56 protein-coding genes (1 of these 56 only partly in view) are annotated in these 55,276 nt (G+C 71.6%); 13 read left to right on the top strand and 43 right to left on the bottom strand.

From position 1 onward, the window contains the following. The 3 genes from MMSR116_RS29955 to MMSR116_RS29945 all read left to right on the top strand — a co-directional run. A protein-coding gene (locus MMSR116_RS29955; RefSeq protein ID WP_039893626.1) for a glycosyltransferase crosses the window boundary here: on the top strand, window positions 1–418 show its 3' end. It extends 806 nt beyond the left edge of the window; the window shows 418 of its 1,224 coding nt (coding positions 807–1,224); its start codon lies beyond the left edge, outside the window; it ends in the stop codon at window positions 416–418. Beyond that, the gene (locus MMSR116_RS29950; protein ID WP_010684583.1) at window positions 415–1,935 is read left to right on the top strand and encodes a lipopolysaccharide biosynthesis protein; all 1,521 of its coding nucleotides are present in this window, start codon (window positions 415–417) and stop codon (window positions 1,933–1,935) included. The genes MMSR116_RS29955 and MMSR116_RS29950 overlap by 4 nt, the downstream gene beginning before the upstream one ends. 113 nt (window positions 1,936–2,048) lie before the next feature. Continuing rightward, complete coding sequence (locus MMSR116_RS29945; RefSeq protein WP_010684582.1) at window positions 2,049–3,293, top strand: O-antigen ligase family protein; 1,245 nt, start codon at window positions 2,049–2,051, stop codon at window positions 3,291–3,293. Window positions 3,294–3,480: 187 nt separating this feature from the next. On the opposite strand, the gene MMSR116_RS29940 is transcribed toward MMSR116_RS29945, so the two are convergent. The 19 genes from MMSR116_RS29940 to MMSR116_RS29850 form a co-directional block, all read right to left on the bottom strand. After that, window positions 3,481–3,876, bottom strand: a complete 396-nt coding sequence (locus MMSR116_RS29940; RefSeq protein WP_244625717.1) for a response regulator — start codon at window positions 3,874–3,876, stop codon at window positions 3,481–3,483. Between the two features lie 509 nt (window positions 3,877–4,385). After that, window positions 4,386–5,303 (bottom strand): LysR family transcriptional regulator, encoded by a 918-nt coding sequence (locus tag MMSR116_RS29935; protein ID WP_010684579.1) that lies wholly within the window; start codon window positions 5,301–5,303, stop codon window positions 4,386–4,388. 76 nt (window positions 5,304–5,379) lie between these two features. After that, complete coding sequence (locus MMSR116_RS29930; protein WP_010684578.1) at window positions 5,380–7,041, bottom strand: OFA family MFS transporter; 1,662 nt, start codon at window positions 7,039–7,041, stop codon at window positions 5,380–5,382. Between the two features lie 199 nt (window positions 7,042–7,240). Continuing rightward, complete coding sequence (locus tag MMSR116_RS29925) at window positions 7,241–7,534, bottom strand: formate dehydrogenase subunit delta (protein WP_010684577.1); 294 nt, start codon at window positions 7,532–7,534, stop codon at window positions 7,241–7,243. Between the two features lie 9 nt (window positions 7,535–7,543). Beyond that, window positions 7,544–10,405 carry a formate dehydrogenase subunit alpha gene (gene fdhF / locus MMSR116_RS29920; protein ID WP_010684576.1) on the bottom strand — a complete coding sequence of 954 codons (2,862 nt, stop codon included), beginning with the start codon at window positions 10,403–10,405 and terminating at the stop codon, window positions 7,544–7,546. A 10-nt stretch (window positions 10,406–10,415) separates the two neighbouring features. Beyond that, entirely contained in the window at window positions 10,416–11,975 is a 1,560-nt protein-coding gene (locus MMSR116_RS29915; RefSeq protein ID WP_010684575.1) for a formate dehydrogenase beta subunit, read from the bottom strand. Beyond that, entirely contained in the window at window positions 11,972–12,445 is a 474-nt protein-coding gene (locus MMSR116_RS29910) for a formate dehydrogenase subunit gamma (protein WP_010684574.1), read from the bottom strand. The genes MMSR116_RS29915 and MMSR116_RS29910 overlap by 4 nt, the downstream gene beginning before the upstream one ends. A 379-nt stretch (window positions 12,446–12,824) precedes the next feature. Beyond that, window positions 12,825–13,481 carry a glutathione S-transferase family protein gene (locus MMSR116_RS29905; RefSeq protein WP_039893442.1) on the bottom strand — a complete coding sequence of 219 codons (657 nt, stop codon included), beginning with the start codon at window positions 13,479–13,481 and terminating at the stop codon, window positions 12,825–12,827. A gap of 96 nt (window positions 13,482–13,577) precedes the next feature. Continuing rightward, on the bottom strand, window positions 13,578–14,042 hold the full coding sequence (locus tag MMSR116_RS29900) for a cytochrome c-type biogenesis protein (RefSeq protein ID WP_039893440.1): 465 nt from the start codon (window positions 14,040–14,042) through the stop codon (window positions 13,578–13,580). Continuing rightward, complete coding sequence (locus MMSR116_RS29895) at window positions 14,042–16,042, bottom strand: heme lyase CcmF/NrfE family subunit (protein ID WP_010684571.1); 2,001 nt, start codon at window positions 16,040–16,042, stop codon at window positions 14,042–14,044. Before MMSR116_RS29895 ends, MMSR116_RS29900 begins: the two co-directional genes overlap by 1 nt. 10 nt (window positions 16,043–16,052) lie before the next feature. Next, window positions 16,053–16,565: a cytochrome c maturation protein CcmE gene (gene ccmE / locus MMSR116_RS29890; protein WP_010684570.1), complete on the bottom strand. Its 513-nt coding sequence runs from the start codon at window positions 16,563–16,565 to the stop codon at window positions 16,053–16,055. A 176-nt stretch (window positions 16,566–16,741) separates the two neighbouring features. Next, window positions 16,742–18,220, bottom strand: coding sequence for a c-type cytochrome biogenesis protein CcmI (gene ccmI, locus MMSR116_RS29885; RefSeq protein ID WP_010684569.1), 1,479 nt, complete (start codon window positions 18,218–18,220; stop codon window positions 16,742–16,744). Window positions 18,221–18,406: 186 nt separating this feature from the next. Further along, entirely contained in the window at window positions 18,407–19,825 is a 1,419-nt protein-coding gene (locus MMSR116_RS29880) for an ATP-binding protein (protein WP_010684568.1), read from the bottom strand. Between the two features lie 263 nt (window positions 19,826–20,088). Next, window positions 20,089–21,090 (bottom strand): hypothetical protein, encoded by a 1,002-nt coding sequence (locus MMSR116_RS29875; RefSeq protein ID WP_039893437.1) that lies wholly within the window; start codon window positions 21,088–21,090, stop codon window positions 20,089–20,091. Between the two features lie 185 nt (window positions 21,091–21,275). Further along, complete coding sequence (locus tag MMSR116_RS29870) at window positions 21,276–22,295, bottom strand: ABC transporter ATP-binding protein (RefSeq protein WP_010684566.1); 1,020 nt, start codon at window positions 22,293–22,295, stop codon at window positions 21,276–21,278. Window positions 22,296–22,338: 43 nt separating this feature from the next. Next, the gene (locus tag MMSR116_RS29865; RefSeq protein WP_010684565.1) at window positions 22,339–23,184 is read right to left on the bottom strand and encodes a carbohydrate ABC transporter permease; all 846 of its coding nucleotides are present in this window, start codon (window positions 23,182–23,184) and stop codon (window positions 22,339–22,341) included. A gap of 2 nt (window positions 23,185–23,186) precedes the next feature. Next, window positions 23,187–24,137 (bottom strand): carbohydrate ABC transporter permease, encoded by a 951-nt coding sequence (locus MMSR116_RS29860; protein WP_244625716.1) that lies wholly within the window; start codon window positions 24,135–24,137, stop codon window positions 23,187–23,189. A 69-nt stretch (window positions 24,138–24,206) separates the two neighbouring features. Continuing rightward, complete coding sequence (locus tag MMSR116_RS29855; protein ID WP_010684563.1) at window positions 24,207–25,463, bottom strand: ABC transporter substrate-binding protein; 1,257 nt, start codon at window positions 25,461–25,463, stop codon at window positions 24,207–24,209. A 90-nt stretch (window positions 25,464–25,553) separates the two neighbouring features. Further along, window positions 25,554–27,047 (bottom strand): alpha-glucosidase/alpha-galactosidase, encoded by a 1,494-nt coding sequence (locus MMSR116_RS29850; protein ID WP_010684562.1) that lies wholly within the window; start codon window positions 27,045–27,047, stop codon window positions 25,554–25,556. 133 nt (window positions 27,048–27,180) lie between these two features. Here MMSR116_RS29850 and MMSR116_RS29845 point away from each other — a divergent pair, with 133 nt between their 5' ends. Continuing rightward, the gene (locus tag MMSR116_RS29845) at window positions 27,181–28,077 is read left to right on the top strand and encodes a helix-turn-helix transcriptional regulator (RefSeq protein WP_051072202.1); all 897 of its coding nucleotides are present in this window, start codon (window positions 27,181–27,183) and stop codon (window positions 28,075–28,077) included. Window positions 28,078–28,119: 42 nt separating this feature from the next. On the opposite strand, the gene MMSR116_RS29840 is transcribed toward MMSR116_RS29845, so the two are convergent. From MMSR116_RS29840 to MMSR116_RS29810, 7 genes are all read right to left on the bottom strand, one after another. Continuing rightward, a complete protein-coding gene (locus MMSR116_RS29840; protein ID WP_010684560.1) occupies window positions 28,120–29,271 on the bottom strand; it encodes a 2-methylaconitate cis-trans isomerase PrpF family protein in 1,152 nt (383 codons plus the stop codon). A 5-nt stretch (window positions 29,272–29,276) separates the two neighbouring features. Beyond that, window positions 29,277–29,954: a response regulator transcription factor gene (locus MMSR116_RS29835; protein ID WP_010684559.1), complete on the bottom strand. Its 678-nt coding sequence runs from the start codon at window positions 29,952–29,954 to the stop codon at window positions 29,277–29,279. Between the two features lie 35 nt (window positions 29,955–29,989). Further along, entirely contained in the window at window positions 29,990–30,361 is a 372-nt protein-coding gene (locus MMSR116_RS29830) for a PepSY domain-containing protein (protein ID WP_010684558.1), read from the bottom strand. A gap of 187 nt (window positions 30,362–30,548) precedes the next feature. Then, a complete protein-coding gene (locus MMSR116_RS29825; protein WP_010684557.1) occupies window positions 30,549–30,770 on the bottom strand; it encodes a hypothetical protein in 222 nt (73 codons plus the stop codon). Window position 30,771: 1 nt separating this feature from the next. Continuing rightward, window positions 30,772–31,107, bottom strand: coding sequence for a hypothetical protein (locus MMSR116_RS29820; RefSeq protein WP_010684556.1), 336 nt, complete (start codon window positions 31,105–31,107; stop codon window positions 30,772–30,774). A 75-nt stretch (window positions 31,108–31,182) separates the two neighbouring features. Then, complete coding sequence (locus MMSR116_RS29815) at window positions 31,183–31,725, bottom strand: hypothetical protein (protein ID WP_010684555.1); 543 nt, start codon at window positions 31,723–31,725, stop codon at window positions 31,183–31,185. A 67-nt stretch (window positions 31,726–31,792) separates the two neighbouring features. Beyond that, window positions 31,793–32,305 (bottom strand): phage tail tip lysozyme, encoded by a 513-nt coding sequence (locus MMSR116_RS29810; protein ID WP_010684554.1) that lies wholly within the window; start codon window positions 32,303–32,305, stop codon window positions 31,793–31,795. A gap of 111 nt (window positions 32,306–32,416) precedes the next feature. On the opposite strand from MMSR116_RS29810, the gene MMSR116_RS29805 reads away from it, so the two are divergent. Further along, the gene (locus MMSR116_RS29805) at window positions 32,417–32,944 is read left to right on the top strand and encodes a GDSL-type esterase/lipase family protein (protein WP_039893435.1); all 528 of its coding nucleotides are present in this window, start codon (window positions 32,417–32,419) and stop codon (window positions 32,942–32,944) included. An 89-nt stretch (window positions 32,945–33,033) separates the two neighbouring features. Here MMSR116_RS29805 and MMSR116_RS29800 read toward each other — a convergent pair whose 3' ends face one another. Together MMSR116_RS29800 and MMSR116_RS29795 are read right to left on the bottom strand one after the other, a co-directional pair. Beyond that, window positions 33,034–34,020: a DUF2793 domain-containing protein gene (locus tag MMSR116_RS29800; protein WP_432419882.1), complete on the bottom strand. Its 987-nt coding sequence runs from the start codon at window positions 34,018–34,020 to the stop codon at window positions 33,034–33,036. A gap of 10 nt (window positions 34,021–34,030) precedes the next feature. Then, complete coding sequence (locus MMSR116_RS29795) at window positions 34,031–37,924, bottom strand: baseplate multidomain protein megatron (protein WP_010684551.1); 3,894 nt, start codon at window positions 37,922–37,924, stop codon at window positions 34,031–34,033. Window positions 37,925–38,003: 79 nt separating this feature from the next. Between MMSR116_RS29795 and MMSR116_RS29790 the strand changes: the two genes are divergently transcribed. Both MMSR116_RS29790 and MMSR116_RS29785 read left to right on the top strand, forming a co-directional pair. Beyond that, window positions 38,004–38,306 carry a type II toxin-antitoxin system RelE/ParE family toxin gene (locus MMSR116_RS29790; protein WP_010684550.1) on the top strand — a complete coding sequence of 101 codons (303 nt, stop codon included), beginning with the start codon at window positions 38,004–38,006 and terminating at the stop codon, window positions 38,304–38,306. Beyond that, window positions 38,306–38,587 carry an addiction module antidote protein gene (locus tag MMSR116_RS29785; protein WP_010684549.1) on the top strand — a complete coding sequence of 94 codons (282 nt, stop codon included), beginning with the start codon at window positions 38,306–38,308 and terminating at the stop codon, window positions 38,585–38,587. Before MMSR116_RS29790 ends, MMSR116_RS29785 begins: the two co-directional genes overlap by 1 nt. On the opposite strand, the gene MMSR116_RS29780 is transcribed toward MMSR116_RS29785, so the two are convergent. The 3 genes from MMSR116_RS29780 to MMSR116_RS29770 are packed head-to-tail and all read right to left on the bottom strand — an operon-like array spanning window position 38,521 to window position 40,575. Then, window positions 38,521–39,051, bottom strand: coding sequence for an NlpC/P60 family protein (locus tag MMSR116_RS29780; RefSeq protein WP_010684548.1), 531 nt, complete (start codon window positions 39,049–39,051; stop codon window positions 38,521–38,523). The two genes, MMSR116_RS29785 and MMSR116_RS29780, sit on opposite strands and share 67 nt — an antisense overlap. Beyond that, window positions 39,048–39,923 carry a DUF2163 domain-containing protein gene (locus tag MMSR116_RS29775; RefSeq protein ID WP_010684547.1) on the bottom strand — a complete coding sequence of 292 codons (876 nt, stop codon included), beginning with the start codon at window positions 39,921–39,923 and terminating at the stop codon, window positions 39,048–39,050. Before MMSR116_RS29775 ends, MMSR116_RS29780 begins: the two co-directional genes overlap by 4 nt. A gap of 10 nt (window positions 39,924–39,933) precedes the next feature. Then, the gene (locus tag MMSR116_RS29770; RefSeq protein WP_010684546.1) at window positions 39,934–40,575 is read right to left on the bottom strand and encodes a DUF2460 domain-containing protein; all 642 of its coding nucleotides are present in this window, start codon (window positions 40,573–40,575) and stop codon (window positions 39,934–39,936) included. A 251-nt stretch (window positions 40,576–40,826) separates the two neighbouring features. Here MMSR116_RS29770 and MMSR116_RS29765 point away from each other — a divergent pair, with 251 nt between their 5' ends. After that, complete coding sequence (locus tag MMSR116_RS29765) at window positions 40,827–41,738, top strand: TauD/TfdA dioxygenase family protein (RefSeq protein ID WP_010684545.1); 912 nt, start codon at window positions 40,827–40,829, stop codon at window positions 41,736–41,738. Window positions 41,739–41,763: 25 nt separating this feature from the next. On the opposite strand, the gene MMSR116_RS29760 is transcribed toward MMSR116_RS29765, so the two are convergent. The 7 genes from MMSR116_RS29760 to MMSR116_RS29730 all read right to left on the bottom strand — a co-directional run bounded on the left by MMSR116_RS29760 (window position 41,764) and on the right by MMSR116_RS29730 (window position 44,694). Next, window positions 41,764–42,336, bottom strand: coding sequence for a phage tail tape measure protein (locus MMSR116_RS29760; protein ID WP_010684544.1), 573 nt, complete (start codon window positions 42,334–42,336; stop codon window positions 41,764–41,766). Window positions 42,337–42,344: 8 nt separating this feature from the next. After that, entirely contained in the window at window positions 42,345–42,482 is a 138-nt protein-coding gene (locus tag MMSR116_RS32120) for a phage tail assembly chaperone (protein WP_348529370.1), read from the bottom strand. A gap of 83 nt (window positions 42,483–42,565) precedes the next feature. Next, window positions 42,566–42,898, bottom strand: a complete 333-nt coding sequence (locus MMSR116_RS29750; RefSeq protein WP_010684543.1) for a gene transfer agent family protein — start codon at window positions 42,896–42,898, stop codon at window positions 42,566–42,568. 17 nt (window positions 42,899–42,915) lie between these two features. Next, window positions 42,916–43,326: a phage major tail protein, TP901-1 family gene (locus tag MMSR116_RS29745; protein ID WP_010684542.1), complete on the bottom strand. Its 411-nt coding sequence runs from the start codon at window positions 43,324–43,326 to the stop codon at window positions 42,916–42,918. 11 nt (window positions 43,327–43,337) lie between these two features. Further along, window positions 43,338–43,754 carry a DUF3168 domain-containing protein gene (locus MMSR116_RS29740; protein WP_010684541.1) on the bottom strand — a complete coding sequence of 139 codons (417 nt, stop codon included), beginning with the start codon at window positions 43,752–43,754 and terminating at the stop codon, window positions 43,338–43,340. Next, a complete protein-coding gene (locus MMSR116_RS29735; RefSeq protein WP_010684540.1) occupies window positions 43,751–44,104 on the bottom strand; it encodes a head-tail adaptor protein in 354 nt (117 codons plus the stop codon). Before MMSR116_RS29735 ends, MMSR116_RS29740 begins: the two co-directional genes overlap by 4 nt. A gap of 23 nt (window positions 44,105–44,127) precedes the next feature. Next, on the bottom strand, window positions 44,128–44,694 hold the full coding sequence (locus MMSR116_RS29730) for a head-tail connector protein (RefSeq protein ID WP_010684539.1): 567 nt from the start codon (window positions 44,692–44,694) through the stop codon (window positions 44,128–44,130). A 27-nt stretch (window positions 44,695–44,721) separates the two neighbouring features. Between MMSR116_RS29730 and MMSR116_RS29725 the strand changes: the two genes are divergently transcribed. From MMSR116_RS29725 to dps, 3 genes are all read left to right on the top strand, one after another. Next, complete coding sequence (locus MMSR116_RS29725) at window positions 44,722–45,483, top strand: S1 family peptidase (protein WP_010684538.1); 762 nt, start codon at window positions 44,722–44,724, stop codon at window positions 45,481–45,483. 114 nt (window positions 45,484–45,597) lie between these two features. Continuing rightward, window positions 45,598–46,503 (top strand): S1 family peptidase, encoded by a 906-nt coding sequence (locus tag MMSR116_RS29720; protein ID WP_010684537.1) that lies wholly within the window; start codon window positions 45,598–45,600, stop codon window positions 46,501–46,503. 136 nt (window positions 46,504–46,639) lie between these two features. Beyond that, window positions 46,640–47,185 carry a DNA starvation/stationary phase protection protein Dps gene (gene dps / locus MMSR116_RS29715; RefSeq protein WP_010684536.1) on the top strand — a complete coding sequence of 182 codons (546 nt, stop codon included), beginning with the start codon at window positions 46,640–46,642 and terminating at the stop codon, window positions 47,183–47,185. A 308-nt stretch (window positions 47,186–47,493) separates the two neighbouring features. Here dps and MMSR116_RS29710 read toward each other — a convergent pair whose 3' ends face one another. From MMSR116_RS29710 to MMSR116_RS29690, 5 genes are all read right to left on the bottom strand, one after another. Next, window positions 47,494–48,780 (bottom strand): phage major capsid protein, encoded by a 1,287-nt coding sequence (locus MMSR116_RS29710; RefSeq protein ID WP_039893608.1) that lies wholly within the window; start codon window positions 48,778–48,780, stop codon window positions 47,494–47,496. 47 nt (window positions 48,781–48,827) lie between these two features. Further along, window positions 48,828–49,322, bottom strand: coding sequence for an HK97 family phage prohead protease (locus tag MMSR116_RS29705; protein WP_010684534.1), 495 nt, complete (start codon window positions 49,320–49,322; stop codon window positions 48,828–48,830). Between the two features lie 408 nt (window positions 49,323–49,730). Continuing rightward, complete coding sequence (locus MMSR116_RS29700) at window positions 49,731–50,930, bottom strand: phage portal protein (RefSeq protein WP_010684533.1); 1,200 nt, start codon at window positions 50,928–50,930, stop codon at window positions 49,731–49,733. A 233-nt stretch (window positions 50,931–51,163) separates the two neighbouring features. Beyond that, window positions 51,164–52,471 carry a DNA-packaging protein gene (locus MMSR116_RS29695; protein WP_191991852.1) on the bottom strand — a complete coding sequence of 436 codons (1,308 nt, stop codon included), beginning with the start codon at window positions 52,469–52,471 and terminating at the stop codon, window positions 51,164–51,166. Continuing rightward, the gene (locus MMSR116_RS29690; protein ID WP_010684531.1) at window positions 52,437–53,093 is read right to left on the bottom strand and encodes a hypothetical protein; all 657 of its coding nucleotides are present in this window, start codon (window positions 53,091–53,093) and stop codon (window positions 52,437–52,439) included. Before MMSR116_RS29690 ends, MMSR116_RS29695 begins: the two co-directional genes overlap by 35 nt. Before the next feature lie 345 nt (window positions 53,094–53,438). On the opposite strand from MMSR116_RS29690, the gene MMSR116_RS29685 reads away from it, so the two are divergent. Together MMSR116_RS29685 and MMSR116_RS29680 are read left to right on the top strand one after the other, a co-directional pair. Next, window positions 53,439–54,536, top strand: coding sequence for a sensor histidine kinase (locus MMSR116_RS29685; RefSeq protein WP_010684530.1), 1,098 nt, complete (start codon window positions 53,439–53,441; stop codon window positions 54,534–54,536). 79 nt (window positions 54,537–54,615) lie between these two features. After that, entirely contained in the window at window positions 54,616–55,044 is a 429-nt protein-coding gene (locus MMSR116_RS29680) for a SufE family protein (protein ID WP_010684529.1), read from the top strand. The last annotated feature ends 232 nt before the right edge of the window (window positions 55,045–55,276 follow it).

Here is a 55,276-nt window from a genome sequence, read left to right as displayed (position 1 = left end):
CTCGATCGAACGCTTCAAGGCGCGGGCCGACGGCCTGCCGGTGGAGTTCGTCGGCTGGGCCAAGCCCGCCGACTTCCTCAGCGCCATCGACGTGCTCGTCGTGCCGTCGTTCTGGGCCGAGCCCTCGCCGCGCACGATCTACGAAGCCTACACGATGGGCGTCCCGGTGATCGGCGCCGCCTCGGGCGGGATTCCCGAACTCATCGGCGAGGACAACGCCGACTGGCTGTTCACGCCGGGCGACGATGCCGACCTCGCCGCGCGGCTGCAGGCCGTGATCGCGCGGGGGCGCGGCGATCTGCCGGATGAGCGCAGCTTCCAGCACGTCATCCGCGAATCGACCTCGGAGCGCGTCGCCGAGAAGTACCTCGACCTCTACGCCGAACTCGTCGCCGAGCGTCGGGCGGCCCGGCCGTGAGCGCCGGCACGCCGGTTCTGACCGAGGCCGCGGCGGCCGCGGACGCCTCCGAGATCGTGCCGGGCCTCTCCGGCAGGGAGGTGACCGGCCGATCCTTCGACGCGGCGCGGTGGGTCGCGCTCGCCTCCGTGGGCAACGTCGTCCTGAGCTTCGGGGTCTTCCTCGTGCTCGCGCGACTGATCGGCCCGGCGGAGTTCGGGATGGTGGCGATCGCCGCCGTCTTCATCGACATCCTGCAGATCGTGGCCCGCTGCGGCCTGCCGGACGCGGTGGTGCAGCGCGCCGATTGCGACGAAGACTTCGCCGCCACCGCGTTCTGGGTGATGCTCGCGGCGGGCGCGCTCTGCGCGGCGGCGCTGGTGGCCCTCTCGGCCCCGATCGCCTGGATCTTCGACCTGCCGGAGCTGCGCCCGGTCCTGTGCGCGCTCTCGGCCTGTTTCGTGATCACCGCCGCCGGCGCCATCCACGAGGCGCGCCTGCAGCGCAGCTTCGGCTTCCGGAAGCTCGCCCTGCGGGCGCTCGGCTCCAACATCCTGGGGGGCGCGGCCGCCCTGGCGCTGGCGTTTGCCGGCTACGGCGTCTGGAGCCTCGTTGTGCAGCGCCTCGTCGCCGCCACGGCGACCACGCTGCTGACCTGGACGGCGTCCCGCTGGATCCCGGCCCGCCGGGTGGACCTCGCCGCCGCGCGCGCGCAGATCGCCTTCGGCTCGCGGATCTTCTGCACCTACCTGCTGCTCGTCGCGTCGATCCGCAGCCAGGAGGTGATCGCCGCCTACTTCCTGTCGGCCGCCGATGTCGGGTACCTGCGCCTCGCGTGGCGGTGCATCGACCTCGTGAGCCAAGTGGCGGTCATCCCCCTCACCACGGTCGGCCTGACCACCTATGCCCGCCTGCAGGACCAACCGGCGGAGCTCGCAGCGGCCTTCCGGGGCTTCACCGTGGCCTCGGCCTTCGTGGCGGTCCCGGCCTTCTTCGGCATGGCGGCCGTCGCCCCGACGCTGATCCCGTTCCTGTTCGGCGACCAGTGGCACGATGCGGCGCCGGTCCTGCGGACGCTGGCGCTCCTGGCGCCGGAATTCGTCGCCACCTCGATGCTGTGGATGATCTTCACCGCGCTCGGGCAGACCGGCACCGCACTGCGGCTGGCGGGCGCCCAGTTCGGCCTCGGCGCGGTGGCAGCCGTCGTGACGGCGCCCCTGGGACTCGCGGCTCTGGCCGCCGGGCACGTGGTGCGGGCCTACCTGTTCACGCCCCTGATCGTGGGCCGGGCCGGCCGCCTCGTCTCGGTGAGCAACCTGAACCTCGCCCGCGTGCTCCTGCCGGTGACGACCTGCGCGGCGGTGATGGCGGGATTGGTTCTGCTGGTCCAGGACCCGATCCGCGAGGCCTTCGGCGACCGGTTCGGCCTGTTCGCGGCGGTCGGGGTCGGCGTCCTGGCCTATGCCGGGCTCGCCCAGGCCCTCATGCGGAATACGGTGCGGACCGCCCTCGCCTTCTTCCTGCGCCGCAACGGCTGATCTGCACCCTCCGCCAACCTTTGTGGGCGAGAGTGACGGCGACGGACCGGCACCCGCGGCGGGATGCGCGGGCGTTCGAACGGGTCGGGACCATGACGGGACGGACAGCGTCGATGAGGGAGCACGCGCCGGCATCGTCCGTCGTGGTCGACGGCGCAGCCGTTTTCCTCCTCGGCGCGGCCCTGCAGTTCAACGTTCTCACCTCGTCCTTCGGGTTGCCGTTCCAGCGCCTGTCCGATCTCCTGCCCTTCCTGCTGATCCCCTGGTTCGGCCTACGCCGCGCCGTCGTCGCGGAAGCCCTGCACAACATCGCGCCGATCATGGGGATCGTCGCCCTGATCGCGATCTCTCTGGTCCTGAAGGCGCACACGCTGGCGGGCGACATCTACCTGACGCTCGTCCTGCTGCTCTACATCGTCCAGGGGTTCATCCTGCTCGTCCTGTTCCGCGACCGGCGCCTCGAGAATGCCTTCTGCATGGGCCTGCTGGCGGGCCTCCTCGGATCCGTCGCCGTCCTGCTGCTCGCCTCGACGGGCGCGTCCCTGGAGCGCTTCGGCCTCGCGGTTCCGACGGACGGGGTCGACGAGGAACTGAGGCTGTTCTTCCAGGACAAGCTGGGCGGGCTCTGGGTCTCCGGAAACGAGACCGGCCACGTCTTCGCGGTCGCCGGGGCTGCGGCACTGCTGCTGAGCCTGCGCTACCGCGTGAAGGCGATCTACCTCGTCTATGTCGCGGCCCTGCTGACGAGCTTCCCCCTGACGAACAACCGGGCGGGCCTGTTCATGCCGCTGCTGTGTCTGGCCGTGCTGATGCGGCGGAACCTGCGGGCGCCCGTCGTGCTGAGCGTGCTCGGGATCCTGAGCGTCCTGGCGATCGCTTGGTCGCTGACCGGGGACATCCCCCTCCCCGGGACCCTGGCGCAGGCGCTCGAGAGGCGCTTCGCCGCGGACACCAACCTCTCCGGCAACGTCGACGAGCGGTTCCTGTCCGGGGTCTCCGCCCTTCAGCTCGTCGCCGCCTACCCGTTCGGCGTCGGCGAGATCGCCCGGCGCGAGGAACTCCAGGCGCTCACCGGCCTCGTGACGCCGCATAACGGGTTCGTCTCCCTGGCGCTGCAGAGCGGACTCGCCACGCTTCTGCTCCTCGTCGCGGGGCTCATACGGATCCTGACGGCGCCCGCGGCTGCCGGTCCGCTGCTGACCTACACAGCCCTGTTCCTGATCCCGTCGCTGATGTTCGAGGAGCTCTCGGTCAATCAGTACGTCCTGTTCTTCATGGCCCTCGTCGTGGCGTCGCTGGCGATCCCGCTCGACCCCGCAGCCCGGCAGTCGGGGCCAGACGATCGGATCCCCGTCTGACCGCATCGCTCGAGACTACGCCGTCATGACGGTTGCAGTCGCCTGCCCCAGGGTTGCGCACCCTCGATCGGCCCAGCGTTGTCCCGATCGCTTCACGCCGCGCGCGGCCGGCAGCGCCGGAGCCGTTACCCGGACAGGCCGGGCCGCCGTGCACCGGGCGCAGGTCAGATCGCGACCCGCGCAGTCTTCAGGCGTGCTGCGCGATGATGCCCCGCACGGCAGCCAGCATACGCGCTCGGGCATAGGGCTTGCGCAGGAAACAGGCCCCGCTCGGCACGTCGCCGGGAACCGGCTCGACCTTGCCGGAGGTCATGATGATGCCGACCTTCGGCCAGCGGCGGTCGATGCAGGCCGCCAAGACGATACCGTCGAGCCGACCGCGCAGATCGATATCGGTGATGACCACACGAATAGTGTCTAAATTTTCCAAGGCACAGACAGCATCCGCCGCGCTGCAGACGTCAACGGCCTCGTATCCGGCGATTTCCAGTCCCTCGACGGCGGCCATCCGCTCAATGACTTCATCTTCCACGACGAGTACCGCTGGCTGTGAACGGCGCGGCATCTTCGAGCGCGAACACATCACCAGAAATTCTCCGCCGCCACCCCTCACGGTTCATGAACTATCAAATCCGCGCCTCGATCAAGCCACGCAGAGTTGCAATTTATCAAGTTTTGTAAGCAGAAGTGGCATTTACAGCGCCGCCGCGCGCATAAAACGCTGCCGCCATTGTGCTTTTGCGGAAAACATGATCTTTATACAGAAGTGCCATCCGAAAGTCTGAGATTATAACTTGAGTTGCGTATTCGAATGCAATACAGGTTGCGCATAGCTCGGCGCCGGGCCGAAGGCAGCGTCGATATAGCCTCCCAGACTATCGAGGCGCCGACCGTCACCGCGGCGATCGAGGTTGCCAGCCGCGCCATGGGCGCGTTCCTGGCGGATGTACCGGGCATCGGGATCCTCACAGAGGACGCTGCGGGCGGCCTCGTCTGGTCCTGCCGACGGAACATGCCCTCTCCGCCGGAGCCCGAGTTTTTCCTGTCCTGACGTGCCTCTGACCCGGCCGGCCTGGGCGGCGCGGCCGGTGGTCAGGCCTGCGCGGATCGAGACAGGTCGGGGTCCAGCGTCCGCGCGAGCGACCGGGCGATAGCGACCAGAGCCGTCACGATGGGTGTCGACGGCTCCCGGCGCGGGGCCACGAGGCCGATCGTGTGCTCCAGGTCCGGGGCGGTGATCGGAATGGCGCGCACGCCATCCATGGGGCCCAGGGCGTCCACCAGGATCTCCGGCATGATCGAGGCCCAGCGCAGGGTGCGCACATGGGTCAGCAGCACGATCATCGAGTTGGACTCGAGGGTGGCGGCGGGGTCCGCGCCGGCCTCGCGGATCTGCTGGTCGATGATCCGCCTGTTCTGCATGTTGGGCGTGAGCAGGCAGAGCGGCAGGCTGCTGGTCTCGGCCCAGGTGACGCTCGACCGCCCGTCGAAAGGGCCGCCGATGGCCGTCACCAGGCGGTAGCGCTCCCGGTACAGCGGGACCGACACCACGCGCCCCAGGGGCTCGTTGTCGAGATAGGTGAGCCCGGCATCGGCCTCCAGATTCTCGATCAGTGAGAAGATGTCTGCCGAGGTCGCGGACTCCACCGAGAGTCGCACGTCGGGATGGCGTTCCCGATAGGGCGTCGTCAGCTCCACGACCATCGGCAGGGCGGTCGGGATCGCGGCAATGCGCAGGTGGCCTGTCAGCCCTCGGCGCAGGCCCGTGACCTCCTCGTGCATCGCCCGCGCGTCGGCCACGATGCGGCGCGCCCATTCCAGCACCCGCTCACCCTCGGGGGTGAAGCCCTGGAAACGGGATCCGCGCAGAACGAGCTGCACGCCGAAGCGGTTCTCCAGCTGCTTCACGCCGGCCGACAGGGTCTGCTGGGTCACCCCGCAGGCTTCGGCGGCATGGCCGAAATGCTGCTCACGGGCGAGCGCGAGCAGGAAGTCCAGCTTGTCGATCACGACGGAAGGATCCCGGCACGGCGAGGCGCGCCGAGCCTAGCGGCCCGCCGCGCCCGCCACAACCGGCGGCCCGGCCTCAGCGGAACAGGATGAAGGCCTTCGACAGGGTGATGCCGATGCCCCAGACGATCGGGATGCCGACCACCGCCCAGGCCAGGGCGGCGCCGAGGCTGAAACCGCCGCGCCCGATGCCGAAGGATCCGGACGGCCCATCGGCCGTGGCGCCGGTGCGGACGTCGAGGGACGCCCGCTCGGAATCGGACATGAACCAGCGCTGGGCCAGGGGCCGGACCAGGAGGTTGCAGAGGAAACCGACCGCCAGGAAGCTCGCCAGCACGTACATGGTCCGGCCGTAGAGGTCCGCCCCCTGCACGCCCGCGGCGACCTGCGCCTCGCGGATCTTGGTGATGACGAACGGCCCGACGATGCCCGCCATCGACCACGCGGTGAGCAGACGCCCGTGGATGGCACCCACGAACTGTGTGCCGAACACGTCGGCGAGGTAGGCCGGGACCGTCGCGAAGCCGCCGCCGTACATGGACAGGATCACGCAGAAGATCGCGACGAACAAAGCCTGCGAGCCGATGCCGGCCGCCCAGGGCGCCGCCGCGTAGAGCAGGCCGCCCAGCGCGAAGAAGATCGCGTAGGTGCCCTTCCGCCCGATCCGGTCCGACATCGAGGCCCAGAAGAATCGGCCCAGGATGTTGAACAGCGAGAGCAGGCCGACGAAGCCGGCCGCGATTGCCGCGACCTGCGCCTTCTGGCCGCCGTCGAGGGCGGCGAAGCCGGTGCCCGGCAGGCCGATCAGCTCGCCGCCGAAGATCTCCTGGAGCATCGGCGAGGCCAGCGCCAGCACGCCGATACCGGCGGAGACGTTGAGGAACAGGACGAGCCAGATCATCCAGAACTGGAAGGTCTTGTGCGCGTCCCGCAGGTGGACGTGACCCGAGGCGATCATGGCGTTCTTGGCGGTCGGAGCCGTCCAGCCATCCGGGCGCCAGCCGGCCGGAGGAACGCGGTAGCCGAAGGCGCCGCCCAGCATGAACAGGATGTAGCCGACCCCCATCACCGCGAGCGTCTGCCAGACACCGGCCGAGTCCGCGGTCCGGAAGCCCTTGATCAGGGTGTCTGCGAGCGGCGAGCCGATCATCGCACCGCCCCCGAAGCCCATGATGGCCATGCCGGTGGCCATGCCGCGGCGGTCGGGGAACCACTTGATGAGGGTCGAAACCGGCGAGATGTAGCCGAGGCCGAGCCCGACGCCGCCGATCAGGCCCATGCCGAGCCAGACCAGCCAGAGCTGGTGGACATAGACGCCGAGCGCGCCGATCAGGAAGCCGCCGCCCCAGCACAACGCGGCCACGATGCCGGCCTTGCGCGGGCCCGCGCGCTCCAGCCATCCGCCGAACAGGGCGGCCGACAGGCCGAGCACGACGATGCCGATGGAGAAGACCGTAACGAGGTCGCTGACGCGCCAGTCACAGGTGGTGGTGAACAGGGCAGTCATCACGCCCATGTCGGGGCAGGCGGCCGGCGCGGGCTTGCCGACGGAGAGCGCCCGCGTCAGCGGAAGCCAGAAGACCGAGAGGCCGTAGGCCATCCCGATGCAGAGATGGATCGCGAGCGCCGCCGGCGGAACCAGCCACCGGTTGAAGCCCGGCCGGGCGACGATGCGCTCGCGCGAGAGCAGACCCGGCGCGACATCGGGCGCGACCGCACCCGCAACCCCAAGACTCATGACGTCATCCTCTCCGGCAGCCACTTGGATGGGCGGCTTGTCGGAGGATGATGCGCGATCTGTGTGCAGGGCACCAGAGTCGCGCCACGCTTGGGCGACATTTTTAATCCTGATTGCAACGGTTTGTATGCAGCAGGGCCAAAGAAAAGGGCCCCGCAAGGGGTCCTGATCACGCGCGCTCCGCGCTTTACCGCCGGTCTCAGCCCGCGTCGCTGGCCCCGGCCCCGGCGAGTTGCGGGTCCCGGGTCGCGGGACGCACCGGGCTGTCGGCGGCCGGCTCGGCGCCGTGCAGCGCCCGCCGCACCAGATCGTCGACCCGGTCGCCCTGCTCCGGCAGGGCGGCCTCGAGATGCGCGATCATCTTGGGCGTCCAGAACGCCTTGATGTGCTTCTGGATTCCCGCGACCGCCTCCTCCTCCGGGTAGGACCGGAAGAAGGTGGCGATCTGGTTGGCCATGCGGACGAGCTTGTCCGCCTGCGTCACCGCGCTCATCGGGTACTCTTACTCTGCCGCGTCGAGGGTCTGGGCGATCCGGGTCAGGGAGAAGTCCTCCTCGTAGAACTTCGCCTGCCAGTCGGAGGGCCGGTTGGTCCGCCGGACCTGCACCGCCGTCACCTTGTACTCGGGGCAATTGGTCGCCCAGTCCGAGTAGTCGGTGGTGATGACGTTGGCGCCGGTCTTGGCGTGGTGGAAGGTGGTGTAGACCACGCCGGGCTGCATCCGCTCGGAGACCTTGGCCTTCAGGGCGATGTCGCCCGAGCGGCTCTCCAGGGCGACGAGGTCGCCGTCCACGATGCCGCGCAGCTCCGCGTCGAACGGGTGGATCTCCAGCACGTCCTCCTCGTGCCAGCGCGAGTTCTCGGTGCGCCGGGTCTGCGCGCCGACATTGTACTGGGACAGGATCCGGCCCGTGGTCAGGATCAGCGGGAACTTCGCGCCCGTCCGCTCCTCGGTGGCCACGAACTCGGTGATCATGAACCGGCCCTTGCCGCGGACGAACCGGTCCACGTGCATCATCGGCGTGCCGAGCGGCGCCTTCTCGTTGCAGGGCCACTGCACCGAGCCAAGTTCGTCGAGCTTGGCGTAGGACACGCCGGTGAAGCTCGGGGTGAGCGAGGCGATCTCGTCCATGATCTCGGACGGGTGGCTGTAGTTCATCGGGTAACCCAGCGCGTTGGAGAGCAGCACCGTGCCCTCCCAGTCGCCGTAGCCGCCCATCGGGGCCATGACCTTGCGCACGCGGGAGATGCGGCGCTCGGCATTGGTGAAGGTCCCGTCCTTCTCGAGGAACGAGGCGCCCGGCAGGAAGACGTGCGCGTATTTGGCGGTCTCGTTCAGGAACAGATCCTGGACGACGATGCACTCCATCGCCTTCAGGCCCGAGGTCACGTGGTGCGTGTCCGGGTCCGACTGGGCGATGTCCTCACCCTGGATGTACATGCCCTTGAACGAGCCCTCGACGGCCTCGTCGAGCATGTTGGTGATGCGCAGGCCCGGGGCGTTGTCGAGCTTGGCGCCCCAGAGGGCCTCGAAGCTCTCGCGGGTCGCGTCGTCCGACACGTGGCGGTAGCCGGTGAGCTCGTGCGGGAACGAGCCCATGTCGCAGGAGCCCTGGACGTTGTTCTGGCCGCGCAGCGGGTTCACGCCGGCGCCGAGCTTGCCGATGTTGCCGGTGGCCATGGCAATGTTGGCCATGCCCATGACCATGGTCGAACCCTGGCTGTGCTCGGTGACGCCCAGCCCGTAGTAGATGCCGGCCGCGCCGCCCTTGGCGTAGAGCCGGGCCGCGCCGCGGACCTCCGCCGGGTCGAGACCGGTGAAGGGCTGCTGGCTTTCCGGGGAGTGCCGCTCATCGGCGATGAACCGGGCCCAGGACTCGAACTCGGCCAGATCGCAGCGCTCGCGGACATAGGCCTCGTCGACCAGCCCCTCGGTGACGATCACGTGCGCCAGCGCGTTGATGAAGGCGACGTTGGAGCCGGGCTTCAGCGGCAGGTGATAGTCGGCCTTGATGTGGGGCGACTTCACGAGGTCGATCTTGCGCGGATCGGCGACGATCAGCTTGGCGCCCTGGCGCAGCCGCTTCTTCATCCGCGAGCCGAAGACCGGATGGCCGTCGGTCGGGTTGGCGCCGATCACCAGGATCACGTCGGAATGCTCGACCGACTTGAAGTCCTGCGTGCCGGCCGAGGTGCCGAGCGTCGACATCAGGCCGTAGCCGGTCGGCGAGTGGCAGACGCGGGCGCAGGTGTCGACGTTGTTGTTGCCGAAGGCGGCGCGCACCAGCTTCTGGACGAGATAGGCCTCCTCGTTGGTGCAGCGCGACGAGGTGATGCCGCCGACCGAATCCTTGCCGTACTTGGCCTGGATCCGCTTGAACTCGGAGGCCGCGCGGTCGATCGCCTCCTCCCAGGAGACCTCACGCCACGGATCCGTGATCTTCTCGCGGATCATCGGCTTGGTGATGCGGTCCTTGTGGGTGGCGTAGCCGTAGGCGAAGCGGCCCTTCACGCAGCTATGGCCCTCGTTGGCCTTGCCGCCCTTGTAGGGGACCATGCGGACGACGCGCTCGCCCTGCATCTCGGCCTTGAACGAGCAGCCGACGCCGCAATACGCGCAGGTCGTCACCTCCGCGTGCTCGGGCTGGCCGTACGCGTGGATCGATTTCTCCTGCAACGTGGCCGTCGGACACGCCTGGACGCAGGCGCCGCAGGAGACGCACTCGGACTCGAAGAAGTTGGTCGGGCCGGCCGCCACGCGGCTGTCGAAGCCGCGGCCCGCGATGGTCAGCGCGAAGGTGCCCTGCACCTCCTCGCAGGCGCGGACGCAGCGGTTGCAGACGATGCACTTCGACGGGTCGTAGGTGAAGTACGGGTTCGACTCGTCCTTCGGCAGGTACTTCTCGGAGCTCGGCCGGACGTGGTTGTCGCCCTCGTAGCCGTAGCGCACGTCGCGCAGGCCGACGACGCCCGCCTGGGTCTGCAGCTCGCAGTCGCCGTTCGCCGCGCAGGTCAGGCAGTCGAGGGGGTGGTCGGAGATGTAGAGCTCCATCACGCCCTTGCGGAGCTTGGCGAGCTTCTCGTTCTGCGTGTGCACCACCATGCCGTTCTCGGCCGGGGTCGTGCAGGAGGCCGGGGTGCCGCGCCGCCCCTCGATCTCCACGAGGCACAGGCGGCAGGAGCCGAACGGCTCCAGCGAGTCGGTGGCGCAGAGCTTCGGGATCTGCGTGCCGGCATGCATCGCCGCCGCCATCACCGAGGTACCGGCCGGCACCGTCACCGACATGCCGTCGATCGTCAGCGTCACCGTCTGCTCGCTGACGCGGATCGGCGTGCCGTAGTCGATCTCCTTGATCAGGCCCATCGACGTCTCCTCACTCGGCCGCGGCCGGCAGATCGCCGGCGCGCCTGAAATCCTCGGGGAAATGGGTGATCGCGCTCATCACCGGCATGGGCGTCAGACCGCCCATGGCGCAGAGCGAACCGTCGGTCATGACCTCGCAGAGGTCCTCGACCAGCTTCAGGTTCGCCTCCGGCCGGATGCCGGCGATCACCTTGTCCATGGTCTCGACGCCGCGGGTCGCGCCGATGCGGCAGGGCGTGCACTTGCCGCACGACTCGGTGGCGCAGAACTCGAAGGCGAAGCGGGCCTGAGAGGCCATGTCGACGGTGTCGTCGAACACCACGATGCCGCCGTGGCCGACGAGGCCCTTCTTGGCCGCCATCGCCTCGTAATCGAGGGGCGTGTCGAGGAGATGGTCGGGGAAGTAGGCCCCGAGCGGCCCGCCGACCTGCACGGCCCGGACCGGCCTCCCTGAGCGGGTGCCGCCGCCGAAATCCTCGATGACCTGACGGAGGGTGATGCCGAAGGCCATCTCGATCAGGCCGCCGTGCCTGACGTTGCCGGCGAGCTGGATCGGCAGGGTGCCGAGCGACCGGCCCATGCCGTAATCGGCGTAGGCCCTGGCGCCGTTCTCCAGGATCCACGGCACGGCCGTGAAGGTCATGACGTTGTTGACCAGCGTCGGCTTGCCGAGGAAGCCCTTGAGCGCCGGGATCGGCGGCTTCGCCCGCACGATGCCGCGCTTGCCCTCCAGGCTCTCCAGCAGCGATGTCTCCTCGCCGCAGATGTAGGCGCCGGCGCCGAGGCGCACTTCCAAGTGGAAGGTCTTGCCCGAACCGAGGATGTTGTCGCCGAGCACGCCGGCCTGGATGCCGTTGGCGATCGCCTCCTTGAGGGTGGCGAAGGCCTGCGGGTACTCGGAGCGCAGGTAGATGTAGCCGTGGGTGGCACCGGTCGCGACGGCCGCGATGGTCATGCCCTCGATGAGGTTGAAGGGGTCGCCCTCCATCATCATCCGGTCGGCGAAGGTGCCGGAATCGCCCTCGTCGGCGTTGCAGACCACGTATTTCTGGTCCGCCTTGGCGAGCATCACGGTGTTCCACTTGATGCCGGCCGGGAAGCCGGCACCGCCCCGGCCGCGCAGGCCGGAATCGCGCACCGCCGCGACGATGCCCTCGGCATCGAGCTTCAGGGCGGCCTCCAGGCCGCGATAGCCGCCATGGGCCCGGTAATCCTCGACGGAGACCGGATCGATCACGCCGCAGCGGTGGAAGGTCAGGCGCTGCTGCCGCGCGAGGTAGGGGATCGTCTCCGGATCGCCGAGGCGCAGGGCGTGGTCGCCGCCCGTGGTCAGGCCGGCATCCAAAAGGGCATCGACGTCCTTGACCGTCACCGGCCCGTAGGCGACCCGCCCCTCGGGCGTGCCGACCTCGACCATCGGCTCCAGCCAGAACAGGCCGCGGGAGCCGGTGCGGACGATGGTGACGTCCAGGCCGCGGCGCTCGGCGCCGGCGAAGAGGGCACGGGCGACCTTGTTGGCGCCGAGGCCGAGCGCGACGGCGTCGCGCGGGATGTAAAGCGTGACGCTCACTGGCGCACCTCCGTCAGGGCGGCCTCAAGGGCGTCGGCGGTCAGATGCGCGACCGGCTCACCGTCCACCAGCGCGGCGGGGCCGTTGGCGCAGAGGCCGAGGCAGTAGACCGGCTCGACCGTGGCGCTGCCGTCAGCCGTCGTCTCGTGCCAGCCGCAGCCCAGGCGGCCGAGGATCTCGCGGTGCAGCTTGTCCGAACCCATGGCCTGACAGGCTTCGGCCCGGCACAGCTTCACCTCGTGACGGCCGGCGGGGTGGGCTCGGAAGTCGTGGTAGAAGGTGATGCAGCCGTGCACCTCGGCGCGGGACAGGTTCAGGGCGTCCGCGATCAGCGGAACGGCGCCGGAATCCACGTAGCCGAACGTCTCCTGCAGCGCGTGCAGGATCGGCAGCGTGGCCCCTTCGAGATGGGTGTGTTCGGCGATGATCCCGGATGCGCGCTCTGCGCTCCAGGGCTCGTGACGCGCCATGGTTTCCAGCCCAGTCTGTTCCTGTTCTAAGGCGAAGAGGAACAGAATTGCCGGTTGGCTTCAATCGAGCTGTCCGGTTGCGCGACAAAGGACGTTTGTCGAGCTGTAACTCGCGGATTCGCCGGTTCGATACCAAAGGTTTAAGTGGCTGAGGAAAAAGATTTTCTCGGTCTCAACAGGGCCCAGGATCTTTTTGCGTGCACCGCAACAAAAATGGGTGCCCTGCAATAAATTGCATCCTACCTGCAGATGACTGACCGGTCTCCGCCATGGCCAACCGTCTTTGCGCGCGGAGCGAAGCAACCCAGTAGCGCCACGCTTGCCGATTTCGCGATTCCCTGGATTGCTTCGCTCCGCGCGCCATGACGGCACCCCCGTTTCAGAACTCCATCTCCAGCTCTTCGATCTCGTCCGGCTCGTCGGCGGCGGCCTCGGCCCACTCGACCATCAGCGGCCAGTGCAGGATCGTGTCGCGGTAGGCGGCGGCACGGGGCGGCAGGGAAACGTCATAGGTGCGGAAGCGGGTGCAGACCGGCGCGAACATGGCATCCGCCAGGCACGGCCGCGCGCCGAACAGGTACGGCCCGTCGTAGCGGTCGAGGCAATCGTCGAAGATCGTGACGATGCGCTCGATATCGGCTTTCGCGCCGTTGAACACCCGAAAGTCAGGGTGGAACGCCCGCAGATTCATCGGCAGGGCCGAGCGCAGATTGACGAAACCGGAATGCATCTCGCCGGAGATCGAGCGACAATGGGCCCGCTCCGCCACGTTCCCGGGCAGGAAGCCGGCCTCCGGGAATGTCTCGGCCAGGTACTCGGCGATGGCGAGGCAGTCCCAAACCACGACAGTGCCATGGCGCAGGCGCGGCACCAGGAAGGACGGCGACAGGTGCAGCAGTTCCGCCCGGCTGTTGAGATCGGCTCCGGACAGAACCTCGGTCTCGAAGTCGAGCCCCGCCATCCGGCAGATCAGCCAGCCCCGCAGGGACCACGAGGAGTAGTTGCGGCTCGAGATGGTGAGCGTTGCGGCCGTCATCGTCCTGCCCCCAGGCGCATCGCCGATCCTACGGCTTCGATGTCGCATCCAAGACTCGTGCCGAGTGCGGGAGGCGAATCACGGCCGCGAGCGATTCTACTCCCGTCGCAGGAGCGCGGCGACCTCGGCCTCCTCGGCAGCCGAGAGGGTCCGGGCGGGAGCGGCCGGCCGGCGCCGCGCGAGGCGCCAGATCCCGAATGCGCCGAGCAGCACCGCGAGCACGGGCGTCAGCCACAGCAGAAGGGTGTGCAGCGCGAAGACCGGCCGCAGGAGCACGAACTCACCGTAGCGGGCGACGACGTAATCGCGCACCGCCGTGTCGCTGTCGCCCTTCTCCAGGCGCTCACGGACGATCAGGCGCAGATCCTTGGCCAGCGGCGCGTCGGAATCGTCGATCGACTGATTCTGGCAGACGAGGCAGCGCAACTCAGCGGAGATCTCCCGGGCTCGGTGTTCCAGAACGGGATCCTTCAGCACCTCGTCGGGCTGGACGGCGTGGGCCGGGATCGACGCGATCAGGGCGATCGCGGCGATCACCGTGCGGCGTGCGCGGGCCGCCATCACTCGGCCGGCACCGCGGCCGGCAACGGCCGCGCCTTCGCCTTGGCGGGGACGCCGACGCGCATCCGGCGATCGGTGAGCGACAGGCCGCCGCCGAGTGCCATCACCACGGCCCCGAGCCAGATCAGCAGCACCAGCGGCTTGTAGTACAGGCGCAGGCCGACGCCGCCGTCCTGGCTCATCTCGCCGAGGCTGGCATAGACCTGGCTCGCGCCCACCGTCAGCAGGCCCGATTCCGTCACCGCCATCTTGCGGCTCGGATAGAAGCGCTTGCCCGTCTCCACGTGCCCGACCTCGTCGCCGGAGCGGGTCCGGATCGTCAGGGAGGCGGCGGCCTCCTCGTAGTTGGGACCCTGGCGCGGCCCGACCCGATCGAGGGTCGCCACGTAGGGGCCGGTCGCGAGGGTCTGGCCGGGCTTCAGCGTCGCCAGCCCCTCGGTCGCCCAGCCCTGGGCAGCGATGCCCAGCACCACCACGCCGACGCCGGCATGGGCGAGCGCGGTCCCCCAGGCCGAGCGCGGCAGGCCGACGGCCCGTCGACCGATCTGGCCGATCGAGCGCGCCCGGCTCGCACCGTAGCCGCGGGCGCGGGAGACGATCTCCAGCGCGGAGCCAATCAGCAGGTAGGCGCCCAAGCCGATCCCGACTGGTGCCATGACCGGGCCGCCCCAGGTGAGCGCCAGCACCGCGAAGCCGACCACCAACGCGACCGAAAGCGCGGCGAACAGGCGCTGTGCCGCGGCGAGGACGTCGCCGCGCTTCCAGGCGAGCGCCTGCCCGAAGGGCACGATCAGCAGCAGCGGGATCGCGAGCGGCACGAAGGTGGAATTGAAGAACGGCGGCCCGACCGTGATCTTCTCGCCGGTCAGCATCTCCAGCACCAGCGGGTAGAGGGTACCCACCAGCACGGTGGCGCAGCCCGCGACCAGGAACAGGTTGTTGAGGACGAGCGACCCCTCGCGGGAGATCGGCGCGAAGAGGCCGCCCTGGCGCAGGAGCGGCGCCCGCCACGCGAACAGCGTCAGCGAGCCGCCGATGAACAGCACCAGGATCGCCAGGATGAAGACGCCGCGGGTCGGGTCGGTGGCGAAGGAGTGCACCGAGGTGATCACCCCCGAGCGGACCAGGAAGGTGCCGATCAGCGAGAGCGAGAAGGTCAGGATGGCGAGCAGCACCGTCCAGACCTTCAGGGCGTCGCGCTTCTCCATCACCACGGTGGAGTGCAGCAGCGCCGTGCCGGCGATCCACGGCATCAGGGAGGCGTTCTCGACCGGATCCCAGAACCACCAGCCGCCCCAGCCGAGCTCGTAATAGGCCCAGTAGGAGCCCATCGCGATCCCGAGCGTCAGGAAGCACCACGCGGTCAGCGTCCAGGGTCGCACCGCCCGGGCCCAGACGGCGTCGATCCGGCCGTCGATCAGCGCGGCCACCGCGAAGGCGAAGCTGATCGAGAAGCCGACATAGCCGAGGTAGAGGAGCGGCGGGTGGATCGCGAGGCCGGGATCCTGCAGGAGCGGGTTGAGGTCGTTGCCCTCCAGCGGCGCCGGGATCACGCGGCTGAACGGGTTGGAAGTCGTGATGATGAACAGCACGAACACGAAGGTGATCAGCCCCTGGACGCCCAGCGTGCTGGCCCGCAGCCGCGGCGGCACGGAGTTCTTCGCCGCCGCGACGCAGGCGCCGAACAGGGTGAGGATCAGGACCCAGAGGAGCATCGAGCCCTCGTGGTTCCCCCAGACGCCGGAGATCTTGTAGATCAGTGGCTTCTGCGTGTGCGAGTTCTCGACCACGTTCTGGACCGAGAAGTCGGACGTGACGTGCGCGTAGGTGAGCGCCGCGAAGGCGAAGAGCACGCAGGCGAAGGCGCCGAGCGCCGCCTGCGAGGCGGTCTGGCGCAGGGCCGGGTCGCCCGACCGCGCGGCCCAGATCGGCATCACCACCTGGACGAGGGAGATCGCCAGCGCGAGCGCGAGGGCGAAGTGGCCGGTCTCGACGATCATGCGAAGTCTCTCACCGCTCGCTGCGCGGGCCGAGGGTGCTGTCCGCCGCCGCGGTGGCGGGCTTCGGCGCCGGAGCGGCCTTGCTCGGGCCGCCCTCCTGCCAGCGTCCCTGCGCCTTCAGCGCGTCGGCCACCTCACGGGGCATGTAGGATTCGTCGTGCTTGGCGAGCACGGTGTCGGCGCGGAACTGGCCGCCCGGCTCAAGGACACCCTCGGCGACCACGCCCTGCCCTTCCCGGAACAGGTCCGGCAGCATCCCCTTGTAGTGGACCTCGACGGTCTCGTTCGTGTCGGTGACGGCGAAATCGACCGTCTGATCGGGGCCGCGCTTGAGCGAGCCGTCCTTCACCAATCCCCCGAGCCGCAGGCGCGTGCCCGGGGCGATGGCCTGCTTGGCGATGTCGGTGGGTGAGCGGAAGAACACGATCGAGCCACTCATGGCGAACAGGATCAGCCCGACGGCGAGCGCGAGCACGCTGCCGCAGGCGGCGATCAGGATCAGGCGGCGGCTCTTACGCGTCACGATATGTCCACCCCGCGATCCGGGGGGCGGTCTCCCGCCCGGACCCGAACCGTTCTCTTTCTGGCTCATCAGGGTGTCGGCTCCGCGCGGTCCCGGGTCAAGGGCAGGCGTCGGGACCGATTGTCGTACGGAGGCGTTCGGAGACGGTTTTGGCGGCCCCTCGCGACCTTGTGGGATCAAGGGTTGGGTTTGGCCGGCAGATCGAGTTCCCGGGCAAGCCCGTCGAGGCGGGCGACGGCCTCGCTGTTCGCGGCGAGCGCCATCCGGGCGCGGTCGAGGGCGCTGATCGCCTTCTCGCGCTCGCCGAGGGTGCTGTAGGAGCGCACGAGGCGCATCCACTCGTCCGGCATGCCGCCCCGCGCGGCGAGGCGCCGGTCGAGCCCTTCGACCATGCCGCGAATCGCCGCGTCGCGTTCCGCCTGCGGCATGGCCCGCACGGCCGCCATCGCGGCCTCGGTCTCGGCGCGGGCCGCCGGACCAGTCTCGGCCGGCCGGGCCGGAGCACCGCCGCCGCCGAGACCGACGGCGCGGGCGCCCTGTTCCACCTGGGCAAGACCCTGTGGATCACCCGCGAGGGCGGTGCGGGCCCGGGCCAGGGCAGCCGCTGCCTGATCCTGCTCGCCGAGCACGACGCGGGACCGGACGAGCCGGAGCCACTCGTCGGGGGTGCCGCCGCCGGCCTTCAGCCGGGCGTCGAGCCCGTCGACCATGCCGCGGATCGCCGCCTGCTGCTCAGCGGGAATCTTCGGCTCCGTCGGAGGCGCCGCCGGCGGCGGCGGCTCGCCCTTGAGCCGGGCCAGCGTCTGGCGCACGACCCCGAGCCAGGGCGCGTCCGGCGGCCCGGCGGCTTCGAGGGTCGAGAGCTGGCGGATCGCCTCGCTGGTGTCGCCGGCCTGCTCGGCCGCCCGGGCGAGGTAGAACCGGGGCTTGGGCGCGTTCGGATCCTTGGCCTGCGCCTTCTCGAAGAGGGCCTTCGCCTCGGGCGAGACGGTGCCGTCGCCCGCCGCCGTGAGGGCCTCGGCCTGATCGGCGAGGATATCGGCGCTCTCGCCCTTGATGCGCGCGATGTTCCCGTAGGCGCGCGCCGCGTCGTCGAAGCGGCCGGTGCGCATGTAGACCGGGGCGAGCACGGCCCAGCCGCGGGCGTCGTTCGGGTCGCGGGCGAGGCGCGCCTCGATCTGACCCATGGCCTTCATCAGCTCGTCGGCGCCGCCGCGCGCGGCCTGCCGGTCGGCCTCGGTCTGCGCGGGCAGCTCGGGTGAGCCGTAGAGACCGTAGGCGATCAGCGCCACGAGGGGGATGGTGGAGAGCGCGAAGGCGGAGGCGGCCCGGCGCCTGCGCAGGCGCGGCTCGGCCGGGCGCGCCGCCTCGGCGACGCCATCCTGCGCGGCCTCGCGCTCCGCCTCGCGGCTTGCCCGGAGCAGGCGGCGGCCCGCCTCCGCCTTGGCGGTCTCGGCCTCGTCCGGGGCGATCAGCCCGCGCTCCAGATCGCGCGCGATCTCGGCGATCTGATCCTCGTAAAACGCGGTCTCGGTGGCGAGGCCGGATCCGCCGGCCTCGCCGGTCGGGACGGCGGCACGGCGCGACATCGGCCAGAGCAGGCCGAGCACGGCCGCCGCGGTCAGGGCCGCCAGAATGAACCAGATCGCCGTCATGGACCTTATCGCCAACGAGCCGGACCGGCCCGCTCCTCCCCACGCCATGTGGAGCCGGCAGCTTGACGCCACGACGCCTCCCGACGGCGGCACGGTGTCACGCAACTATCCCGCGAAGACAAGGGCCTAGCCAGGGCCATGAGGCCGCGTCCAGCCGCGCGGCATCCACATCGGAGGTGAACAGCCTCAGTGCGCGGCGGCTCCGACCGGCGCGTCGCCCGGCACCTCCAGCACCGCCCGCAGGCCGCCGAGAGCCGCCTGTTCCAGAGTGAAGCGCCCTCGGTACAGGGCGGCGAGATCGGCCACGATCGACAGGCCGAGGCCGGAGCCGGGCTTCGATTCGTCCAGTCGCCGGCCGCGGCCGAGCACGGCCTGGCGGGCCTCCGGCGGCAGGCCGGGCCCGTCATCCTCGATGGCCACGACGAGGTGGGGATAATCGTCCTTGTCCACCGCTTCGGCCCGGATCGCCACCCGGGCATTCGCCCATTTCGAAGCGTTGTCGACGAGGTTGCCGACCATCTCCTCGAAATCCTGCCGCTCACCCCGGAAGCGCAGGCCCGGCGGCACGTGGACATCGTAGGCGATGTCCTTGTCCCGGTAGATTTTCCCGAACGTCCGGACGAGTCCGGCGAGCGCCGGCTCGACCTCCGTCGACGTCCCGAGGGTGCCGGCGAGCGCGGCGGCGCGAGCCCGGTCGAGGTGGTAGTTGACCTGATCGCGCATCACCGCGGCCTGCTCGCGGATCTTCTGCGCCAGCTCTTCGGGCGCGTCCGAGGCGCCGACCTCGTTGACGATGATCGAGAGCGGCGTCTTCAGGGCGTGGGCAAGGTTGCCGACCTGGGTGCGGGCGCGCTCCAGGATCTCCCGGTTGGTCTCGATCAGGAGGTTCACCTCGCCCGTGAGCGGCGCGATGTCGCGGGGATAGGTGCCGGTGATGCGGTCGGCCTCGCCCCGGCGCACGGCGCCGAGCGCGGCACGCATCTTCTTCAAGGGCGCGAGGCCGAACCGGATCTGCAGCAGGGTGGTGATCGCCAGCGACAGGCCGAGCAGGCCGAAGGTGATGGTCAGCGAGTTGCGGAAGCGATCGACGTCGTTGACGATCTCGTCGGCGGGACCGGCGACCCGGACCGTGTAGCGGCCCTCCTCGCCGAGATCGACGTCGCGCTCCATGATGCGCAGGAGGCGCCCGTCCTGCCCCTTGCCGTAGCCCTGGCGGATCTGACCGACCCCGACCTTGCCGTCGGAATCGGTCGCGGCCGGCAGCGGCACGCCCACGAGGGAGCGGGAGGTGCGCACGTCCCGGGGCTTCGCGTCGGGCTTGCCGACCTGCCAGTACCATCCGGACAGGGGCAGGTCGAAGCGCGGGTCGCCCAGCGAGAAGGTCCGGCTCTCCGGATCGTTGGGCGAGACGAGGTCGGTGGCGAGATTGTTGGCGAAGACGAGCAGCCGGCTGTCGAAGGACCGCTCGGTGTTCTCGCGGTAGAGGGTCGTGAGAATCCAGGCCGCGATCAGCAGGATCGCGGAGCTCGCCAGGAAGGCCGAAACGGCGAGCCGCACCGCGATGGAGCGGCGGCGCAGGGAGAGGAGGCCGATGAGATCAATCACGACGCGGTCACCACGCGACCCGATCCTTCACGCACGGCTCCTGGCGGCCCGGCCAGCCGCCGCACCGATCTGCAGCGCGGCTTCGCCCGGGTCAAGGACGCGCGTCGGCCGTCCAGGCGGCCGGCGAACCGGCACCCGCGCGGTCCGCGCGGGTGCCGGCCCCGGGGATCAGCCTCCACGGAAGGCGGGGGATCGAAACCGCCGACCCGGACTCCGACGGCCTTTCGGGTCCTGGCGCGACCCGGAGGGATCGCGCCGGGACCTCACACGAGCGGACGCGTGACCGGGGCCACGGGCTGCACGGGCGCGAAGACGACCGCGTCGATGCACGGGCCGACGTCGCCGGGGCTGAAGATCGTCACGGGCGCAGCCCCCGTTTTCAGTGAGACCGGCAGGGTTCGCTGCCAGAAACTGATCCAGCTGTAGGTGTACCGCAGCCGTGCCGAGCCGACGAGTGTGCCGGCTTCCGATACGTTGAGGCTCAGATCCACCACCTGCGGATTGTAGTCGTGCTTGCCGGCGACCTGCGCGTTCGAATACACGACCGTCAGATCGTAATCGCCCGCGCCGACAGACGACGGCCGGCTGATCTCGAGGGCATTGGTCGAACCTCCTCCGAGGCCGCTCACGTAGCCGGTCCCGGACACGTTGGAACCCGCCGAGTGATCGACCCCCGTGAACTTCGCGGCCCCGAGCACGCGCACCGTCTCGGCCGAGACACGACAGGCGTTCGCATCCGCCCCGCGGTTTCTCCGTGTGGTGAGCGCCTGGACCCGCACCTCCGCCGATGACGAGAGGACGATCTCGTTGATGCCTTCGACGAGATGGAGGCACAGGTTGCTCCGCCACCGGCCGGCCTTGTCGACGGCGGGTACGGTGAACGGGCGCCCGTTCACGGACACGGTGACCGCCGCAGGGTCCGACGCGGTCCAGGCGAAGTCCACATCGTAGTAGCCGCGCTCGATCGCCGTCACGTAGATGGAGGCCTTCCCTTGCCCCGACAGCACGGCGCAGCCTGAGTCGGTCGCGCCCCAGTCGAGCTTCGATCCGCCGCTCAACCGGAAGGTGGTGGACGGATATTCGGTGACCTCGCCGTCGTCGCCGGAACCGTAGAGGAAGCCGCTTGCACCGCCACGGAAAGCTCCTGTTCTTGATTTGTTTCCAAAATCCGCCGTCACCGTGTTGTTTGGCGCGCCGCTCGTCTGACCCAGCGTAGTGGTATCCGACATGTTGATCTCCGGGTGGTGGGGGTTCGCCCCTGCCATGCCGCAGGACGGGCATGGCTCATCCGCCTACGACGAACGACTTTGCCGGCCGCACCTTTCGGTGGGCCGGTCATCCGAGCGTTCGCCGTCGATCAGAGCTGGGAGCGGGGTGCAGAGCGCCCGCAGCCCCATCGGGCGCGGGGCCGGAACGCCCGAAAAGGGCGATCCGCGAGGGCCTCAGGAAGTCAGATGCGGAGGGCTTCGCCGTCGGCGGCGAAGCGATGGAGCTGAGTCCGCTCGGGGACGACCACCACCGCGGCGCCGCGGTCGATCCGGACCTCGCCGCTCACGCGGGCATTCACGGTGCCGCCCTCGTTCAGGTGGACATGGATGAACGTGTCGGATCCGAGGTGTTCCGAGGCGGAGGCGATGCCGGCTAGCCCGTCGGCCGGGCTTTGGCCAGAGGCCGGCACGATGACGAGATGTTCGGGCCGGATGCCGACGAGCGGGGCACCCAGCGCGTCCGCCGCCGGGCCACGCAGGATGTTCATCGTCGGCGAGCCGATGAACTGCGCGACGAACAGGTTGGCGGGATTGTTGTAGATCTCCAGAGGCGCGCCGATCTGCTCGATGCGCCCGCGGTTGAGCACCACGATCGTGTCGGCCATGGTCATCGCCTCGACCTGATCGTGCGTGACGTAGATCATCGTGGTTCCGAGCTGCCGATGCAGCTCGGAGATCTCGAGCCGCATGCCGACCCGCAGGGCGGCATCGAGGTTCGACAGGGGCTCGTCGAACAGGAACGCCTTCGGCGCGCGGACGATGGCCCGGCCGATGGCGACGCGCTGGCGCTGGCCGCCCGACAGCTGGCTCGGACGGCGGTCGACGAATTCGGTCAGGTTGAGCCGGGTGGCCGCCTCAGCGACCTTCTCGGCGATCACCGACTTCGGCACCCCGGCCATCTTCAGCGGGAAACCGATGTTCTCGGCAACGCTCATGTGCGGGTATAGCGCGTAGGATTGGAACACCATGGCGAGGCCGCGCTCGCCCGGCGGCGCCTCGCTCACGTCCCGTCCGTCGATCTCGATCGTGCCGCTGGAGATCTCCTCCAGCCCGGCGATCAGACGCAGCAGGGTCGACTTTCCGCACCCCGAGGGTCCGACGAAGACCACGAACTCGCCTTGACCAATCTCCAGATCGAGGGGCGGGATCACGGTCCTGTCTCCGAACGCCTTCGTGACCCGCCGCAAGCGAATGGACGTCATCGCGCACGCAACCTTCTGATCTCGTTGTGCAATCCGCCTCAGATCAGCCCTTCACCGCTCCGGCGGCGAGGCCGGTGATCAGGAACCGCTGCACGTAGACGAAGCCAAGCGCCACCGGCAGGGCGGCCAGCACGGACGCCGCCGTCAGCGATCCCCAATCCGTCTGGTGCGATCCCTTGAAGATCATGATGCCGGGGGTCAGCGTGCGGCGGACATCGTCGTTGATCAGCACGTAGCCGAACATGAATTCGTTCCAGGCGGCGATGAACGCGAAGACAGCGGTCGCCATCAGGCCCGGAAGGCTGACCGGCAGGAGGATGCGCAGGATGAAGCCCAGGCGCGAGCACCCGTCCATCGCTGCGGCTTCCTCCAGCTCGCGCGGGATCGCGTCGAAGAACCCCTTCAGCATGAAGCTCGCGAGCGGCACCATGAAGGTGCAGTAGACGATGACCAGGGCCGCGTAGGTGCTGAGAAGCCCCATGTTGCGGATCAGGACGTAGAGGGGGATCAGCAGCAGGACGCCGGGGATCATCTGCGAGAGGATCAGCCCTCCGGCGACGATCTGTGTCACCGGGAGATAGGACCAGCGACTCATCGCGTAGCTGGCGAAGATCGAGAGGGATACCGTCAGGATCGTCGAGGCCCCGGCGACGATCACGCTGTTGCCGAAATAGATCAGGAACGGGCTCTCCAGCACGACGGAGCGGAAGTTGCTCAGGGTCGGGCTCGCGATCCAGAGCGTCGGCGCGGTGCTGAAGACCTCGCCGGGCGGCTTGAACGCCGTGTCGATCATCCAGAGGAACGGGAAGACGCAGAAGGCCACGAAGAAGGCCAGCACGAGGCCGGTGGCGAGGCCCGACACGGTCCTGTGACGCGCGGAGACAACCATGATCAGCGCGCCGCCCGCGCCCGGGCGAGGCCGGCCTGTACGAGGAACAGCGCTGCCATCGCGGCCATCGACAGGGTGGCCAGGGCGCAGGCGAGGCCGACGTCGAACTCCTGCAGGGCGTAGCGGTAGATCAGGATCGGCAGCGTTTCCGTCGCATCGAGCGGGCCGCCCTGGGTCATCACCCAGATGAAGTCGAAGTTGATCGCCGTCCAGATCACGTGGACGACGATCAGGGTAAGCGACACCGTCCGGACGTGCGGCAGCGTGATGACGACGAAGCGCCGGACGGTCCCCGCGCCGTCCAGGGCTGCGGCCTCGTACAGGTCGTCCGGGATCGACGACAGCGCCGCCAGGAGGCTGATCGTGTAGAAGGGGAAGCTGCGCCAGATGTTGACCAGGGTCACGGTGAGCAGGGCCGTCTCGCTGTGCCCGAGCCAGTCGTGGGGCGTGGTCAGCAGGCCCGCGCGGACCAGCCAGGCGTTCAGGACGCCGTAATCGGGATTGAGCAGCCAGGCCCAGTTGACGCCCGCGATGGCGATCGGGATCACCCAGGGCAGGATGATGAGGCCGCGCACCACCGCCCGGCCCCGGAATGGCCGGGCCAGCGCCAGGGCCGATGCGAGGCCGCAGGCGTATTCTCCGGCCACGGACACGACGGTCCACACCAGCGTGTGCATCAGCGCCGGCAGGAAGTGCTCGTCGTCCAGCACCGTTCGGAAATTCTCCAGGCCCGCGAAGCCGCCGACCCTCGCGTCGATCAGGCTGGCGTGGTGCAGGCTGTTCCAGACCACGCCGGCGAGGGGGGCGGCGATGAGGGCCGTGACCAGCACCGCGACCGGCGCGAGGAAGGCGCAGGCGGCCCGGACCCGCGCGGACGGCCAGACGGTGTGTCGGGCCTTGCGTCCGGTGCCGGCCTGCGGCCCGGACGCGATCGATCCGGTTGCCATATTCATGGTCGTCACGCGTGCGCCTCCCAGCGCCTGAATTCCGGATGCCGCACCGGCGGAGGCCGGTACCGCGCGCTATTCCGAGAGCTGTCCGGAGCGCTTCAGGCTCTTGTTGACCGATTGCCCGAGCCAGGCCGCAACGGCGGCCGGCTTCTCGCCCTTGAGGAGCACGCGCCCGAGGGCCGTCTCCATGTCGCGGGGGATCGATCCGAGGACGATCGGCGGGAAGGACACGCCGATCGGCACCAGCGCGGTGAACGGCCTGCCCCAGACCGGATCGCTCTGAACGTCGGAGCGCGGCGAGCGGTCCGGGAACATCGCCGTCTGGACGCCCCGGCTCAGCAGGAAGGTGGCGAGCTTCCACGCGGCATCGAGGTGCTTGCCGGTGAAGACGTAGAGCGGCGCAATCTCGAAGAAGGTCGCGGCAATCCGTCCAACCGGCGGCGGCGCCACGGCGACATCCCGCATCGCCTGCGGATTCTGGTCGATGCGGCCCTTCATCCAGGAGCCGTTCATCACCATCGCGTACTGGCCGAGGGCGAAGTTGGTGTCTTCATCCTCCCAACTCCAGTTGACGGATTGCGGCGCGATCGCCTTCTCGGAGAGCAGCCGCCCGTACAGCGACAGGACCCCGGTCACCCGCTCGAGCTCTTCGGGCGCCTCGGCCCAGGTGTTGCGGTACTTCCCGTCCGGCATCCGCTTGGCGATCTCGACGCCGTTCTGGGCCAGGCAGGTGAAGAGTTCCTGCACCGCGCGGACCCCCTTGCCGGCGATGCCGAAGCCCGGCTTGCCGGTCTCGGCCTGGATGGCCGCGGACGCCTGCACCAGCTCGTCCCAGGTCCTGGGCGGCGTCTCGATGCCGGCCGCCTTGAGCATGTCGGCGTGATAGAGCAGCGCGCGCAGGCCGAGATAGTTGGGCAATGCCCGCAGCTTGCCGTCGATCGTCAGGTTCCGGACGACGTTGGGATACAGCGCGCCGAGATCGGGCCAGGCCTTGGCGTGGGCGCTGAGATCGGCCAGCACGCCCATCCTGTTGAACTCCCCGAGCCACTCGCCCAGGCCCCAGGCCATGTCCGGCGCATCGCCGCCCGCCAGCCCCGTGACCAGCTTGTCGTGCAGGGCGTCGTAGGCGATGACCTGCGTCTTGACCTTGATGTCGGGGTTGGCGGCCTCGAACTCCGCGATGGCCGCCTGGGCCGCCTTGGCCTCCGCCTGGAGCGGGTCCCACGCGACCCAGTAGGCGAGCGTGACCGGCTCGGCGCGCACGGGCCCCGCGGCCAACAGCGGGAACAAGACCGCCATCGCCAGCATCTGGCGCCAGTAGATCGCCACGGTGTCCTCCCCCGAAAAGTCTTGGTTTCTAGGTCTTGGTTTCTAGGTCTTGGCTTTTTGCGCTTGGCTTTTTCTTGGACGGCCGGTGTCTCAGGCGACGATCTGCTCGTCCGGCGCGACGGTCTCGTTGCCGGTGCGCTGCGCGGTCCGGATCTCCTCGACCGACCGCACCGGGAGCCGCGCGGCCCCGGCCCAGTCCCTGCGCCGCACCGTCGCGTTCGCCAGCCGCCGTTTCGCCCCCTCGATGGCCCCCGCGTATTGCGGCAACCACGCGGCCTGGGCGACGACCATCTCGTCGACCATCTGCCAGACCTCGTCAGGCATGCAGACCGCGCCCACCAGCGGGTCGTTCAGCACCGCCTGCTTCAGCAGGTCGAGGTCACCGGTCACCGCCGCCTTGACCGACATCCGCTGGACGTTGATGGACGCGATGCAGGGCGCCGCGCAGGCATCGGACAGGCTCAGGCCCGCGACCATGTTGAGGCCGAGCCGGTCGACGAACCCGGTGCTCTCGACGATGGCGTCCGCGGGGAGATTCGAGATCAGGCCGTTGTTCTTGACGTTGAAGTGGCCGCGATAGACCCGCCCGGTCTCCAGCGCCTCGATGATGTAGCTGGCGTGCTCGACGGTCCTGCGGGCCGGGTCGATGATCCGGCTGGAACTGGCGAGGTACTGCGGGAACTCGTGCTCGAACCAGTTCCGCCCCTCGGTGCAGACCCGCAGGCAGCCCCCGGTCTCGCCGTGGATCCAGTCCGAGAGGTCGATCCAGCGCGCGATCTCGTCGGGACGCTTGCGGTACCAGGGCAGGTACTCGGACAGGTGCCCGTTGGACTCGGTCGAGTAGACGCCGAACCGGCGCAGGACGTCGATCCGGACCTTCTCCTGCCTGGAGATCACCGGATGCCGCTCGTAGGCGGCCAGCAGTTCCTCGGCCGGCACGCGCCGGCCGCGCCAGCGGATGTCGACGTACCAGGTCTGATGGTTGATCCCGGTGCAGACGTACTCGATCTCGTGCGGGTCCTCGGCGCCGAGGACTTCGGCGATCTGCTTCCAGCCGTGCTGGATGCCGTGGCACAGGCCGATCGTGTCCACCCCGCCGTAGTCGATCGCCGCCCAGGTGTTCATCGCCATCGGGTTGGCGTAGTTCAGCAGGCGGGCGCCCGGCTCGGCGACCGCGCGGATGTCCCTGCAGAAGTCGAGGAGCGCCGCGATCGAGCGCTGCCCGTACAGGATGCCGCCGGCGCAGAGCGTGTCCCCGACGCACTGGTCGACGCCGTAGCGAAGCGGGATCCGGATATCCTCCGCGAAGGCCTCCAGGCCCCCGATGCGGGTGCAGTTGATGACGTACCGGGCGCCAGCCAGCGCCTCGCGCCGGTCCGTGGTGGCCGAGATCTTGGTCGGCAGCCCGTTGGCGGAGATCATCCGGTTGAGGATCTCCGCGATCATCCCGAGATTACGCTCGTTGATATCGGTCAGGGCGACCTCGATATCGTGCAGTTCGGGCACGCACAGAATATCTCGTACTAACGTTCGCGTAAAACCGACGCTCCCGGCGCCGATGATGGCGATCTTGAAATTGGCCATCCCGTCCTCCCACGATCCGCGAGATGTCACGTCGCACGGACTATTTCCGGAGATCTTCTTCTTGCTATGAGACGACGCTACGATCGGCGCCCGGACCGTGGTAGAGGAAATTAGAACCTTCGCGGGTAATCTTGTGCTCGATGCGCTGGTGCAGGCGGGGCCGTTCCGCAGAGACATCTCGTTCCCGCTTCGGCACGGCGGCTTCCACGTCATGCCGACGAGCGCCGGGTACGAGCGGGCGCTTCCTGGCTCCTACGACTGGGACGGGCTGAAGCGCGGTCAGGCCCCGTTCTCCGTGCTGCAGCACACGGTCGCCGGCCGGGGGCGCCTGCGCTACGAGCGGCGCCTGTGGCGGCCGGAGGCCGGGCAGACCATGCTGGTCTCGATCCCGCACGCCCATCGCTACTGGATCGAGCCGGGCGAGGACTGGTCGTTCTTCTGGATCGCGGTCACCGGCCGGGAGGCCCTGCGCCTCAACCGGGCGATCCTGCGGTCGGCCGGTCCGATCTTCCGCCTGCGGACCGAGACGGTGGATGCCCTCGCGGCGGTCTGCACATCGCTGCGGGCGCCCGTGCCGGGCGCGGGGCAGGCCTCCAGTCTCGCCTACCGGGCGATCATGCTGGTCCACGACGACGTGATGGCCCGCGCGGAGCGGAGCGACGCCGCGACGGGGAACGACGCCGTCGACCGCACCGTCGCCTTCATCGGCGCGAATCTGGATGCGGCGCTCGACATCGAGACGCTGGCGGGGGTCGCCGGCGTGAGCCGATCGCGTTTCAGCCGCCTGTTCGCCCGCAGCAAGGGCGTGGCGCCGGCCGAGTTCGTGGCCCGGCAACGGATGGACTTGGCGGCCCGCCTGCTGGCCAACGGCCAGATCAGCATCAAGGCCGTCTCCCGCGGGTGCGGATATCCAGACCCCAACTACTTCGCCAAGGTCTTCCGGCGCGCCTACGGGATCAGCCCGACGGAGTTCCGGAGCACCGGCATGGACGCGGATCCCGGCCGCGCCGCGGCGACGGCCCGGCCGTAACCGGTCCGGCGCCCTCGGCCTCGCCCGCCGTATCGCGGCGCGTCAGCGGGGAACCGGCGCGTCGACATACACCGCGCCCCGCATCAGCGGCCGCGCCGTGCGGAAGAACGCGCCCCGCTCGGCCCGCCACGTGTCACCGTCGCGCGTGACGGCGGCGTCGGCGGTGAGGACCCCGGACGGCATGCCGACGCGCAGGGCCGCCTCCGTGGCGCGGGCCGCCTCGTGGACGAGGCTGCCTTCGATTCGGGCGGCCACCGCGAGGCACAGGGTGGCGGTGAGCGGCAGCGCCTGATGCGGCACGCCGTTGGAGATGACGCGGGCGGTCAGGTCGACCGCGGCGGCGCGGATCGTCTCCCCCGAGAGGCTGGCGGCCTCCTGCGGCGGCGACACCAGCCCCACGAAGGGCACGTGGACGATGCGGGCCGCCGCATCGAGATCCGGCGCGATGCCCATCGCCACGGAGGCGACCCGGCGGATCTTAGCGAGCCGATCGAGGAGACCGGGCACCGCCTCCAGGGCGGCGGGCAGCTCGGTGCCGGCGAGCCCGAGATCGGCGGCGCGGACGAAGACGCAGGCATTGGCCGCGTCCACCAGCGAGGCCTCGATCGGGCCGAGGCCGGACACGTCGAGGGTCTGGCGAACCACGCCGGTCGGCAAGAGCCGGCCCGTCGTCGCGCCGCCCGGATCGACGAAGTCGAGGCGGATCGGTGCGCCCGTGCCGGCGACGCCGGGGATCGCGAGGTCGCCGCGATAGACGCTGCGGCCGCCCTCAACGGCGAAGCTGGACTCGATCAGCTTGCGCGTGTTGGTGTTGTAGATCCGCAGGCTCACCGGGCCGTCCGGACCCTCGACCAGCCCCTCGTCCACCGCGAAGGGCCCGACCGCCGCGAGCATGTTGCCGCAATTGCCCGAGAGGTCGATCCGCCCGTCGCGGACCACCACCTGCACGAAGGTGTAGTCGATGTCGGCGTCCGGCCGCGCGGAACGCTCGATCACGCAGATCTTCGACACCGAGGAGACGCCGCCGCCCATGCCGTTGAGCTGACGGCCGAACGGGTCGGGGCTGTCCATGGCGGAGAGGAAGACCGGCTCCCAGGCGGCGAGGTCGCCCGGCACGTCGCGCCTGTGCAACATCAGGGCCTTGCTGGTGCCGCCGCGCATGAACACGGCGGGCAGCGTGCCGGGGGCCGACACGGCCCTCAGACCCGGGCCGGCGGCTGGTTGGGATCCACGAGGTAGCCAAGGCCGCGGACGGTCTGGATCAGGTCGACGGCGAGCTTCTTGCGCAGCCGCCCGACGAACACCTCGATGGTGTTCGAGTCGCGGTCGAAATCCTGGTCGTAGAGGTGCTCGGTCAGCTCGGCCCGGGACACGACCCGGCCGGTATGGTGCATCAGGTAGGAGAGCAACCGGTATTCGTGGCTCGTCAGCTTCACCTGGGCGCCGTCGACGAAGACCTTGCCGGAGCGCGTGTCGAGGGTCACGGGCCCGCAGGCGATCTGGCTGGTGGCGTGGCCGGCGGCTCGGCGGAGCAGCGCGCGGACCCGGGCCATCAGCTCCTCCATGTGGAAGGGCTTGGTGACGTAGTCGTCGGCGCCGGCATCGAAGCCGTCGACCTTGTCGGACCAGCGGTCGCGCGCGGTGAGGATGATCACCGGCGTCTTCACCCCGGCCCGGCGCCACTTCTGCAGCACCGTCACGCCGTCGGCCTTGGGCAGGCCCATGTCGAGGATGATGGCGTCGTAGGGCTCGCTCTCGCCGAGATAGCCGCCTTCCTCGCCGTCATAGGCCTTGTCGGCGACATAACCGGCCTCCTCCAGGGCGGCCACGACCTGCCGGTTGATGTCCTTGTCATCCTCCACGACGAGCAGACGCACGGCTCACTCCCCTCCGAAACGGTTTCGGCGCCCGCTCAATACTGTCCAGCCACGCTGCCGGTGCGCGCGTCGACGATCACGTGCACGAAATGACCGTCCCGGCGCAAGGCGGTGAGCATGTAGACGAGGGTGTCCTCGTAACGGCAGAGGCTCGCCCGCTGGATCTCGGCCCGGGGGATCACCGTGCGGGCCGCGCGGATCGCCGCCACGGGCGGGATCACCCGCCGCTCGCCGACCTCCTCGCGCATGTCGGCCGGCGACAGGCAGGTCTCGATCCGCAGGGGCGCCTGCCCGGAGACCGCGCCCGTCTGCGGGGCCGGCCCGTCATCCGCCATGGTGCCGAGGCCGCCCGCGGCGAGGGCCGCGGCGGTCAGGCTGATGGCGACGAGGGCGATGGCGTAGCGCATTGCCAGGAGATGTGCGCCGAGGGCACTGAATGCGTCCTGAATACGGGGCCGTAAGCGCCGCGCGGCGACCGGGCTGGCCTGCGGGACGGAGGACGATCGGACGGTGCGCGGCATCGTGCCGGCATTACGGCCGAGGCGCCGCCAGGTTCCGCCGCGTCGACCGGTTCGCACAGGCAAGCGGAGCCCCTCATCGAAGCCCGCCGGGATGCGCGTCGCGGCACCCCGCGGCGCTCAGCGCCGTCCGCGCCGGCATGTCGGACGCGGTCGCCTGCGCGGCGAGGAAAGGGCCGCCGGAGGAGCAGGGGCGGGCTCCGATCTGCGCCCCCGCCTGGAGCGCGGCCGACAGGGCCGCGGCGCCCGAGAGGGCGAGCCAGAGGCGGTCGAGGATCCGGTCCCGGCACAGGTTCATCTCAACCTCCCACGACAAGCGCCCAGAGGGCCCGCAGGGCGGGGATGCGCTCCACGAGCCACGCGATCTGATCCGAGAACCAGTGTGCGGCCGTGGCCGCCGCGACGAAGGCCAGCACCGTCGCGTGCTTGAGCCGGCGCAGATAGCGGCGCAGCGCCCGCCGCTCGATCTGCTCGTCCACCAGTTCGTCCAGCGCGGCGAGGCGCGGCACGGTCTGGCGCGCGAACCACGCGTGCCAGAAAGGCGGGAAGCGGATCGTCCGGGCACGGCCTCCGAGGGCGCCGGAACCGACCTCGTCCTCGCCGGGCTCGGCGGCGGGCCTGCGGATGTTGGTCATGACCTTCCCCTGTCCCAGGGTGGGCCGGGCGCGCGGAAGCGCCCGGCCGTGCGGGTGCCGGAAGCCGGCGGTGCCTCAGCCGCGTCGCGCGGCGGTCTTCCGCGTCGGGGCCACCTGCAGCTGCGTCAGCGCCGGGGCGAGGACGTTGGCGGCGCTGGCCTGCGGGTCGAGGGGCAGCGCCCGGAAGATGCGGGCGGCGACACCCTCCGGGCCGCCCGCACGCCGCACCACGCGGGCCGGCGCGGTGGCGAGCACGTGCCGGGCGCCGGCGGCCACGACCGCGGCGCCGAGATCGACGCTGACCGTCCGGCCCTTCGCCGCGCCGGCCACGGCGTTCTGACCGTAGGCGGCCCCCGCCCGGATCGCCGCCTCGACCCGGTCCCGGGTCAGCACGGAGGCGGCCCAGGGCGCGACCCGGGCGACGCCGGCCGTCACCGCCGCGGCGGCGATCGGCACCAGCACGGCCGAGACCGGCTGAAGCAGGGCGACCAGCCAGTCGCCCCACGGCACGCTCACGGCCGCGGCGGACGCATCCCCCGCCTGCGCGGGCGGCAGCAGGGCGGCGAACGCGAGGGCGGCGCAGGCGAGCGCGAGCCCCGCTCGGATGCGGTGCGTCATGGGCGGTCTCCGTTGTCAGGCGCGCGGCGGACCCGGCCGGCTCGGGAACGGCTTGCGCGGGTGCGGCTCAGCCGGCGCCGCGGGATCCGGGCGGCGCGGGAGCGTCACCGCCGCCGAGGGCGGCGAGCGCCCGGCGGGCCCAGGCGAGGCGGCTCGGCAGCGCCACGATGCCGGGCCGCTCGAAGCGGCGGCAGACCGCCTCGGTGGCGGCCTCGAGCGTCGCGGCCGTCTGCAGGACGGCCAGCGCCGGGGCCTCGGTGCTGCGCAGTTCCGCGCAGAGATAACCGTAGGCCGCCTCCGGGGCCGCAGGATCGAGGCCGCGCGCCCGGCACCACGCCTCCATCGCGATGCGCCGCGGCCCCGTCCACTGGGCGAGTCCCCAGCCCCCGCGGGCGCCGGCGACCGTCGGGGCGATCTCCTGAAGGTGGCGGAACCCGCCGCTCTCATGGCCGAGATTCCCGAGGAGGCCCGCGGCCTGCACGGCGGTCAGGCCGAGGTCGCGCATCAGGCGGGGCCCGAGGCGGCGGCATTCGGAGGCGAAGACGCCGTCCTGCGCCGGGCCATGTGGGACGGTCTTCATGTGGGTTCCCCTCATGGCGGGCCGGCCGCGGCCGGGCTAAGGCCCTGCGGGACACGCCCTCGGGCGGCGCGGGCGGGGTGGATCGTGGGACGCGGACAGGACAGGCCGCTGGTGTTCATCGGCGATTCGATCACCGCGGCCTGGGGCCTCGCGCGGGCCGAGACCTTCGCGCGCCACGGCTTCCTGGCCCGGGGGGTGCCGGGCGAGACGAGCGGACAGATCCGGGCCCGCTTCCTGCGGGATGCGGGCGGTGCGCGCGGCGTTCACCTGCTCTGCGGGATCAACGACATCGCCGAGGTCGACGGCCCGGTCACGGACGCCGCGATCCGCGAGAACATCCTCGCCATGGGCCGGCTCGCCTTCGAGGCCGGGCTCCCGCTCTGGATCGGCAGCGTGATGCCGAGCGACTTCTGGGGCTGGCGGCCCGAATTGCGGCCGGTGGCGCGCATCCGCGCCCTGAACGCGTGGCTGCACGCCACCTGCGCGGCGGGGTCCGCCCGGCTCATCGAGTATCACGCGCCGCTCGCCACCGCCTCCGGGGCGCTCCGCCCGGCGCTGACCGACGACGGCATCCACCTGAACGCGGCCGGCTACGCGGCGATCGAGCCGGTCATGCTGGCGGCGCTGGTGCCGGGGTGAGCGGAGCGACCGCGCCCGTCATTCCAGGGCGCCGCAGGCGAGCCCGGAACGACGGTGGGTTCATCGAAGAACGAGATGGCGCGGCACGTTCATGCAGCCGCCCGCACCCCGGCCGCCAGCGGCGTGCCGTCGGCCCGCTGGTAGTGCCACACGCGCCAGCGGCCCGCCGCGTCCGAGAGGGCGAGGCAGGTGTCGTCGGCCGCCGTGACGATGTCGGCCCGGGTCGGCAGCGCGAGCTTGCCCGCGTCGTGGACCAGCCGCGCGCCCGCGGCGAAGCGCACGAGCCGCTCCCGGTCGGGCACCGCGCCGAAGCTGGTGATCGTCGCCGTCCCGGTGACGAGCACGCGCCGCGTGCCGGTGCCGCCGAGATCGGTGGTCGCCCCGGAGGCCAGCGCGGTCTCGGACGAGGCGAAGTCGATCCCGCCGGTGTTCGCCGAGGCGGTGAGCGCCGTGGCGTAGGCGGCGCCGTCCGCCGAGACCTTGAGGCTGAAATCGTCGCTGCCGAGGAGGCCGAGCAGTGCCCGGGCGGCGTAGCCGGTCTCGAAGACCAGGGCCGCGTCCCGTGCGGCGGACTTCTTGTTGACGGACACCCGCATGTCCCCGGAGCCCGGCGTGGCGTCGTCCCAGGTGAGCAGCGCCGCGTCCGATTTGACGGCGAGGCGGTTGTCGGAATCCGCACCCGTGTTGATGCCGAGGCGGCTCACGCGCTCGATCGCCGCGAGGCTCCGGCGGAAGCTCGTCCAGGCCGCGCCGTCGAAGACGTAGAGGTCGGCCTCGTCGATCAGGTAGGCGAACCAGCCGGCCCGCGGCGCCGAGCCGGTCCAGACGCCGTCGGCGTAGCGGACGACATGCCCCGCGAGACCGGCCCAGGCACCCCCGGGATCGGCCGCGGACACGAGGTACCGGTCGCCGTCGGCTGGGCTCGGCGGCGGCGCGGTCAGATCCTTGTCCAGGCAGGCGAGCTGGACCAGGGCGTCGAGGAGGCCGAGCGCCTCGTTGTGGGTGACGTGCTTCTGGGCCTGGCTCGCCGCGATCAGCGGCAGGCCGAGATGGGGCGTGACATCGGACAAGGGCACCTCCGGGGGTTCAGGCCGCGCGGACGGGGATGCGGGCGCGGCAGGCGGGTCCGGGCCCGGCGACGGCGCCGATCTGCGCCACGGCCACGTCGAGGCTCCGCTGCGGGCCGCCGAAATCCGCCGCCTCGTCGGCGTAGACGACCTGCTGGGCCTCGGCCCGGAGCGTGCGCATGACGGCGCCGGAGGCCGAGAACAGCGTGACGGCATAGGCCTCGGCTTCATCCAGCGGGATCTCCGCGGGCTCCCAGGCATCGCCGTCGCGCCGCGCCCGCCGGATCCAGGAGATCCGCACGCCCTCCGCGGCCCGCCGCGCCCGCAGGTGGACGGGGCGCAGGGGCCGCAGCGCGTCGAGGCCTGCCGTGGCGGCAAGCTCCGTGAAGGCCGGGTCGCCGGGGTCCCGGTCCGCCGGCCCGATCCGGTAGCGGAAGCCGCGCCCGGCCTCGTCCAGGCGGTCGACCAGGGGCACAACCGCGCCATCGTCGAGGCGCACGATCAGGCTGCCGGCGGGCGCGGCGCGTCCCGCAGCCGCCTCGCTGCCCGCGAGCCCGCGCAGCAAGCAGGACAGCCGGTAGGTGTCGGGCCCGATCAGCGCGGCCTGCGCCGCCCCGAGCAGCTCCAGCGTGCCGTCCGGGCCGATCAGGGCGAACAGGTTGCCGCCCGCCAGCATCGCGGCCTCGCCGATGGCGGCGAGCGCCCCGCCCCGGCGCAGGGTGACGTCGAGGTGGATGCCGCGCTGGATCCGCCACAGCGGCCCGGCGGGGAGCGGCGACAGCGTCTTCCCGAGGCAGGCGGGGTAATCGACGTGGCCGTGCAGGCTGAACGCGCCCGCCGCCTCCGCGCGCCAGATCGCTGCCGCGCCCGGCCACGGCTCGGCCGCCACCGCGCACCATTGCAGGATGGTCAAGGAACCGCGGTCCGCCGGCAGATCGAGGGCGAGCGCGAGCGGCGGCCCCGGGAAGACCGGGGCGGCTGCCTCCGGCTGGGCCGGGCTCCGGGCGAGGAGCCGCCCCGGCCCTCCCCGCGGCGGCACGCCGCTCGCCTCGATCCGGCGGCCGGTGGGCGCGTCGTCGATCCGGTCGATCTTGCGCAGCACCGCGCCGCCCGGCACGTCGGCGGGGACCGCCAGGAGGTCGCCGGGCTCCAGCTCGACCCGGCGCGGGCTGAGGGTGAAGGTCGCGCTGTCGCGGGCCGCGATGGCCCGGTCGAGGATCGCCTCGGCCAGCCCGTCGCCGGTCTCGCGCCGCGTGACGATCGCCGCATCGATCCGGGTCTCGCGGCGGCGGGCGCCGGCCGGCCGCACGGCCGCCGACGTAGCCCGCCGGTATTCCGGGCTCTCGGCCTCGGTGATGCCGAGTTCCACGGAACGCGGCAGGGCGCTCTCCTCGGCGCGGACCTGGGCGAGCACCGGCTTCTCCTCCGAGAGCCGGACGAGATCCGCCTCGGCGAGCACCAGGGGCCGGTCGCGGCGGGGTCCGCGCAGGTGCAGGCGGCCGGCCACCGCGGAGACGTCGAGGCCGTAGACCTGCGCCAGGGTCTCCAGGGCGCCGCGGGCCGTGAGCGGCCGGTCGATGACGTAGCCGTCGAGGTAGGCGGCGGCCTCCACCGAGACGGCGGCGTCGAAGCCGAACTCTTCGAGGATCTTCAAAACCAGCAGGTCGAGGTCGCAGCCCTCGATCCGGCCCGTGATCCAGTGGCCGATGCGCCAGTTGGCGGTGTCGGCCCAGACGCCCCGCACCGTCGGGAAGGCCGGGAACGGCCGCGCGTCCCAGGCCCAGACGAAGATCCCGTCCGGATCGACCATCCGGCCGCCATAGACCGGCGAGAGCGGGTTGTCGGCCTCGCTTAAGCCGGGATCGGCCGGGTCGAACCGGGCGAGCGTGGCCTCGAGCCCGCGGAGCTGGATCAGCTCGTCGCGCAGGCCGCGGGATCCCGGTGGATAGGCGCCCTCGGGGGTCTTCGGGTCCGGGAAGACGTTGGGGCCGTTGGTGCCCTTGTCCACCGCCGGCACGCCGACCTCGGTGAACCAGACCGGCTTCCCCTTGGGCACCCAGGCGGTGGTGCGGGTCTCGACGTCGTTGTCGCGCTCGACATGCGGGTTCGCCCACCACGAAGCGAGATCCTTCGGCCGGTAGATCCACGGCTTGCCGTGGGCGCCGTCGGTGATCGGGCGGCGGTCCTGGGCAGCGCGCGCCGCCGCGTCGGCATAGTACCAGTCGAAGGCCTCGCCGGAGCCGCCGCGGGCCCGGAGATAGCCCCGGTCGTTGATGTCGCCGGAAGCCGCGAGGTCGGCGTGCTCCGGCGCATCGCGCCAGTCGGAGACCGGCGGATACCAGTCGATCCCGACCGCCGCGATGGCGGGATCGGCGAAGAGGTCGTCGAGGGGGAACCGCACCGTGGCGCCGCCGTCGCGGACATGGGCGCCGTACTCGGTCCAGTCGGCGCCGTAGACGAGGGAGACGCCCGGCCCGAGGCGCTCGCGCAATGCGGCCGCGAGCCCCCGGAGCGCCTGCACGGCCGGGTAGCCGGCGGCGCCCCGCACCCGGGTGAGGCCGACGAACTCGCTGCCGATGACGAAGCCCGCGAGCCGTACGCCGGTAGCCGCCCATCGCGCCGCCATGTCGGCGTAGTGCAGCACCTCGGCGCGGTAGCCGTTGGCGAAGAACGCCTCCACCTGCGCGTCGGCGGCGGCCGTCCCGTCCGGGCTGTCCGGGAGCCCCGGCGCCGGATCGCAGGTGATGTGCCCGCGCCAGGGATAAGGCGGCTGGGACGCCCCCGGGGTGCGGGGATCGGGCAGGCCGTTGCCGCTCGCCACGTCCATCATCACGAACGGATAGAGCAGCACCTCCAGGCCGCGGCGCGCCAATTCGGCCACCAGCCGGGTCAGCCCGGCATCCGCGGGCGTTCCGCCATAGGCCGGGGTGCCGTCCGGCAGGGTCGAGACCACCTCGGCCGCAGGGCGGGCGATCCCCGCCACGGACCAGTCCTCGGGCAGCGCACGCTTCCGGCCGGTCTCGACCTTGGGCACCACCCGGCAGGAGCCGGCGCGCAGGTCGGTGCCGAACCACGTCGCCACCACGGCGACCCGGCGCAGGTTCGGGCACAGGGCCTGGAGGGCGTCGAGGGACGCGATCACGTCGGTGGTGCGCTGGAGCTGGTGACGGTTGGCCGCCTCGGTCCGGCCGAGGCCGAGATCGACGGTGACGCGGTCCGGATCGAGGGCGAACTCCCCGGCTCCCGGGATCAGGTCGACGGCGCGGACGCGGCCGAACAGGCCGTTGACCGGTCGGATCACCTCGAAGGCGAATTGCGGCACGCGGTTGCCGAAATCGGCAAGCGGCAGGTTCTCGAACACCACGTAGGCGAGACCGCGATAGGCCGGCGCGTTCGCGGACCCCTCCTTGGCGACGATCAGCGGGTCGGGCTCCTGCGCGGGGCCGCCCGTATGGACCCGGATCGTGAGGCCGACCTGATCAATCTCCCTTCCGTCCGCCCAGATTCGCCGGACGAAGGCGACCTCGCCCTCGCACAGCCCGACCGCGAGGTTGGCGTAGTAGGCGTAGCGGGTCGTGACGGTCTTCTGGCCGCCCAGGGCCTTGGCGGGCATGGCGGCGCGCTGCACCGTCGTGTTCGCGACCTCCAGCGGGCGGGTCGCCCAGATCAGGGTCCCGCCGATGCGGGCCCGGCCGTAGATCCGGGGGATCGGATCGCCCTCCGTGGAGGTGAGCCCGGCCACATCCGCGAGGCGCGGGCCCTCGACGAAGCGCGTGCGCCCGGAGCCCGCCAGGGCGCCGCCGAGCGCCGAGCCCGCGACCGAGCCGAGCACCCGCCCGACCACAGCCCCGATCGGGCCGCCGAGCGCGGTGCCCACCGCGGCCCCGGCCGAGGACAGGATCAGCGTGGCCATGGCGGGACTCCGGGCTCGATGAGCACGTGGTTCATACGAGAGAATTGCGGAACCGTATCCGGTCGGATACGGCTCGTCCGTGACGACGATCCTGCTGTCCGATACCTTCCGGACGTGGCCCGCGGGCCTGAAGGATCACCGCGCGAAAGCGCGTATCGCGGCACAAATCCGTGCCGCAGGCTTCGACAACGTCGGGAACGTCAAACCGGTCGGTTCGGGCGTGTGCGAGATGCGGATCCCCTACGGACCGGGATATCGCGTCTACTATGTGCGGCGAGGCGAAGTGACGTCCTTGCTCCTGTGCGGCGGCGATAAAGCCAGCCAGACGCGGGACATTCAGAGGGCCAAAAGGATGGCCGCGAACCTCGACGGGACCGTCTGATGCGCTTCACACCCTTCGATGCCTCTGAATTCCTCGACAGCGAGGCGGCAATCGCCGAATACTTGGCCGCGGCCCTCGACGATCCCGATCCGGAGCTTTTCATCGCGGCTCTGGGCGATGTCGCCAAAGCCCGCGGCATGTCGCAGATCGCCCGGGAAGCCGGCGTCGGACGGGAAAGCCTCTACAAGGCTCTCACGCCCGGCTCGAAGCTCCGCTACGAAACCGTTCGCAAGGTGATGGATGTGCTCGGCGTCAAGCTGACTGTGTCGCCGGCTTCGTAAAGGCCGATCTCCGGAAACCGGAACACCCCCGTCAGGTGCCGCCGCCACCATCCGGTGAGCGCCACCTCGGTGACGACGGCGCCGTCATGGGCGTGGATCATGGCGCCGTCGCCGGTGGCGATGGCGCAGTGGCGGGCCGGCAGGTGGCGGCGGAAGGCGAAGAGCAGCACGTCGCCGTCCCGGGGCGCCGCAGCGGCCAGCCGGCCGGGCACCGGCACGAGGTGGCGGGATGCTGCCTCTGTGAGCGGGTCGGTGCCGGGAGCAGCGGATTCCGCCCAGGCGGCGCCATAGGGCGGCGGCACCTCGGGCTCGGCCCCGTAGAGCCCGCGCCACACCCCGCGCAGCAGCCCGAGACAGTCGCAGCCGATCCCGCGCAACGAGGCCTGATGCCGGTACGGCGTCCCCAGCCACAGCCGGGCCTCGCCGAGCACCGCCGCGCCGATCTCCCGCCGCATCGCGCTCATCGGAACAGGCTCCCGCCATCGAGGGTGTGGTCCGAGCCCGGCACCGCCCGCGCCACCGCGTCGTTGCCGGGCATGTGCGGGAAGCCCTGGAAGTTGACCGTGTTGGCGAACCGGTCCCGGCAGGTCGCGAGGCGCTTGTCGCAGCCGGCCGTGAGGCTGAAGCCGTCACCGTGGGCGATCGGCCGGGGCGGCACGGTCCAGAGTTCGATCAGGGCGCCGAGCTGGAGCCGCACATCGGCCGCGTGCCCGGCATTGGCGCCCTGCGTCCAGGTGAGCCGGCCGCCGGTGAACAGGCCGTCGGCGAAGGCGCCCGCCAGCTCCGCCGACAGCGTCGCGGGCTCCGGGATCGCGGTCACGCGGCCGGTGGTCCGCCATGGTGCGAGGTCGACCCGGCAGCGCGCGTCCCCGAGATCGGCGCCGCAGGTGGCGCGGTAGCTGCGCCCGCGCTCGGCGTCGAGGCGGTGGGTGAGGCCGCGCAGCTCCGCCACGAACGCGTCGCCCTCGCGGCGGACCTCGCCGATCGTGGCGAGGTCGAGGAGCAGCCGCGTCCCGGGGTTGGTCCAGTCGACCAGCCAGGTCTCCACCGAAGCAGCGTCGTAGAGGCCGCCGGCGATATCGGCCTCGGTCAGGCCGAAGCTGCTCAGCGCCCCCGCCACGTCGCCGCCCGAGACCGCGAAGCCGAGTTCCGCGCGGGCCTCGGCGGCTTCCAGGCCGGTCCGGGCCTCGTGGACGAGGCCGGCGACCATCAGGTCGCGGTCGTGGTCGGTGAAGCCGAGGGCGAGCCCGTCCCGCCGCCGCAGGGACCAGCAGCGGCACAGGGTGGTCACGCCCCCCGCCAGATGGGCCGCGAAGGCCTCCGGGATGTCGCGCATGATCCCCTCCTCACGGCACGATCTCGACGAGGGGCACCTTCGGGATCTCGCCCGCCGTGAAGGCCGCGAGATCGACGGTGAGGTCGTCGGTGTCGAAGCGGACCGGCACGTCGAAGGCGAAGCCCGCCGTCACGGCGGCGCCCGCGGCCGGCACGTGGCCGGCCGCGAAGGCGACGAGGCCGGTCGCCGGGTCGCACCCGAAAGCCTCGGGCCCGACCTCCCGGCCGCCGACCGCCACCCGGACGGAGCCCGCCACCGGTTTGGCGATCCGGCGGCGGTAGGGCGCGAAGCCGCTGCCGTAGGTCTTGACCAGCGGGAAGACCGCCGTGTCGCCGTCGCCGGTGCCGAGGGGCTGGTCGAGGGGGCCGATGGGGCGGCCGGGAGGCCCGGAGCGCCCGTCGACCCGGTCGCGGAAGCGGAAGCCGTAGAGCCGCCCGCGCCGCTCCTCGAAGAAGGCCAGCACGGCGTGGAGCGCGTCGAGACCGCGCAGGCCGAAGCCGGCATCGTAGCGGCGGCGGGAATCGGCCCAGCGGCCATTCCGGTGCTCACGGCCGGAGCCCAGGGTCACGATCTCGGTGAGCCGCTGCGGCCCGCCGCCGGCGCGCAGCGAGACGTCGAGGGGAAAGAGCACCTCGTGGAAGTCGTCGGCCATGGCGGAAGCCTCCGGTTCGTCGCCCCGTTGCCGCGTCGTGGGAGGTCATCGCTGCCGGATCGCAGCGCCTGAAAAAAGTCTTCCGGAAAGAGCCGAAAAATCAAAAACGTCGTTCATCGACAAACGACGGCATCCGATCGAATATCGACGAGATGAGTCGGAAGAAATCAGAAGTCCTTTCGGTCCGCATCTCTTAATCTATCGCGCGTGATCTGCGCGTCGCGCCGCCAATCTGCCAGAGGTATCGTCCGATGAGCGCCATTCCACAGCCCCTTCACGCCCCTGCCCTCGACATCCGCCGCGTCGCCGGCCGGATCGGCGCGGAGATCCGCGGCGTCGCCCTCGCGGGCGATCTCGATGCCGGGACCGTCGCGGCGATCCGGGAGGCGCTCACCACCCACAAGGTGGTGTTCTTCCGCGACCAGACCCTCGACGAGGCGGGCCAGGAGGCGTTCGGCCGCCTGCTCGGCGACCTCGTCCCGCACCCGACGGTGCCCTCGCTCGCGGGGACGGCGGGCATCCTCGACATCGACGGCAGCCGGGGCGAGCGGGCCAGTTCCTGGCACACCGACGTGACCTTCGTGCCGGCCTACCCGGCGATCTCGATCCTGCGCGCCGTGACGCTGCCGCCCTACGGCGGCGACACACTCTGGGCCAACACGGCGGCGGCCTACGCGGACCTGCCGGAACCCCTGCGCGACCTCGCCGACCGGCTCTGGGCGCTGCATTCCAACGTCTACGACTACGTGGGCGGGCGCGTGAACGTCTCGGAGGCAGGGCGACGGCGCCACGAGGAGGTGTTCACCCGGACCGTGTTCGAGACCGAGCACCCGCTGGTCCACGTGCATCCGGAGACCGGCGAGCGCTCGCTGATCGTCGGGCACTTCATCCAGCGGATCCTCGGGCTGACCACGGCGGATTCGCAGCACCTGCTGGCGATCTTCCACGATCACGCCACGCGGCCCGAGAACACCGTGCGCTGGTCGTGGCGGACCGGCGACGTGGCGATCTGGGACAACCGCGCCACGGTCCACCGGGCCGTGGACGATTACGGCGATGCCCCCCGGGTGGTCCGCCGCGTGACGATCCAGGGCGTGGCCCCGGTGAGCGTCGACGGCCGCCGCAGCCACGCGCGGGAGACGGAGTCGCGCAAGGCGGCGTGAGGGCGCGGACGCGCGGGGCGATCCGTCACGTCGCCCGCTGACCCCGCGCCACCGCGCGGGCGAGGCTCGCGGTCACCTGGGCCTCCGACCGGCGGAAGGCACCCGGGTCGGGCGTCGCGATGTGTACGGTCACCGAGACCGGCCGGGCCGGTGCCCCGCCGGAGGCGACGCCGAGGCGGCCGTGCGGCCCCCGGGTCAGGGGCAGGATCGCCTCGGGACCGGCCTCGCCCATCAGCCCGGTGCCGCCCGCCATCGGGAAATAGGTCGGCGCGGCCACCACCCCGCCCGCCGCGAAGGGCTGCACCCGCCCGCCCCGGAACACGCCGCCGCGGGCGAAGCCGGCCTCGGCGCCGGCGCCCAGCAGGCCGTTGACGAGGCCGCTCACCCCGGACTGGATCGGCCCGGCCGCCGCCCGGGCCGCCGCGCCGGCGAGGCGGGCGCCGATCGTGCCGAGCACCCCGTCCAGGCTGCGGCCCGAGGCGGCGCCCCGGGTCAGGGCCGCGTCGAGGCTGCGGCCGAAATTCTGCGCCAGCCGGTCGAGGGTCTCGAGCTGCGTGATCCGCGCGGCGTCCTGGGTGTCGGGTTCGGTCTCGGCCATGGGGCGCCTCAGGTGGGGTCGGGATAGGCTACGAGCAGCCGCTCGAAGGCTTCGCGGGTCATGGGCTCCGGCCCGGCGCGTCGGCCGAGTGCCGCGGCGAACTCGCGCGGCGTCGCCGCCCAGAACGCCGCGGGGCTCCAGCGCAGCGCCCCGAGGCCGAGGGCCAGGGCGTCGTCCCACGGGAAGGCATATCGAGCCGGGGCTGGATGCGCGGCGTCCGGCCCCGGCTCTAGGGAGGGTTTGCGGGTGTCGATGCCTCCCCGAAGGCCGCCGCGAGAACCGCGCCGAGGGCCTCCGACAGGGCGTCGAGGCCGCCCGCGAGGGGCAGCCGGGCCACCGCCGCGTCGTCGATGTCGTGGCCACCGCCGCGCAGCGCGACGCCCAGCAGGGCGATCAGGTCGCGCGCCGAGACGCGGCCGCCCGCGAAGCGTTCGGCGAGGCCCGCGAGGTCTCCGGCCTGGACTGCGCCCTCCAGCTCGGCGAGGGCCCCGAGGGTCAGGCAGAGGGTGTAGCGCCGCCCGCTGAGGACGAGCGGCACCTCGCCGCGGATCCGGTTGGCCATGGGACTCACCCCCGGGGTCAGGCCGCCGCGAAGGCGAGCGCGCCGGCGGAATCGAGGCTGATGTCGAACGTGACCTCCCCGGCATGATCGCCCCGGTATTCGAGGCTCGCGATCTGGAACGGGCCCTCCAGGATCCCGAAGGCCGGCACCACCACCTGGAACGTCTCGATCGCCCCCTCGAAGAAGATCAGCCGCAGGCGCGCGTCCGAGGCCTGATCGCGGAACACGCCGGAGCCCGCGATCGCGGCCCGGCGCACGCCGGCCCCGGCGAGAAGCTCCCGCCACCGGCCGGCGGAATCGGCGTTGGTGACGTCCACGGTCTCGGCGTTGAGCGTGATCTGGCGTGTGCGCAGGCCCGCCACCGCCACGAAGCCGCCCGCGCCGTCCCCGGCCCGGAGCAGCAGATCCTTGCCCTTCTGCGCGCCCATCGACGTCCTCCTCACAGGTTCTCGGTGACGGCCTCGAGTGTCAGGCTCGCCCGGGCCTCGCCGGTCCGGACGTCGCGACGGGCGCGGATCGTCTTCACCCGCAGGGTGACGAGCCGGCAGCCGGCGAGCGGCATCGCGTCGTCCGCGAGCAGCGCCGCCATGCGCTCCGCCGCGTCGAGGGCGGTTCGGACGGAGCCGGGCTTGGCGATCACCGCGATCTCGTGGCCGTGACGGTGGCGCTCGGCGCCGTCGACGGAATCGTCCTGGATCTCGGCGTCGCCGAAAAGGGCGTAGACCGGGACCGAACCCCGGGGCGGCTCGTCGTAGAGCCGGACCCGGCCGCCCAGCAGGGATGCCAGGGCGGCGTCGGTCGAGAAGCGGGCGATCAGGCCGGCGCGGAGCGCCAGAAGCGGGCTCGGATCGGTCACGACCGGTTCTCCCGCGGCAGTTCCTCCACGTGGCAGATCAGGTCGCGGCCCCGCGCGTCCGGCTCGGCGACGGCGCGGATCGCGAACCGCCGGGGGCCGGCAGCGAGGCGCATCGTCGGGTCGAGCGCGGCCCGGCCTCGCAGGGTGATGCGGTAGGCGGGCAGCGTGTCGGTCCGGCCGCCGGCCAAGCGGTCGAGGATGCCGGCCGGGGCAAGCGCCCCCCACAGGACCGGGCCCGCCACGTAGCGCCGCAGGACCCCGCCGAACCCGTCGGGCTCCTCCACGGGCCGTTCGAGGACGAAGCGGCGGCGGCGCGCCCCGAGCGGCGGGCGTTGGGACTGGATCGGCATCGGGCTGGCTCCGCGGGCGAACGTCACAGCCGCATCCGGCGGAAGGGCGCGGCCAAATCCGCGGCCGTGTCGGCGGCCGCGCCGTCCGGCTCGTCGCCGCGATGCTCGTAGCGGGCGGCGGCGAGCCGGAGGATCGCGAGGCGCAGGGGCGCCGGAAGCGGCAGACCGTCGCCGCCGTAGCCCGCCGCGACCTCGATCAGGATCATTCGGTCACCGGGATCCGGCACGGACGGATCGACCCGCAGGCCCGGCGCCTCGACCGGGTCCGGACCGAGCCGCACGAGACCGTCCGCCAGGGTGGTGAGGGCGCCGCCGGCCTCCGCGAAGCCGGCGCGCAGGACCGCCACCAGCGGGCTCAGCGGCAGGGGGATCTGCCCGTCCGGCGGCCAGGCGGCGCGTGCGATCCGGTAGCGGCCCGGAACCAGGATCCGGCGGGTCTCGACCTCCAGGCTGGCGCGGACGGCGGTGATCAGCGCCTGGAGCAGCCCCTCCTCCGCGTCCCCGGCGTCGGAATCGAGGCGCAGGTAGCCGCGCAGGTCGGCCACGCTCACCGGCTCGACGGCGGCGGCATCGATGCGTAACGGGATCATCGCGCGTCCCTCATCCAAGGTGTTCCGATGCTGGTCTCGAAGCGTCGCCCGGCGGCCTGCGCCGTGGCGGCGGCAGCTCAGACAGCCGCCCTGACAGCCGCCCTGGCGCTCGCGAGCCCGCCGGCCCGGGCGATCGTCGGCGGCGCGGAGGCGCCGGCCGGCGGCGCCGTGATGGTCCTGTCGTCGAAGGGCGGCGTCTGCACCGGGGTCGTCCTCGCCCCCGACACGGTGCTCACCGCCGGCCACTGCGCCGCCGACGCCCGGGAGCACCGCGTCCATTTCCGCGACGCCGCCGGGGAGCCGGTCCTCGTGGAGGTGGCGGCGCGCGCAGTGCATCCCGGCTACGACGCGGGCGCCGCGACGGGCCGGCGGCGCTCCATCGACCTCGCGCTCCTGCGCACCGCGACGCCGCTGCCGCCGCGCTTCGTCCCCGTGACCCTGAGCGCCGCGACCCCGCTGGCCGGCGAGAGCCTGACGGTGTCGGGCTACGGCGCCGCCAGGCCGGGCGACCCGCGCTCCACCGGCACCTACCGCAGCATCGGCCTGCCGGTGATCGAGCCCTACGGGCCGAGCCGCATCCTGGTCTGGCTGAAGGGCGGCGCCGGCGGCGCCTGCCAGGGGGATTCCGGTGGCCCGGTCGCCGGGCCGGACGGGGCCGTCCTGGCGCTGGCCGCCTGGGTCGGGGGCGCCTGCGGCGGCCTCACCCAGGGTGTCCTGGTCGGGCCCCAGCGCGGCTGGATCGACCGGATCCTCGCGGATTGGGGCCGGAGCGCTCACTGGATCGCGTAGGATCCGCAGGGAACCTCACCTTGGCCGGGCTATTGCCTTGCTCTAGGCTCAAACCGCGCCGCATCCTCGCCCCCGGCGCCCCCACCCGCGCCGACGGCGCCCCCGGAGTGCCCGATGTCCCCTCGCCCGATCCGCAAGGCCGGTCTCCGCGAGCGCCTCCTGCGCGGAAGCCTCGGGAGCGGTCTCCTCGGTGCGGCGCTGCTCGGCGTCCTGACCGGGTTACTGCCGGCCCCGGCCCAGGCGGTGATCAACGGCACGACCACCCGCGACCCGAACGGGGCGCGCAGCTTCGTGGTCCGCATCGAGAGCACGGAGGGCGAGATCTGCTCCGGCACGCTGATCGCGCCCGACCTCGTGCTCAGCGCGGCCCACTGCGTGATGCGCCCGGCCGGCTACACGGTGATCAGCGTCGACCGGAGCTTCCGCCAGCACCGGACCCCGGTGATCGCCGCGAGCATGCACCCGGACTTCGTGCCCGGCACCACGCCGGAGGATCAGCCCGGCGTCGACCTCGCGCTGCTCAAGCTCGAGCGTCCCCTGGGCTCGGATTACGCGCCCCTCGACCCGCGCGGTGCCGCCGCGATCGACACCGGTGCGTCGGTCGACATCGCGGGATTCGGCGTGGTGGCCGAGAACCGGCGCGGCTCGGCGCGGGTCCTCCGGCTGGCGCATCTCGTCTCGATCGGATCGCTGCAGGTCGCCAATCGGGTCACCGTGGTGACCGACCGGCGGCGCATGGCCGAGACCGCGGGGGCCGGGGCGTGCCTGGGCGATTCCGGCGGCCCGATCCTGGCGGGCGGTCCCGGCGGCTACCGGATCGTCGGCGTGGTGAGCTGGTCGAGCGGCGCCCTGCAGCAGGGTGTCCGCCGGACCGCCTGCGGCGGCTTCACCGCCGTGACGCCGGTGGCCGAGCACGCCGGCTGGATCTCGGCGCGCTCGGCGGAACTGTCCCAGGTGCAGGCGGGCGCGGCGCCGCATCGCAGCCGCTCCGACTGGATGGCCCGCCCGGCCCGCCGCTAGCGCGGCGGCGGATCCGGGCTTCGGCCTGCGGGGAGCGCGGGACGCTTCGCCGCCCGCTTATCCCCCGCGCCCGCGGGAACCTCGGCCCGCATCGGCACTTTCGCATCCGAACCTTTCCGGCTCACGGAGCGAGAGCATGGCCGACACCGGCACCAGCAACACCCCCCGGGCGCACAAGACCCGGAACAACACCGACTCGAACGCCAAGAAGGTCTCGATCGAGGCGCTCAACGCGCGCTTGGCGGACGGCATCGACCTCGCCCTGGCGATCAAGCAGGCGCACTGGAACCTCAAGGGCCCGCAATTCATCGGCGTCCACGAGATGCTCGACGGGTTCCGCACCGAACTCGACGAGTTCAACGACAGCGTCGCCGAGCGCGCGGTGCAGCTCGGCGCCACGGCGTTCGGCTCGACCCAGGCGGTGGCGGAGCGCACCAAGCTCCCGGCCTACCCGACCGGCATCTACGCCATCGCCGACCACATCGCCGCGCTGATCGACAGCTACGCCGCCTACGCCAACGCCGTGCGGCAGAACATCGACGAGACCGACGAGGCGGGCGATCCCGACACGGCGGACCTGTTCACCGAGATCTCCCGGGCGGTCGACAAGCACCTCTGGTTCCTCGAGGCGCACGTGCAGGAGCCCACCGGGACGCTGCGCGACGGCAATTCCGGGCGCTGAGGCTCAGCACCCGGACAGATCGCGCCGGATACCGGCGTGGTCCGGAACCGGCACCTCTACGGAGCCGACGGATTTCACAGGTCCGCGGCTCCGCCCTCTCGGTCACGATCCGCATCGTCATTCCGGGGCGCCGCAGGCGAGCCCGGAATCCGGAACCCCGGTCCTTGCACGCCCCCGGCACGTCGGCGTGTCCGGGTTCCGGGCTCCGCTTCGCGGCCCAGGAATGACGGAACGGCATAGGGGCGCACGCCGTCTGCCCGTTCGAGCGCGAAGGCAGGGCGACGTGCGCCCGCCGCGAACCCCGCGCCTCAGCTGAACTTCAAGAGCTTGATGGCGTCGAAGTCCTGCACGCCGCCGCCGACGCGCTTGGTGGTGTAGAACAGCACGTAGGGCTTGGCCGAGTACGGATCCCGCAGGACGCGCATCCCGGTGCGGTCCACCACCACGTAGCCGCGCCGGAAGTCGCCGAAGGCCACCGACAGGCTGTCCTTGCCGGGATCGGGCATCGCCTCGGCCTCCGTCACAGGGAAGCCGACCAGCGTGGCGGACCGGTCGGCGGCGAGCGGCGGCTGCCAGAGGTAGTTGCCCTCCGCGTCCTTGAACTTCCGGATCGCGCTCTGGGTGCGCCGGTTCATCACGAAGCCGGCATTCTGCCGGTAGGCCGCCCGCAGGCCGTAGATCAGGTCGAACAGCACGTCCCCCGGATTGGCCGACGGGAAGGCGCCGGCCGTCCCGGTGGCCACGACGCCGAGCTTGCCCGGCACCCAGGCGGCGTTGGCGACCGTGTCGTAGGTGAGGAAGCCCCGCGGGCGGCTCGCGCCGTTGCCGGACACGAAGGCGACGCCCTCCTGCTCGGCGAAGGCGGTCTCCACCTCCGCCGAGAGCCACGCGTCGAGGTCCACCGCGGCGTCGTCCAGCAGCGTCTGCGTGGCGGCCGGCATCGCGTAGAGCTCCATCGCCGGGAGCGCGATCTCCGACAGGGCCGGCGCGGCGGTCTCCGGGCGCGGCGCGGTCTCGGCCGCCCAGCCGGTGACCGGCGCGCCCACCGAGACCGCGCGCTTGTACTGCGCGCCGGAGATCTGCTGCACGCTGGCGATGGACCGGATCGGCGAGATCTGGCCGAGGCGCGCCAGCACGGTCCGCTCGATCGTGTCGGGGACGAGGTAGCCGCCATCCGGACCGGAGCCGGCCGACAGGGCCTTGGCCTCCAGGCGCTTGAGCCCGGCACTCTCGCCCGCCCGCACGTAGAGGTCGAAGGCCGCCTTGTGCTCGTGCGCGGTCGCGTCCTCCCGGGTGCCCGGCTGGCCCAGCGGCGGCCGCGCCCGCTCCAAAGTGATCCGGTCGAGGCGGGTGCGGGCGGCGTCGAGCGCCGCGTCGATGCGGGCGAGCTTCTCCTCGGTGAGCACGTCGGTGCCGAGCCGGCCCTCGATCCGGCCGAGGCGGGCGTCGTTCGTCTCCTTGAAGGCCGCGAAGGCTGTGGCGAGCTCGTCGAGGGCGGAGCGGACCGTGCCGCCCTCTGGCCGGGACGCCTTGTTCTCCAGGTCGGGCCGTGTGTCGGGCAGGCCGCTCTTGGTCTCGAAGGCGGTGCGGGCCATCGGGGTGCTGGCATCCATCGGGGGACCTCGTCGTCGGGGGTGGGACATCAGGGCCGCCCGGCCGATCTCGGCGGGCGGACCGGCGCGATCCGCCGGGCGAGCCCGCGGATGGCGTCGGCGAGCGGAAGCACGGCGGGCTCCGGCCTCGCCCGGGCCGCCTGCTGCAGCGGGAAGGTCACCAGGGAGATCTCCCAGAGGTCGACCTGATGGAGCCGGCGCTCGCCGCCGCCGCCCTTGCGCGCGAGCAAGGTCCTGAAGCCGATCGACAGGCCGTCGAGCCCGCCGCCCCGCATCAGGGCGTCGACTTCCCGGGCGCGCTGCACCGCGAGGTTGAGCTGCCCCTCGGCAAACAGGCCTCGGGCATCCTCGCGCAGGGAGAGCCAGCGGCCGATGGGCTCGGCCGGATCGTGCTGGAACAGCAGCCGCACCCCGGCGGCGCCGCGCCGGGCGAGGCTCGCCGCGAAGGCGCCCGCCACCACCACGTCGCGGCCGAGATCGGGCACGCCGAAGACGCTGGCGTAGCCGCTGAAATGGCCGTCCATGGGAGGATCCTCGGATTGCGGGCGTTCTCGATCGGGGCGGTCCGGAGCGGGTCAGCGGCGCGCCGCTCACGCGCGCAAAGCCGAAAGGCCTGACACATCGGGTTCGAGGGCGCCTCCGGTCGGGAAGTCTGGCGGTCCAGACCTCTCAGGCGGGCTCCCTCCCCTCTGCGCTACGCTGTTCGCATATCTCTGTCGGAGAGGGGCTGAACGGTCCCGCGCGTTCCCCTCCCCCCTCTGTGGGGGAGGGAGGGCGCGTGGGGCAACTGGACTGACTCATCGGCCGACCTGACGACGATCCCGCACCGGATGTGTGAATCCGCTCGCCCCTTGCGAGGGAAGGAGACGTCGCGGGTCGAGCCCCGAAACGTGACGACCGCAGCCCGTTCAAACGGAAGCAGACCCGCGTCGTCAGCCCCCCGTCCCGCGCTCCATCTCCGGCGGGTAGCCCACCGCCTCGCGCTTCTCCGCCACCGACAGGAAGTCCGCGGCCTGGACCCGCCGCCACAGGGATTCGCGCTCGGCGGCGAGGGCCTCGATCCGGTCGAGGTCGGGCTCCAGGTCCACGGGCCCGAAGGCGGGTTCCAGCCAGGACGCCAGCGCCTGCGCGGTGCGGGCCGCAAGCGGGATCAGGGTTTGCCGGTACAGGGCGCGGTTGGCCTCGGCGTAGTTGGCGTGGGTGCTGTCGCCGGGCAGCCCCAGCAGCAGCGGCGGCACCCCGAAGGCGAGGGCGATCTCCCGGGCTGCCGCGTTCTTGGCCTCGACGAAATCCATGTCCCGGGGCGAGAGGGCGAGGGGCTTCCAGTCCAGCCCGCCCTCCAGCAGCAGCGGTCGGCCGGCATTGCCGGCGCCCTGGTAGTTCGACTCCAGCTCCGCCTTCAGCCGGTCGAATTGCGGCTCGGAGAGCGTCGCCCCGGCGAAGACCAGCGCGCCGGAGGGACGCGCCGCGTTGTCGAGGAGCGCCTTGTTCCAGGCGCTCGCGGCGTTGTGGATGTCCAGCGCGGTGGCGGCGGCCTCGATCGGCGCGAGCCCGCCGCAATCGTCCTCCGGATGGAACAGGGCGAGGGCCAGGATTGGTGCCACCTCGGGGAGGCCCGGCGCGGGCAGGTCGAACCGGCGGCTGCGCCCGCCCACGGTATAAAGGTAGGCGGCCGGCCAGCCGTCCGGACCCGGCAGCATCCGCATCCGGCCCGGCCGTAAGGCCTGGAGCGCCGCCACCCGGCCCTCGAGGCCGACCGCCTCCAGATAGGCCGTGCCGGTGAGCAGCAGGTCGGCGTAGACGGTCTCGAGGAGATGCGTGCCGCTCTCCCGCGGGTTCGGGCGGGCGAGGAGCGCCAGGAGGTCGCCCGCCCGCTCCGCGCCGGGACCGGTGGCGATCAGGGGCAGCCGCGCGGCGCTCTCGGCGACGAGCCGGACCGCCCGGTGGACCACCGGATTGCCCTGGTAGCCGGCCCGGGCCAGGGCCGCCGGATCGCGGGGCGTCCAGCTGGCGCGACCCTCGGCGTAGAACGCGAAGGACGGGGCCGCGACCGCCTTGGTGGCCAGCGCCGGCGCGGACCCGCCGGCGGCCCGGCGCGCGAGCCGCGCCAGCCGTTCGAGGACAGTCGACATGCCGGTCCGCTCCTGAGCCGTGGTCAAGCGCCGCCCGATCGCGCCCCAGTAATCGGGCGCGGCCTCACAACAATCCGGAGGATTTGTTCCGCGCGAAGCCGCGCCGTGGCGCGCTGGCTACAGCATGGCACAAGAAATTGTGTATACAGGATGCAGTTCGTTCCAGAGACCACGAACCGACTCACGGCGCGCTTCTCGCAGAGGCGCGCCGTATTGTTTTGGGCGCCCGACGCTCAGAGGCACCGGATCCGCGGCTGCGGCCGGCTCTCCAGCATCAGGTGGGTGAGCGCCCAGACCAGGGCGTCGAGCCGGTCGGGCGAGGCTCCGCCGGTCAGGCCGTCCGGACCGAAATCGCAGAGTTCGTCCTCCAGCGCCGGGAAAGTCCCGACGTGGTGGACCAGCCCGCGGGCGTAGAGCAGCGACACCGGCTCCGCCCGCAGGTACTTGCCGCGGGTCGCGTGGACCCGGGTCACCGGGACGGCGGGGTCGCACTGCGCCAGCACGGCGGCGGCCATCTCGCCGCCCTGGTTGACCTCGACCACGAGGGCGTCGGCCGCGAGGCGGTGATACAGCGCCAGAGCCGCGCCGGCCCAGGCCTGCGGGGTGGCGCGGGCGAGGCTCGCATCGGCCAGGACATAGGCGTGGGGTCCGGCCCGCCCGGCGGCCACGATCCCGCAGGCATCGGAGCGCGCCCCCGAGGCGGCGGGGGGATCCACCGCCACGACGATCCGTCCGAGATCCGGCGCGGCGGCGACCCGGGCGGCCTCCAGGGCGGTCCGGTCCCACAGGGCGTCGTCCCGGTCGGTGATCAGCTCGCCGTCGAGTTCCTGGCGGCCGAGCCGGGTGCCGGCGTAGCGCCCGACCACCCGCTCCAGGAAGTCCGGCGCGAGGTGTTCGGCGTTGTCGTGGGTCCGGGCGCGGCTCACCACCGTACGCGGGTCGTCGAGCAGGCGCCGGATCAGCGGCACCGGCCGGGGCGTCGTGGTCACGAGGTTGCGCGGCCGGGCGCCGAGGCGCAGGCCGAACTGCAGCATGTCGAAGGCCATCTCGGGCCGGCGCCACTTGGCGGCCTCGTCGCACCACGCGGCGCCGAATTGCGGGCCCCGGAGCGCGTCCGGTTCCTCCGCCGAGAAGGCGAGCGCGACCGCGCCGTTGGCCCATTCGAGGCGTCGCCGGCTCGGCGACCAAGCCGGACGGCCCCGGCCGCGCGCCGGGAGGCTCAGGAACCCGGAGGGTCCGTCAACCATCACGTCGCGGACATCGCGATGCGTCTCGCCGACCAGCGCGATCCGGCCCACCGGTGCGGCCGTGAAGGCCGGATCGCCCCGCGCGAGGGCATCGACCCACTCGGCGCCGGTGCGGGTCTTGCCGCTGCCGCGGCCGCCGATCACCGCCCACGTCGTCCAGGGTTCGGCATCGTCCGGCGGCAGCTGGTCGGGCCGGGCCTGGTGCAGCCAGTCCCCGGCAAGGGTCCGGAGCAGGTCCGGCGGCAGGGTGGCGAGGAAGTCAGGCAGCCGCCCGGCCGCCGACAAAGCCAGCATAGCGTCGCGCGATCTCCGCGCGCAGGGCGGGCAGGTCGGGCTCGGTGCCGCCATCGTCCCCCTCTCCCCCGCCGCTGCGCGCACCGTCCGCCTCCACCGTATCCAGCAGCCGCTTGAGACCGCCGAGATCGCGCAGCACCCGGGCGGAGTCGCGCGAGGCCGGCCCCTCTGCGCTCAGCGCCGCGTCGAAGGCGGCGATCTGGCGGACGATGTGGGCCCGCAGATGCGCTCGCAGGGTGATCGGGTCGGTCGCCGCGCCGCGTTCCGGCCGCACGAACACGGCGGGCGACAGTTTCAGGGCCGTCCCGAAGATGGCGACCATCCTGTCCGGGGTGAGGCGCCCGAGCCCGAGGATCTCGGTGACGTCGCCGGGATCGTTGCCGGGGGCGCAGAGCAGCCGGACGAGGGCGGCCCGCCGCTCCGCCGGCCACAGCCCCGCGGCGAGCCATCGCCGTCGCCGCGGCGGCCTGAGCCAGCCGGCCCGGACGTTCCAGGTTCTGATTGTGCCCGCCGGGATGCCGGTGCGGGCGCTGATCGCCGCGTCTGTAAGCGCGGTCTCGGCCAGCAGACGCAGCACCTCGGCGTGCTGCTCGGCCGGGTGTTTCCTGCCCCGCCGCCGCATCGCGCCTCTCCGCACACGTCTCGACCGTGCTCCGTTGATAGCCTCGGAGCGTCGCGATGTCAAGCAATAATTCCTATCAATCGCCCATTCTAGGAATTCTGGCGCGACCGGGGAGGCAAGCCTCGCTACGGCGGACCGACGCCGCCTCGCACCCGGGCCGGTCCCTGGACGCGCATCGACCGGACATTGCAGGGGCCCGAAAGTTCTCGCCCTTATCATGCATGTGAATCAATGCCGCTCCGACGGATGAAAGCCGGAACGGCAACCGACTCGACACGTTGACCGGCGCCATCCGCACGCAACAACGCCGTCTCAAGCACAGAATCAGAGCGAATCGGGTACAGAATGGTCGGTGAGCCACCAGGGACCGGAGCGGCCGAGCCGCTGGACGACGGCCCCGCGGGGGATCCCGGGACGGAGCCGGCGCAGGGGACGGCGGAAGCCGCCGCCCTGAGCGATAGCTTCAAGCGATTCGCCGACGTTGTGCCCCTGATGATGTGGCGCTCGGACGAGAGCGGCCACGCGATCCATCACAACGAGTGCTGGCTGAAATTCACCGGGCGTCCCCTGGAGGAGGAACTGGGCCTCGGCTGGCGCAGAGGCCTGCACCCGGAGGATTTCGAGCGCCACGCCAGGATCGTCGCCACGGCCTTCGAGGCGCGGGAACCCTTCACCGTCGAGTTCCGGCTGCGGCGGCATGACGGCGAATATCGCTGGCTGCTCGACACGGCCCGACCCCTCGTGGAGGACGGCCGGTTCCAGGGTTATCTCGGTTCCTGCTTCGACATCACCGACCGCAAGCACGCGGAGGAGCACATCGAGCACGCGCTTGCCGAGAAGGAGGCGCTGCTCGCCGAGGTCTATCACCGCGTCCGCAACAACCTTCAGGTGATGGTCAGTCTGATCGGCCTTTACGGGCGGGCGGCGCCGGATGCCTGCCGCGGCAGCTTCGAGGCCCTGGGCCAGCGGGTTCGGGCGATCGCGCTGGTGCAGCAGCACCTCCACGAGGCGCCCCACATCGCGTCGATCGACCTGAAGGACTACCTGTACCGCCTCGCCTCGGGCCTGGGCCAGCTCCGACGGGCCGGGCGGATCAGCGTCCAGGTCGGCGGGGCCGGGAACGGGCTCGTCGAGCCGAGGACCGCGAACGCGCTCGGCATGATCGTCGCGGAGATCGTGGCCGAGTGCCTCGACGCCACCGCCGAGCATGTCGCCTGCTCGATTACCATCGACATGGCGGCTGCCTCGGGCGAGCCCCTGCGCCTGGCGATCGTCTCCGGGGTGAGCGAGATGGCCGCGTCGGGCCGCCCCAACGTGCCGAAGCTCGGCCCCCGTCTCATCGCCGCCTACGCGGCTCAGGCCGAGATCGCCGTCACCGGCGATGCCAGCCCGGGCGATCCCCTGAGGCTGACCCTGCCGCCGGCGAGTCCCGCGCCGCAATGAGCGCCCGCGGCGCCGGACCCCGTCGCCATTGCGGCGCCGGCGGCCTATAGGGCGCTGACCCCTCCGGACCCGGCCGCCCATGCTTCCCCCGATCGATACCATCATCGACAATTTCGAGATCGTCGAGGACGACGACATGCGGCTCGAGTACCTGATCGAGCTCGGCCGCGCGCTGCCGCCGATGCCCGAGGCGGAGCGGACCGAGGCGAACCGCGTCCACGGCTGCGAGAGTCAGGTCTGGATCGACACGGAGCTGGAGCGGTCCGGCGGGCCGCCGCGCCTCGTGCTGCATGGCTTCAGCGACTCGTTCATCGTCCGCGGCTTCGTGGCGCTGATGGTGGCGCTCTACACCGGCAAGACCCCGCAGGAGGCCGCCGAGACCGACGGCCTCGACCTGTTCCGCCAGCTCCGGTTCGGCGCCCACGTGACCTCGAAGCGCTCGAACGGCGTGCGGGCCATGGCCGAGCGCATTCACCGTGACGCGGTCCGTCTCGCCGCGGAAGGGTGAGGCGCCACCGCCGTCACCGCGCGGCGCGGCGCCCGGTCGGCTTTTCGAGACCGGCGCGCAGGCGAGTCCCGACCGGCAGACCGGACGCCCGGCTCGCTAACGCGGACGGGCCGATAGGGCCGGGATCCTCGCCTCGGCTGTTGATCCGGCCGTATCCGGCGCCTTATACCAATGGGGGGATGGCGACCGGCAATGTGACGCGGATTCACTTCTGGGCAGTCAGTCCTGCTCC

The organism is Methylobacterium mesophilicum SR1.6/6 (genome assembly GCF_000364445.2).
In the GTDB taxonomy this organism is placed as follows: Bacteria; Pseudomonadota; Alphaproteobacteria; order Rhizobiales; family Beijerinckiaceae; genus Methylobacterium; species Methylobacterium mesophilicum_A.
Note: the sequence above shows the minus strand (reverse complement) of the source record. Positions and strands in the feature narration are given on the sequence as shown.

Bases quoted from the DNA above. Each gene is read 5' to 3' on its own strand.
- MMSR116_RS29945 (WP_010684582.1), top strand. From the start codon at position 2,049: ATGAGGGAGCACGCGCCGGCATCGTCCGTCGTGGTCGACGGCGCAGCC.
- MMSR116_RS29940 (WP_244625717.1), bottom strand. From the start codon at position 3,876: ATGTGTTCGCGCTCGAAGATGCCGCGCCGTTCACAGCCAGCGGTACTC.
- MMSR116_RS29930 (WP_010684578.1), bottom strand. From the start codon at position 7,041: ATGAGTCTTGGGGTTGCGGGTGCGGTCGCGCCCGATGTCGCGCCGGGT.
- MMSR116_RS29925 (WP_010684577.1), bottom strand. From the start codon at position 7,534: ATGAGCGCGGTGACGCAGGCGGACAAGCTCGTCCGCATGGCCAACCAG.
- fdhF (WP_010684576.1), bottom strand. From the start codon at position 10,405: ATGGGCCTGATCAAGGAGATCGACTACGGCACGCCGATCCGCGTCAGC.
- MMSR116_RS29910 (WP_010684574.1), bottom strand. From the start codon at position 12,445: ATGGCGCGTCACGAGCCCTGGAGCGCAGAGCGCGCATCCGGGATCATC.
- MMSR116_RS29905 (WP_039893442.1), bottom strand. From the start codon at position 13,481: ATGACGGCCGCAACGCTCACCATCTCGAGCCGCAACTACTCCTCGTGG.
- MMSR116_RS29900 (WP_039893440.1), bottom strand. From the start codon at position 14,042: ATGGCGGCCCGCGCACGCCGCACGGTGATCGCCGCGATCGCCCTGATC.
- MMSR116_RS29895 (WP_010684571.1), bottom strand. From the start codon at position 16,042: ATGATCGTCGAGACCGGCCACTTCGCCCTCGCGCTCGCGCTGGCGATC.
- ccmI (WP_010684569.1), bottom strand. From the start codon at position 18,220: ATGACGGCGATCTGGTTCATTCTGGCGGCCCTGACCGCGGCGGCCGTG.
- MMSR116_RS29875 (WP_039893437.1), bottom strand. From the start codon at position 21,090: ATGGCAGGGGCGAACCCCCACCACCCGGAGATCAACATGTCGGATACC.
- MMSR116_RS29870 (WP_010684566.1), bottom strand. From the start codon at position 22,295: ATGACGTCCATTCGCTTGCGGCGGGTCACGAAGGCGTTCGGAGACAGG.
- MMSR116_RS29865 (WP_010684565.1), bottom strand. From the start codon at position 23,184: ATGGTTGTCTCCGCGCGTCACAGGACCGTGTCGGGCCTCGCCACCGGC.
- MMSR116_RS29860 (WP_244625716.1), bottom strand. From the start codon at position 24,137: ATGAATATGGCAACCGGATCGATCGCGTCCGGGCCGCAGGCCGGCACC.
- MMSR116_RS29850 (WP_010684562.1), bottom strand. From the start codon at position 27,047: ATGGCCAATTTCAAGATCGCCATCATCGGCGCCGGGAGCGTCGGTTTT.
- MMSR116_RS29830 (WP_010684558.1), bottom strand. From the start codon at position 30,361: ATGCGCTACGCCATCGCCCTCGTCGCCATCAGCCTGACCGCCGCGGCC.
- MMSR116_RS29825 (WP_010684557.1), bottom strand. From the start codon at position 30,770: ATGAACCTGTGCCGGGACCGGATCCTCGACCGCCTCTGGCTCGCCCTC.
- MMSR116_RS29820 (WP_010684556.1), bottom strand. From the start codon at position 31,107: ATGACCAACATCCGCAGGCCCGCCGCCGAGCCCGGCGAGGACGAGGTC.
- MMSR116_RS29815 (WP_010684555.1), bottom strand. From the start codon at position 31,725: ATGACGCACCGCATCCGAGCGGGGCTCGCGCTCGCCTGCGCCGCCCTC.
- MMSR116_RS29810 (WP_010684554.1), bottom strand. From the start codon at position 32,305: ATGAAGACCGTCCCACATGGCCCGGCGCAGGACGGCGTCTTCGCCTCC.
- MMSR116_RS29795 (WP_010684551.1), bottom strand. From the start codon at position 37,924: ATGGCCACGCTGATCCTGTCCTCGGCCGGGGCCGCGGTGGGCACCGCG.
- MMSR116_RS29785 (WP_010684549.1), top strand. From the start codon at position 38,306: ATGCGCTTCACACCCTTCGATGCCTCTGAATTCCTCGACAGCGAGGCG.
- MMSR116_RS29780 (WP_010684548.1), bottom strand. From the start codon at position 39,051: ATGAGCGCGATGCGGCGGGAGATCGGCGCGGCGGTGCTCGGCGAGGCC.
- MMSR116_RS29775 (WP_010684547.1), bottom strand. From the start codon at position 39,923: ATGCGCGACATCCCGGAGGCCTTCGCGGCCCATCTGGCGGGGGGCGTG.
- MMSR116_RS29770 (WP_010684546.1), bottom strand. From the start codon at position 40,575: ATGGCCGACGACTTCCACGAGGTGCTCTTTCCCCTCGACGTCTCGCTG.
- MMSR116_RS29765 (WP_010684545.1), top strand. From the start codon at position 40,827: ATGAGCGCCATTCCACAGCCCCTTCACGCCCCTGCCCTCGACATCCGC.
- MMSR116_RS29760 (WP_010684544.1), bottom strand. From the start codon at position 42,336: ATGGCCGAGACCGAACCCGACACCCAGGACGCCGCGCGGATCACGCAG.
- MMSR116_RS29750 (WP_010684543.1), bottom strand. From the start codon at position 42,898: ATGGCCAACCGGATCCGCGGCGAGGTGCCGCTCGTCCTCAGCGGGCGG.
- MMSR116_RS29745 (WP_010684542.1), bottom strand. From the start codon at position 43,326: ATGGGCGCGCAGAAGGGCAAGGATCTGCTGCTCCGGGCCGGGGACGGC.
- MMSR116_RS29735 (WP_010684540.1), bottom strand. From the start codon at position 44,104: ATGCCGATCCAGTCCCAACGCCCGCCGCTCGGGGCGCGCCGCCGCCGC.
- MMSR116_RS29730 (WP_010684539.1), bottom strand. From the start codon at position 44,694: ATGATCCCGTTACGCATCGATGCCGCCGCCGTCGAGCCGGTGAGCGTG.
- MMSR116_RS29725 (WP_010684538.1), top strand. From the start codon at position 44,722: ATGCTGGTCTCGAAGCGTCGCCCGGCGGCCTGCGCCGTGGCGGCGGCA.
- MMSR116_RS29720 (WP_010684537.1), top strand. From the start codon at position 45,598: ATGTCCCCTCGCCCGATCCGCAAGGCCGGTCTCCGCGAGCGCCTCCTG.
- dps (WP_010684536.1), top strand. From the start codon at position 46,640: ATGGCCGACACCGGCACCAGCAACACCCCCCGGGCGCACAAGACCCGG.
- MMSR116_RS29710 (WP_039893608.1), bottom strand. From the start codon at position 48,780: ATGGCCCGCACCGCCTTCGAGACCAAGAGCGGCCTGCCCGACACACGG.
- MMSR116_RS29705 (WP_010684534.1), bottom strand. From the start codon at position 49,322: ATGGACGGCCATTTCAGCGGCTACGCCAGCGTCTTCGGCGTGCCCGAT.
- MMSR116_RS29700 (WP_010684533.1), bottom strand. From the start codon at position 50,930: ATGTCGACTGTCCTCGAACGGCTGGCGCGGCTCGCGCGCCGGGCCGCC.
- MMSR116_RS29695 (WP_191991852.1), bottom strand. From the start codon at position 52,471: ATGCTGGCTTTGTCGGCGGCCGGGCGGCTGCCTGACTTCCTCGCCACC.
- MMSR116_RS29690 (WP_010684531.1), bottom strand. From the start codon at position 53,093: ATGCGGCGGCGGGGCAGGAAACACCCGGCCGAGCAGCACGCCGAGGTG.
- MMSR116_RS29685 (WP_010684530.1), top strand. From the start codon at position 53,439: ATGGTCGGTGAGCCACCAGGGACCGGAGCGGCCGAGCCGCTGGACGAC.
- MMSR116_RS29680 (WP_010684529.1), top strand. From the start codon at position 54,616: ATGCTTCCCCCGATCGATACCATCATCGACAATTTCGAGATCGTCGAG.